Here is a 57,671-nt window from a genome sequence, read left to right as displayed (position 1 = left end):
GAATATTCAGCTTCAAATGAATTGCCTTTAGTGAATTTCCCCCTAAATAAAAGAAATTATCATGGATGCTTATTTGCTCTACTTCCAATTCTTCTTTCCACAATTCCCCTAATGTCTGCTCTATCTCATTCTGAGGTGCAACATACTCATGATTGCTCTCAATTTCTTCAGGTTCCGGTAATTGTTTGCGATCTAATTTACCGTTTGGTGATAATGGGAAAGTTTCAATCATAACCAAACGATCAGGAATCATAAACCCAGGCAAAATATCCTTGAGCCTCTCTTTTAAACTCTGCTCTGTTACTACCTGTTTAGGAACAACATAGCCACAAAGATACAGTTGGTGCTTCTTATCATGACGAACAATGACTATTGCATCTCTAACTTCCTCGAACTCACGTAATTGATGTTCTACCTCCCCAACTTCAATACGAAATCCTCGAATTTTAACTTGATTGTCGATTCGTCCGATATATTCAACATTTCCATCAGGAAGCAAACGAGCTAGGTCTCCTGTACGGTAAAGACGTTCTTCTCCATCAAACGGATGTTCAACAAATTTTTCACGTGTAAGCTCTTCCATATTTATGTAGCCCCGTGCCAATCCTACTCCTGCTATACATAACTCCCCTACTTGTTCATATGACAGAGAACGCATTTTTTCATCTACTATATATAATCGGGTATTATCAATCGGTTTACCAATGGGTACTACTCCATCCATCTCTTTACCATAACAATCGTAGTAAGTCACATGAACAGTAGTTTCTGTGGGTCCGTATAAATTAATTAATTGAGTATTATTATGGTCTGTAATACCCTCATCGAATATATCTACAGTATTTTTTTGTAAGGCTTCTCCAATTGAAAATACTCGCTTAAGGCTTGATAATTTTTTGACTATATCAGGATTAGCCGTATAACTTAGAAAAAGATTCAAAAGCGAAGGTACGAAATATATAGTAGTGACTTGATGTTTATCAATTGCATTTATAATTGATTCCGGATCTTTTTCACCTTCGGGCTTAAGTAAACAAAGTGTTGCACCTGCGAACATCCACCAAAATAACTCCCATACAGAGAGATCAAAAGATATAGATGCTTTTTGCATTACTACATCTTTTTGGTTAATCGGATAGGTTTTCTGTAGCCAGTTGAGTCCGTTAACCATTGAACGATGTTCCACCATAACACCTTTAGGTTTTCCTGTGGAACCAGAGGTATAAATAACATAAGCTAAGTCGGAAGAAGAACCAATATGTCCTATATTTTCACCATTTGAGTCATATGATGTTTCATCATTTAAATTAATAGTAGTATGGTAATGGTTATTGAAGTAGTTTAAGAATTTATTTTGAGCAAGCACAATCTTTGCTTGACTATCATTAAGAATGTAATCAACACGATGCTGGGGATAGGTTGGGTCTATTGGAACATAAGCACCACCAGCCTTCAATATTGCACAAATACCAATCATCATCTCTAGAGAACGTTCGGCCATTATTGCAACGAGACATTCAGGTCCAACTCCCTTGGATTTAAGTGTTCGTGCTAATTGATTTGCTTTTGAGTTAAATTCTTGATATGTAACCTCTATTCCATCTCCAATAATTGCCATTGAAGTTGGAAACTTAGCGACATTTAATTCAAACTTTTCGATAATTTTAATGTCAGCTTCTTCTTGAGTGCTATTGAGATGTAAATTAGATACCTTATCCTTCATGTTTTATCCTCTACTTTACAGATTTTTTGATTCCCAATCCAATTTGTATTATGTTCACTATATTGAACTATGGTATACATATTCACCCCTCAAAGTTTGTAAACTATAAGACAAATAGGTACAAAAGTTACTAAATCCAATTAGTTTTTTTAAAAGGTGGATGTTCTTGATTTTTTCTCATTCTGAACCTCACAAAATGTTCTTTTGAATTTAATAGAATATAGATATTGTATTTCTCTAATTCATCAAAACGGCAACCTGGCATTTTCCCATAAGAATGACCTGGATAAATTCTTATATGTGGAGCAACAGTCTTTTTGATACGTTGAAAACTCTCATACATCTGGTCTGGAGAACCTCCCTCTTTATTGCACATTCCACACCCTTCAATGAAAACAGTATCGCCAGTGAAAAGAGCATCTGAGAGGAGAAAACAAGCCCCGCCGGCAGTATGACCAGGTGTCACTAAGCATTGGATACGTGTTTTTCCCAGAATTAAGACTTCCATATCCTCAAAGCAGATTAATTTTGGGGCTGTAAATTGGTAGTAATCGCATTCTACACTAGACATATACACTGACGAGCCATATTTTTCAACAAGTGGTTCCACAAGGTTCACATGGTCAAAGTGAGAATGTGTTAGCAATATAGCAGAAGGTTTAACCCCTATTTTTTCAAAAAATGATTCAATTAATTCAAAATTCCATCCTGGATCAACGATTGCTGTTTCCAGTGTAGCGATATCTACAATGATATATATGTAGTTTGGAAGTGTAGATGACCCAGCTTCCAATTGGTAGAGTTCATAGGTGCAGTTGTTCATTCTTTATTCCTCACAATGGCAAGTTCTTCTTCAAACATACAAGCTTCAATGATGGGGAGTGATACCTATCATTCCTATCTAGCACTTGATGGCTCTGGTTTTAAGTTGAATACCTAGTCTATATATGCAATAGAAAGTTCAGACTATAATTTAAGCTGGTTTCAAACTGTAATAAAATTTTATACATTTTATGTTTATTACACCTGTTCTTATTTATTTGAGATTACGTAATGTAGTACCTCATTCATATTATTATCAAATTCCATAAGATCCATCTCTTGATTAGAGTCTGACAGTGCAAGGACTAGGTTAGGATGTACCTCAGCCATTACTCCCATCTGCTCCAATTGCAATTGCAGCACAAGTCATAGGAATTAAAAGATCCTTTCGCCTAGTTGAATGGGTTACATCTATTAAAACTGGCAGGTGTGTTTCGTTTTTCAATATAGGTACGGAAGAAATATTCAACGTATACCTCGCTCACATCATATTACATTTTCATATCCTTATTATCTGTAATCTTTTCTAAAAATTCTTTTTCTCGTATTGGATTATATATTGGTCGTCCCTTTTGACTTTTTACTTCTCCAATATTCCTGTTTTATGTAATAAATTTTGAATTTGAAAGTCAATTTCTTCAATGTTGTTTCTAAAATCTCTTAATCATCCAATACTTCACCTCGTTTTATTTTAATTTTTACAGATTTAGTTAGTGATTGTCAACAAAAAACTAATTGAATTTTTTGTTTGTATTTATTAACATTATAACTAACATAAGAATTTGAAATTTATTTATTATGAAATAAAACAGATTGGTGGTAGCTTTTTTGTGGAAGGTATCAATGTTGATCCTAATACGTTTCTAAACGAAGAGTTCATCACAATTGGAACTTTAGGTCCCTTAGGAACGAGTAGCGAGTTTGCAGCAAAATCATTTATTGAACAACATTTTAAAAATTCTCCTATTTGCAAAGTTTCCCTCCATGAAACATTTGAGAATTCTATTGATCTATTGGTTAAAAAGAAGCTAGATTACGTAATTGTTCCACATGCATAAGAACACATTAACACTTCTACATGATGGTAAATGTTAAGGTTATTGAAATTTTCCGATATGACACACCGCTATATGGTTTAACAGTTAGAAGCGATTTTCAGTTTCAGGAATCTATGTTGTCTAATAAGAAAATTTTTTCTCACCAAGCACCAAATAGTTTGATTAAACATTTTATAATCAAAGAAGTTAAGTTTTCGTTGGTCAATTCTAAGGCCTTCTTTATCTTTGAGCTTGGATATTTTTAAAATGAAACACCAATTTTTCACATTCGACCTCAAAGAAGTTGATGAGGATCTTAGGTGTATTCTAAACAAGCATTTTACTATCGTGAACTGGTCAATCTATATGTAGTTGGTAAAAATACTAGGCTAATAAAGCAGCACTTGATTCGTGAACTTTTTAACTATCGCAGTTGAAATGCCGAAGAAAAACGACAATTGAAAAAAGGGCTTATTAGTCCGTAACTTTTTGTGGTACCAATCTTTATCTTTCGTGAAATCATGAATTATTTATCATAGCAGGTCATAGTTATCTCCGGTTATAGTTTTATGCAAGAATCGGTAGGGAAAGCCATAACCCACTAACAAAAGCGATTAATTGTCATAATGCAATATCGCCTAAAACAGACTAATATCGATCCCTTGAAGCGACTACTTGAAGATTTTGAAGGTCTGTATGAATTTACACAGCTTTCACACGAATCAATGGACTTTAGTGCTGGCGAAATAAAGCGTGAGATGGAACGAGGGAAACAAAGACATTCTTTATACCAGGTTGATCAAAAATTATTACCAGATTTGGGATTTTCTAATGAAAGCATCAAATACTATGCTTCATTAGTGGATTATTACTCTGTTTACAGGCTCAAACAACAGAATCTATGGATTGGTTACCTGTATTTATTATGTTTTATCTACTATCGTTTTCACCAGAAGTATGTCAATCTTATTAATACTTCCGTGATCACACGAAATAAGCAGCCAAGGCTTCCTTAAAACGCGCCCGGCTGCTTATATATCTTTTGATCACTTAGGTGAAAACCAATCGTATTTCCTGTTGAAGCTACTAGACCAGATAGAGGTTCCTACATACCTTTAAGATTGTGATTTCAGGTTGATAGTTCTTCCATTTGAAAAAATATTAATTTTCCATACTGGCGGTCACTTTCTCTTTTAAAATTCTAACATCATTAAGCTCAAGTTTCCGAGAGGACTTGCATGGATATGGAAGTTTTCGAACCAGAACCTTTAAAAGATATTTGTCCCCTCCCACCATTCAAATCCAATTCTAGCTTTTACAACTTCATCACTTGTTAATAAGAATAGAATGGAATTACCAGGGGCAATGATAATTTTCCCACTAATTTGTCCACTCGTTATCGTTTCATTTGCGGGTACTCGTCTTAGAACAGTATTCACTCCCCCAATTTTTTCTCCTTCTACCGAGGGATTGAACTGCAATTCTCCTTGCGGCTTGGTATTGAAATTGGTGTTTAAATTCCCTACATTAGAGGAAGTAAAAATTTCCCCAGGCGGGATTGCATCGACGAAAAGATTGGCCGTATAGGGAGAGGTGGAGAAGTTTGTTAGCGTAAAGAAGTCAAAAAATAAATCAATTTTAGAGGTAGGCGGATTAAAGAGACGACCCCAAGCTACAGTATTTTCTCCAAATGTTAATAAGTCCGTTAGTCCAGCAAAATTTCTTCCCTTTGAGGATTGAAAAGCGGAATTGATAATATTAGCAACAGGTTTAATCGAATTTCCCATTTTGTTTCCTCCAATCCAATTATTTCTATTAATAGAACGACCTGAGGAACTGATCTTCTATCATTCTTCAGTTGTTATAAAACAAAGAAGGCCTGTTCTGGTAGTTTTCCTACCTTTATTTTTTTAACCTCTTTAAGTGTACATGTATCAATAACTGATACGGTGTCTGAACCAGAGTTCGGAATATAAAAGTGAGTTCCATCTTGTGTAAATCTGCCAACTGCTGGATTCTCACCAACTTTAATTCGCTTAATTTCTGCCAATGTGGCTACATCAATGATCGATAGAGTTTTGCCGCCTGTATTGCTTACATAATATGAACTTCCATCTGGGGTGAACATTCCAAAAAAAGGTCCTTTCCCAACTTTAATCTCTTTAATGACCTTCAATGTGGCAATATCTATCACCGATACACTATTGGATCCCGTATTACTTACAAAAACCAACCGGTTATCTCGTGATACAAAGGTTCGTGATGGTTGTTTTCCAACTTTGATTTGCTTAATCTCTTTGTTAGTGGCCGTGTCGATGACAGAAACGGTATTAGAACCGTTGTTTGGTACATAAACCTGTTCATTATTTCGAGATACACGTGCCTGAAATGGTTGTTTTCCTACTTTAATTTGTTTGATTTCTTTTAGTTTGGCTGCGTCTACGACAGAAACACTATTAGATCCTGTATTACAAGCATAGTAATAATCTCCATTCGTAGTAAAACTCGAAGTAAACGGTTGCTTTCCAATTTTTATATCCTTAATAACTTTGTTTTTTTGAATGTCAATGACAGAGATATTATTGGAACCATTATTTACACTGAAGTTAAAGTCTCCTCCAGGCTGGAAGTCAATATCGATTGGTGTTTTTCCAACCTTAATGGTTTTAGTTACTTTATTTTTTTTGATTTTAATGACCGAAATATCATTTGAACATCTATTTGCTACATAAAGAAAGTTATTATCTGGAGTGATGTTAATATCAAATGGTCTTTGTCCTACTGGGATTTGTTTGATTTCTTTGTTTGAATCAACATCTATAACTGAAACCGTATCAGAACCACGATTACTGACATAAATGAATCCTTTATCCTTGTTCATATATTCTCTCACCTCCTTTTTCTTTCATTAGATTTTAAAAAACCTGTCTTATTAGTACTGGGCAGGCCGATTACACTAACATCTAGTGCTGCAAATGATAGATGTTAAGTGTAATACTATCAATCTATGAAGTGAAAACAATTTGGTTTGTGTCATCACCCTAGATTTGAAAGATAATTTCGATAAAAGAATAAAAAAATGCGCTAACCATTAATATAATAGGGTTTACACGAAGCAAACTATCCAATGGAAAGAGTACCTTCTAGTGAATGTTTATTACGCAGTTCGTACGAGAATAGGAACACTTTCTATTGAACCCACTTTGGAGAGCGCAACGGCAGACGGAGGGATTGTCTATCTTCTTGATTATGTCGATGAATTGTAACAGCGGGAGTACTTAACTCAATTTCTTTCGTGAAGAAAACACTTTTACATCTACCATTTATCTCACGTGTCTATAGCCCTCATTTCGGTCCGTTTGTTAGGGAAAGGAAGTATCTTTCAAATCGAAGACATAGACGAAAAAACTCTAGTAAATCACTTTTTTAGTGGGGGAAATTGCTGGATTACCGACGTACTATAACGTCCTACTGAGGTTTAAAAAGAAGGCTCTTTTCGAGAAAATTGTTGCTATTGAGTTTGACAAGGATCAATTTACTTTTTATGGTATTATATAAACAGAAATATATTCAGCTAAAGTACAATTTAGTGTTTTGGGGTGTCAATCAAATCTATAAGCATACAGAAAACTCAAAAAAGAATAATGATACAGGAATTATGAAGGAGTTATCCTCTTTAAAACACTGAATAGAATTGCTCGAAAAAAACGAGATGAAAATAGAAGGAATAAATGCTAAATTGTTATTTCACAATTGCTGGACCGGGCTAGCGGAATCTTCAACAAACCGGAATTTAATCTGAATAAGAAGTGGTTAGATTTAATTTACAAAAGGACCCTAAAAAAGAACTTTTTTGTTGAAAGAATATAATAATATAAATTATCAATAACGTAGTATAGAAAGGAAGAATATTAGGTGTGAAAAACAAAGATTTTATAGATAGTCTAATACCACTGGGAATGATTTTTGGTGGAGGTATCGGAGTAATTCTTGGCGTATTATTTGAACCAATCTCTCAAGTATTTTTCAATTTCTTTAGGAAGTGGAATAGGTCTTTTACTTGGAACTATTGCTTATGGATTCTATAGTCAGAAAGAGTAGAACTACACCAAACGGGTGGGATTGCTGAGAATCCACAGCTGATCTGCAGCTTTTTCTTTATTCCGATATTGGGCAGATTACTTTAATAAAGTGAAACTTACATTTTTCTATTACATACATGTCCATGGGCACGGTTCTTCCGGTATGTTCTCATGACTAACGCTTACCCTATTGATTCTTCAGGACTCTCAACTTTTCTTTTTATATCCTACATTTTGCGGGCTAGACAGAAGTCAGATAAGGATATTTCAGAAAGAAAAGGATACGAAAAGAGCCTTTCAAATAAAAAAGAAATCTTTAGCTCTAGATTCAACTCATGATTGTCCCCCCAATAATTTCAACAAAAATTTGGAGGTATTTGTAGTTACTAAATCTAAACAATATTTCACCATTAAATATTGGTAAAGAGCCAGAGGGTTAGTCCCTGGCTCACTAACTCTATCAACGATTAATAAAACACCATATCCACTCAATTGATAAGGGTTCAAGACCCTTGAAAAAGGAGTGATGTAGAGGTTATTCTGTGTTCAAGATGGGTTTATTGGAATCAGCTGCTTTACGAGAAGGAAGTTATATATGACCAGTACGTAGCGTTCAAAAACGTTCTCTCTGCATGAGCTGTTAGTCCTAAGATCTTCACACCCGTTGTTCTGCGATGATGTACTGAATTCAACACCTAATTCTGTAAGGATTTTCTGAAAGGGTTTTCCTTGATTGAGACGATGGAACGTTTTATGAGAAACATCGTGAGGATCCTCCTACTTCACAAGACTCTAATCTGCTAGTAAATTAATCTTCTCAACGATGTTTTCAATCACTGAATTGAGTTCTGCATAGCCATAATAACGAACATGGATGACGGCTTTTCCTTTTGCAGCAAAAACTTCTTTCTTCTTAGCGTTCTCATGAACGATTAAAAGATCAAATTCTGGATGCCTTGTTTCCATAAATTCTTCACTGTCATCATGTATATATTTCTTGATTAAATCGGAAATCAAATGATCCGCCATAATAGGTATTCTCAGCTGATAAACCTTTGATGTAATGGATGGTGTATATTCACCGCTCCCGTCCTTCCACATTTCTCCTGGAACCACGCCGTTTTCGTTGGTGTCATATTGCACGGGTGCTAACGGACTCCACTCATACGTATATTGATTACCACGATCCACATTTCCGCTCATAAAGGATGCTTCCTCTCGTAGCAAAGCTGGATTCTTCTCGACATCTGCTAATCTGATAATCGGCAGATCAAAGCTTGTTTCGGTCAAAGTTTTCGATTCAACCTTTGCCATCTGTATCAACGGGATGCTGGCACCCAACCCTAGCAATACAGTTAGAATAAATCCGATGATAGCTTGTAATCGGTGGTTCTTCTTCCATGGAGCATGATGATCAATCGGTTTTCCTTCGATCATCATTTTCCGCAACGAACGAATGGATGAGGCTGCTTGTAGCAAAGTATAGGAGGAGTATCCAAAGGAAATGATTATTATTAGATGTGTTATAGCCCCTCCTTCCACCATAAAGAAATAAGGTGTCCCGTCAAGAAACCAAATGGAAGACAATAACGCCGTTATCAATAGCATTCCGAATGTACTGATAACGGCCTTCAGAGCTAAATTCTTGTCTAATTCCTTTAATGTATAAGCTTGCTCGACAGGATTTGAATAAAGTTCTGGTGCATCGAGCTCGGCGGGTGATGAAAACACATGAAATAAACCATAGCTCGTTACATAATCCCAACCACTTTCCGCATACTTATGTATTTGATCTGAATCGACGCTCTTTTTGGTGGAAACATCAATTCTGTACCTCATATTCTCCGGTTCACCTTTCACAAACTTAGCAAAAATGATTCCCATCTTTTCGAGGTAAAGTCCCTTAGCTGCCATGTCTGCCAACCAGCTTTCATGCTCTCCGATTTCCAAATAATTATTGGGGCGAAATTTGAGGACCGTTTTATTCATTATCATCTCCTCCTTCTAAAATTTCATTTTCTTCTATCAGGCCTTTTAATCGACCATATTCTATTCTCAGCGCTCTTTCTCCTTCTGGTGTGATGAGGTAGGTCTTCCTTCTACCACCATTTTCTGCTAAGGAAATAAGTCCGTCTTTTTGCATCCGTGAGAGTCCTCTGCAAAGTGTTCCGGCCCCATATTTACTTTGCCACCCGACACTTCTGTAATTGCTTGCATTAACTGATACCTATGATTAAGTCGCATTAGCGCAAGTACTACATGGCTTCGGTCATCAGTCCCCCATTATATGACATCGTTTACCTCACTTCTTTGTTTCCTTCAGATCATCTGTGTCTAAAAACTATGTTTTACGTTATATCGTATAGAAAAATATTATTTTATAAACTATCTTACTGTAAATATTAAAATGTTATTCCAGGTGAATTATAGGAAAAATTGGGGGCATCGTGACGGTTCTCTCTTCAAATACTAAAATAATGGTGCCTGTTATTCAGGAAGCGTGAGAGACAGATGACCTACTACAATCACAATAGATATCAATGGATTTTATAAAGTGATGACCCCTATTCAATACAGAACTCACCTTCCATAATCAGCATAAGCTTTTTTAAATTGTCCTTAACAAAGGGGACAGTTTAAGATACCTTTTCCCCATACTTGCACTTCTACATGAGTATTAGTTTCTTTTATACTACTTCTGCATAACTTTGGATTCTCTATACAGCCAGTTTTACATTCCCCACCTGAGCCACAAGACCATTTCTAATTACAACCAATTTTCATTTTTCACCTCCTATTATTCTATCCTTCTTATTTTTTGACTGTGTTAAAGTTTAATAGTGAAATCTATAGAACAAAAATTTCCTTTTGTATGCAAGTTTATTGGAGTATCGAGCTTTTCAACTACCGCCTCTAATTGTTAAACAAATTTTCTAAGTTATCATCAATTATTTCGTATTACCTTTACCCTCTAAAGATATCCTTTATTTTCTATTTTATCCATTGAAGTGAATCTACCTACCCTCATTATTCCTATGTAAAATAACTTAGTAATCTAGCAAAAGAATTGATCTCGGCATATGGTTTTATTTCGGAACCATTCTTGATCCTATGTGGATTGAACCATACCCCCTTTATATTTGCATTTTGAGAACCACCAATATCCTTTTCTATGTCATCTCCTACGAATAATGCTTCTTCCGGTTGCACATTTAGCTTATCTAAGGCTAATTCAAATATGCGTTTGTCAGGTTTGCTAAACCCCACTTCTTCAGAAATAATGATTATATCAAAACATTCACTTAAATGAGTGTTCATTATTTTAGCTTTTTGCCTCTGAATTGTACCGTTTGTTATAATGGCAACTTTACCATGCTTCTTAATAGTATTTACGATATTTATAGTATGTTGGTTTATCGAAAAACATTGAGGAAAATGATGATTCCAAAAATCTTGGATGGAATTGCTTGGCAATCTATACTTTGGTGGAAACTCATCAAAAAATGATTCCAAGACGGTTGTTTTGTCACTATAGCCATAGCTTCTTTTGTCATATTCTTTGAATCTCTTCAACATTTTATTTTTTGCTGGAAGTGTAATCCCCTCATACCACTTTTCTAACATAATTAAAAACATGTTATCTACTGCCTTATCCCGATCAAGTAAAGTATCATCTAAATCAAATAGCATTGCTTTGTAACCCATCAAATAACTTCACAGCCTTTCGTGCATAATATAAATAACCCCTAGTTCGCACTAAGTATAGAAATAATTTTTTAGTAAATCGGATAATCCTTTGCCTGAACCCTGCTGATTTAACAAAATTATTGCTAGTATTTTGACCTTTCATATTACCCAGTAAAACCTAACATTTCTTCTATATACTCTTTAGAATATCTGTCAGCATGATAGTTTCTTTTTTTATGGCTCTTTTCGTATACATTGTTGCTCTTTCATCTGATTTTTGACTAAATCCTCCATTTCACTGTTGATTTATATCAAAAATAAACGAAATGATGCCCGAAATAAAGCTCTATCCTAGATAATAAATTGATACGAAAGGCCACAATCTTTGCCAAAACAGCCTTCTTTAAACAGTTTGACTTTCATTCAGAGACATATTTTAGCAAGACAGTTGTCGCATTTTGCTTGTTTACTAGAGTCAGTATAGAGTGAATCTACCGCGCTTTGCTTGCAGACCTTCTCCAAATAGAACTTAATCTTGCTCTGTTCTAGTTGGAAAAGAGCAGCACGATGTTAAATGGTTGTGCTTTATTCGGTTTCTTCTCTTTCTTTCATTGGATTAAAGCCACTTTCTCAAGTGGGCTCCAGTTCCTTGTAAATATAGTCCAACGTTGAGGGTGTTATCGTTTCGCTTACTTAAAATAAACTCTTTTCTCTGTTGAAGAACCTCAACATATACTCTTTTATGACACTGTTCAGGGGTTACAAAAATTTATGCCACTATGCAATTGGACCGTATTTATAACCAAAAATGTATGGGCTAATTTATCTTTGAATGTATCAAGGAGTTTTCAAAAATTCTATGAAAGTTAAACCGTCAAAGTTCTTAGTAAGGGTCAGGCCCTTTTTAATATTCTATTTTGATTCTTTAACATGTAAAGCCCATCTAATATATTCAAATAATAATTCCGTTTGCTCTTTTAATTGAATGCTTTCAGAATCTAATATGGCATGATCTAATGCTAGACCATCAGTATAAGAAATAATGGACTTTGAAATCACACCTATATCAAATCGTGGAGAAAATTCTCCTGCCTTTACGCCCGCTTCAATTATTTTATTGATCATTTGATAGAATTGAAGATACCGTTGTTTAGCATGATCCTTCCTTTTTGTTTCATTTCTTCTTGTAATAAAGAACTCAAGCTTTGAAGGTGCTAATGGATCCATCTTATTGGTTGGTTTTTTTTCCTCACCAAGAAATGTCACTAATAAAATATCCCAATAGGAGCCTTTCTGTTTTACCATATCCTCTAGAGAACTATCGATATTCTCCGTCGCATCTTCTGAGATCAACGCTTCAAATAAATCTTCCTTATTCGCGAAATATTGATACAATCCACCTCGACTCACATCAGATTTATCCATAACATCTTTCATAGTCGTTTTTTCATAGCCGTTCTCGATAAATACCGCTTCTGCTGCTTTTAATATCTTAGATCGACGTTGATTCTTGTGTTCTTGATTGACTTTCGGTGGCATCTTTTTTCCACTCCCCCAGAAGCCTCTGGTTCATTTAGTGCTTCAGGTAAAAAGAAAATGAGGGTGGCTGAGATGAAAAAGGTTGCTGAATCAAGATAGAAAACATTGTATGTTCCCAACGTTGAAACAAGGATTCCACTGATTAATGGACCAATAATCTTTGTGCTTAAATAAATTCTTTTAATTTTCCATTCTTCGCTGGTATAAAGATTGATGAGAAGATTCCAATGAGAAACAAGCACCCGTAAACCATCCAAACATTCGTTGCAAGAGTCAATAAAAGAATGAGCCCACCTCTGATCACATCTGAAAAAAACATCAGTCTTTTCCGTTCCATACGATCTGCAACGGTTCCAGAGATTGGTCCTAATAAAGCCATCGGTATCGCCAAGCTTAAAATGACAAAGGACATTTGCATCGGCGTACCTTCCCATTTTAATCCAACTAACGTAATAATCGCTACAATACTTAACCAATCTCCTAAGCTTGAAATCGCTTGTGCGGTCATCAAGGTGATGACGTGTTTATTCTTTTTCACTGAAGAACCCATTTTGACACCCCCTTCAAAAAAACGACAATCATGTCGTTTATTAATCATTATTATATCGACACTATTGTCTTTTTTTAATAGTTTTTTGAAAATTTAGAAATAAGCAACCGCTAAAAAAATTGCCTGACCCCCGGAGAGGTAAAACTTCAGCGCACTGGTGTCAGATTCTTTATTGTTGGAACTATTTATACGAAAATGGATTTTGATGCTGATTTTGGCGCAAAAAAGCACCCTCCCAAAATGGCTAATCAATTTTTTTGTAACTTTCTTGTTTTTTACCTGCACTTTCATAAAGTTTATAGTGACTGTGAGCACAGTCATAACCAGACATATTTCCGCTAGATGCACCGTTGCGGCATCATTCTAACCATCGGAAATGTTTGTCAACTTGTGTCTCTTTCAGGTGCTAAGATCATCTTAGTACCTGCTTTATCATCGCTTACTGAAAGGATTAAGACTAAACCACTAGAATCCATTTTCATCTATTGCGGTGTCTGGAAGGACATAGGGGTTTCGTATACATTGTTGCTAATTCATCTGATTATTGATTAAATCTTCCCTTTTAATTGTTGATTTCCATCAAAAATAAACGAAATGATGACCGAAACAATGCTATATCAACGATAATAAACTGATTCGAAAAGCCTCGATTTTTGCGAAAACAGCCATCTTTTAAGAATTATGTTAATGGACTTTGTTATCACTAGAAGTCGAACCTATCTGGAACAATCTTAAATGAGCATCCACAAATACGGCTTGTGCGGTAGTTTTTTCAATCAGTTAGCAGGGATAAACACCCTTTCACAAAAAAACCAGAGGAAGCGTCCCCTTGGCACCCCCCTTGGCACCCGGGCATTCCTATACTAAACAACTAGAAACGAGCATATGTTGAGATAGGTAGCTTTTAGGTTAGAGTTTTCGCTTTCACTATTCATTCAACCAATGAAAATGTTAATTATACAAGGAGCGGTAAAATGTTTATTTTCATAGAAAAAGCAGTTCTTGCCATGGTGGCATTGCGAATTCTTTCAGGGTGCATCGAACTCGGAGCAGCCATGTTGATGTTAAAATTCAATGATTTAGAAAAAGCTTTCACGATTAACACTCTACTCGCCATTGTCGGACCGACCATCTTTTTTACAACCACTGCAATCGGGCTTATTGGCCTGACAGGAAGAATCTCTTTCCTTAAAGCTATTTGCCTAATTACCGGTGTTTTGCTCATTGGATTGAGTTTGAAAATCAAGTGATCGATTCCACCCGAAATTTATGATACAAAAAAATCACCAACATCCCTAATAGTTAGAGTTGCGGTGATTCTGAGAAACAGATCATGATTGATCCTTTCTGACTGTTACTATTTTTTTGACAATGCGTTTTAAGACAAACTGTTTGAGTGATTTTTGACCATTTAACTATTCAGAACCCCAATGGACTCGATTATTTTGTGGTGGCTTTTAGCTTCACCCGTCAAAAATCATGGGTTTTATGTCTCATGTTACGTAAGGACAAGAAGGGTGAAGGTGCTCCCTTTTGTGAAAACTTGACTCTAGTACACTCATTGTTTGTCGATACTATCTTAATTAGGAGAAGAGATCTGTCCCTTCGATTCCAGAAATTCTTCTACTTTCTTTTTTGTAGGAATCGGTGAAACTGCTCCGTATCCGGTGGTCGATAAGGCTGCAGCCGCATTGGAATATTTAGCTGCATACTCATTGGAGGCACCTGTTAAATACTGCGAAATGAAGGCACCATCAAACGTATCTCCAGCACCCGTTGCATCTACAGTATCAACCGAGAATCCCTCGATAAAACGGTGTTCGTGAGGAGTAGCAACGAGTACACCTTCTTTTCCTAGCTTGAGCACAAGTAGATTTACTCCTAGTTTCATATAGTAATCGGCAATCTGCACGGGTTTCTCCTTCCCTGAAAGCAGTTGAGCTTCATCTAGGCTTGGCAAGAAGATATCGGCTAATGGCGCGGTTGCATGAATGATCGCCCTGGCTCTTGATAGCGGCCAAAGATCTAGACGGAGGTTGGCATCATATGAAACTTTAATCCCATTTGAACGAGCAATCTCAATGGCTTTAAAGACAGCATCACAGCTAGTTATACTGATGGCTTGGCTAATACCAGAAACATGCAGGAGCTTACTACCGATAATTGCCTCCTCTGGTACGTCTTCAGATTTCAGACGACTAGCAGCTGAATCTTTTCTATAATAAGAGAACTGATGTCCATTCTTTGTATGAGAAATAAAATAAATACCCGTCTTTGCTTCGGAATCTTGGGTTACTAGACTTGTATTTACCCCTTCCTTTCTCCATAAATCAAGAAATTGATCCCCAAACATGTCTGTCCCCACTCTAGTAAGGTAACCTACTTTTGCCCCTTGTCTAGCGGCAGCGATCGCGAAATTTGATGTATCTCCACCATAGCCTGGGAGATACGGGCTTTCCTTGGATGGGTCAATCGTTTTGCTAAATTCCATTAATGGTTCTCCTAATGCGAGAATATCCATTTGATAACCTCCTCTATGACTAAATTCTGTATGTATTTTGCTTTCCTATTCGAATCATTTCCTAGATAGGTGCTTCCCCGTCCTCGAAGACTCTCTCCTATCTCACACTTTAATCGTAAATGGTGTAAGCAATGGAAAATGCTGTGAATCGACAATAAATCTTTTGATTTCTAACACACTTCTTACAACTATAATTAGATTTGATCATGCCTCATTATTTACGTAATCCTCGCAAGCAACTTCAGCAAGTTCACTGTTTTCCTTGACACTTCCTTCTGTTGATTCGTCAATTTCCTCATTCGGTACCTTAAAAACATGAACAAGTGGGTCAGCTACTTTCCACTCGTTGATTCATGATTGGTTTTCAATATCGATAAAACAGATTCGTCCTATTTTTTCAACCGCATTATCTATAGAAGCAAATGCAACTTTATATAACTATTCCAATGTTTCTTTTAAAATATTTTATCGAGGAATTTTCTTCCTAAGTTCGCCACTTCTTCACTGTTACCTTCCTCAAGTAGATGTTTATTGACCAGGTCACTGCCAACGCCTACAAACGAAGCACCTGCATCGAAAAATGCATTAATATTTTCAAGGTTCACTCCACCTGTAGGTACCAGCGGGATATCTGGCAACACCGATTTTAAAGCTTTTACATGTCCCGGTCCTCCGGCTGAATTCGCAGGAAACACTTTGACTGCGTTGCTGCCTTTTCTCCAAGCATAGTAAACTTCGTTTGGTGTTAATCCACTCATGATACAGCAGACCCCTGCTTCTTTACAGAGTTCCGGAAGTCCATCGACAATTAATGGTGAAATAATGTATTGTGCACCTGCTTTGATACATTCCTCAGCATTCCGAAGATCCTTTACCGTTCCTGCACCAACAAGGAGATCCTCTCTTTTTGAAAAATGAGTGATTAAGTCGATCGCACCAGGAACGGTTAATGTAATTTCTGCTGTTTGAAAGCCTACAGCTTTTAGAGTCGATACGGCATTGTGAGCAATCTCTTGAGAATCTGCTCTAATGACGGGCACGATTTTATACTTGCTTAATTTGTCAAAAACATGTCTCACCTCATAGGTTTGCATTGTCAGTGTCCCCCCAACAGTTCATCCAGGAAATTGGTTTTTTTCCAGAAAACACTCTTGCAATCTCCTGCGCTGCTTTCTTTTGTAATTTTTGTAACGACTCTTCAGAATACCAACCCGTATGATCCGAAACAACCACATTTCTCATGTGAAATAATGGGGAAGAATAATCGGGTGGTTCGGTTTCAAATACATCAAGCCCTGCTCCGAAAATCTGATCCGTTTCAAGAGCCTCTACCAATGCTTCTTCGTCAATCAATCCTCCTCTTGAGGTATTGACAAGAATTGAGGTTGGCTTCATCAAAGAAATCATATCGCCATCCATCAAACGATGATTTTTACCTGTAAGCGGTGAATGGATTGAGATGAAATCAGCTTGACGGCAGAGGGTCTCCAGCTCAACCTTTATTACATTCGTGTTTGTGTCCATTAAATAGGGATCATAGACGAGCACTTTGCTAAAACCTAATCCAGATACCTTGCGATGAAAAATCCGGCCAATCTGTCCATACCCAATAATCCCTAATGTTTTACCATTAAATGAGTGAATCGGCTCTCTTGCCCCGATATTCCAGCGCCCGTTCTTTACATCTCGATCTCGTGTAACCGTTCTTCGGGCTACACTAAGCATGAGAGCTAGTGCATGATCTGCTACTTCTTCACTCCCGTAATCAGGTACGTTTGCAACATAAATTCTTTTTCTTTTCGCAGCAATCAAATCAATATTATCTACACCTACACCATAGCGGACGATGATTTTACACCTTCTCATTGCCTCAATCACCTTTTTATTCAAAACGGCTTGACGGACCAAGACGGCATCCGCATCTTGAACGGCTTTCATTAGTTCATCAGCGTTTGTAGACACCTGGATTTCACATAGATTCATAGAGAAAGGACTAAGAACATCCTTTTCTATTTCATAGTGAGGATAGTCTGCATTGAGGATAACCACCTTTAAAGGACTCTTTTCTGTCAAAACCCTCCCATCCCTTCTCTTCTTTTTGAAATATAGTTGAGAGGATCGATCTCGTTATATACTCAATCTACCCTCTCTTTCTCAGTTTCTTTTTCGATCTATTAAACAACAACGATTTCTAAATTCACTTATTAAATTGGTTTACTCACTCTTCTTCCAATCTCATATGTGATAATGCTTCCTTCATTTTTTTCATTCTATCTGTCACTTTTTGACCTCTTCGGAGAGCGACACCCACGACTAGAAAGTCTAAGGTCAAAAGATGAGCCATCCTCGATACCAGTGGTGTGAAAATATCGGTATCTTCATCCATTTCAACACATAATGTTTGCGAACATTCTTTTGCCAGAGGTGAATCTGGGGATGTAATTCCAAGCACGATTGCACCAGTTTTCTTGGCTAGGCGAACATTTTCGATCAATTCCTTCGATCTTCCTGTATGGGATATCGCAACGACCACAGAATCTGAATGAAGTACACTCGCAGACATACTTTGCATATGTGAATCAGAGTATGAATTACACGGGATGCCTAATCGGAAAAACTTGTGATAGGCGTCCGTTGCGACAGCCGCAGATGCACCAAATCCCCAAAATTCAATCCAATTTGAAGTAGCCAATGTTTGGACTACCCGTTCTACTTCCTCAGAATCTAGTTTATTTACAAGAGTAGTTAAAACATCAATCGTAGAATTTCCAATTTTACTAATATAATCAGCTGCACGATCCCCTGGAAGCACTTCACGGTGTACGTATTGCTGGCCAACAGCTAGTTCGCGCACAAGTTGGAGCTTGAATTCCTTAAAGCCATCAAAACCTAAAGAACGACAGAATCTAACGACTGTTGGATCCGATACCTTCGCTTCACTTGCCATTTTTCCAATGCTCATATCAGCGATCTCGTGAGGTTTTTCTAACAATACTTCCGCCAATCTCCGTTCTGATTTGCTATATGAATGGATATTTTCCTTTACCGTTTCTATTATCTTCGTAGTTTGTTCCATTTTTCCACAACCTCTAAAATGTAGTAAATTTACTATAATTTAAATAGTAGCAAACTAACCTATGGTCTGCAAGCGCTTTCTGATGTATATTTTATTACGAAAATGTGAATTATTTTATTGAAAAACTGCTCTTAACCAAAATTCCACACTCTTTCTCTATCCTATTATTAAAAGTATGTTATAATCTTCGCGAATGATGTAGTTTTTTTACATTTATCGAATATCTAATTGGGGAGGTTTTTTTTATGCAATACAAACAATTCAATTCTATCGAAGATCCACTATCAGTCGTCGGAATAGGTACATGGCAATTTTCAGGAAAAAGTGATTGGCAAGAGTTCACTGAAAAAGAAGCCATTCACATTGTTCATTCGGCAATAGACAGCGGAATTAATTTTATCGATACTGCTCCGGTCTATGGTTTAGGAAATGCTGAAAAGGTTGTAGGAAAGGCATTGAAAGGAAAAAGAAACGAAGTATTTTTAGCCACTAAATTAGGGCTTCCCTGGAATGAAAACAACGAAGTACGAAATGATTTGTCCAAGGAGAGTATCTTTAAAGAAATCGATGATAGTTTAACAAGACTTCAGGTCGATTACGTAGATTTATACCAAATTCATTGGCCGGACGCAAAGACGGATATACGCGAAACGATGGAAGCATTAGCCGGGTTGAAGGAACAAGGAAAAATACGTCATATCGGAGTCTCGAATTTTTCTATTGAATTAATGAAACAAGCGATGGAAGTTACAGAATTAGTTTCACATCAAGGATTATATAATCTATTGGAACAAAATTCAGACAGCTATCATGGAATCCCATTAGACTACCGGGTAAAAGATTCTCTCCTTCCATTCTTAAAGGAGAATGATCAATTCTTCTTGCCGTATAGTCCATTAATGCAAGGACTCCTAGCAGGGAAAACAACATTTGATACTGGCGTGACCATTAATAACCCTAAACTTCAAGGCGAAAAATTACAATCTTACTTACAAGCCGCACAAGAGATTAGCGAAATCGTTGATAAACCGATTCATGAAATTGCCCTAAACTGGTTGATTAAACAGGATACAGTCGGCCCTGTGATAGGTGGAGCAACCAAAATGGACCACCTGCAAAAAAATATAGAAGCTTTATCGTGGGAAATGGACGAAGATACCTTTACGAAAATTAATGAACGGGTTGAAAAATTAGCGCAATGAATGTAGGATAATCATAATTCTTGATCTTTAAATCAATATTTATTGTCCTTTAATTGTCAATTTCCATCAAAAAAACCTTCCGCAATTTTCCCTTATTGTGGAAGGTTTTTTGTTTTCATATGCCCTTAAAGCAAAGAAGTTCAAACATTAATTGATCAACTTTCTGAAATTCCTAAAAACAATAGCAAGATACCTACTTATAAAACATGCTCCATCCAAAAAATGAAAAACAAATATATACAATGATAATGGAATGAAACCAGATTCCATTTCTTTTCTTATCATTTCTTTAGGCCTTTTTCGTATCTTTTATTGCTATTGGCACAAAAAAATATGCAGTAAGGTTTTTTCGACTGATTTCTTACTTTTTATCTAGAAATGGAGGAGTTTTCAATAGGAAAAGAAGTAGAAGTATTGCACTAATACGAATGAAGACTAGCCCAATCAAGATAGAAATTACTTTGTGTTAATTTATCTACTTCTATCAACCCCTTTTGAATATTTCACTAAACCTCTTTAATGCCCCATTTAATCCCGAATAATTGTAACTCCGTAAAGCTTTATAAACAATATACCACCACCTTTCTCTCCCCACCTATCCTAAATTTCCGGCAATATCTATGAATCTACTTTTCATCCATAGATAAGCTTTTTTTTAAATCATCAATAATAGTGTCACTTCCTGCTTTTTTCATTGAGTCTAAAGATTTGATTGGGTTTATTAACTTTTCACATCCTTATCAATCCTATCTCGTTAACCCTATCGTTTTCTAACTCAACGAAAAGTAGAGCTAGCTTTTAAGCATCACGCTTTGAAAAAATGATCTAGTCCACTATAATATAAAGTAATAATTATCATAATTATCCAACTACTATTACCTTTAGTAGTAGTATCTACGAATTATTGTTCCAAATTAGAAAGGAGAATGGTATTCATGGAAAACAACAATCACCCCGATCAGAAGGATCACACAGCTGCAGGGCAGTGTCCAGTCAACCATCACGATAGTGCAATCACGACAACGACAGCTCCTGGTGGTACGACGAATAAAGACTGGTGGCCAAATATGCTAAATTTGGGGATTCTTCGCCAGCATGACAAAAAGTCCAACCCCATGGGAGAAGAATTCTGTTATAAAGAAGCATTCTCGCAGCTGGATTACGATGCTTTAAAGAAAGACCTTCATAACTTAATGACAGACAGCCAGGATTGGTGGCCTGCAGACTACGGTCACTACGGTCCCTTCTTTATCCGTATGTCTTGGCACGCAGCAGGTACATACCGGGAGACAGATGGACGTGGCGGTGGTTCTTCAGGTTCACAGCGCTTTGCTCCGTTAAACAGTTGGCCGGATAATGTCAATCTTGATAAGGCCCGCCGTCTATTATGGCCCATCAAACAAAAGTATGGAAACAAGATTTCCTGGGCTGACTTACTTGTGTTAACAGGTAATGTAGCGCTTGAATCCATGGGCTTGAAAACATTTGGCTTCGGGGCAGGACGTGAGGACATTTGGCATCCAGAAGAAGATGTGTATTGGGGTATGGAGAAAGAATGGTTAGCGGACAATCGTTATTCAGGTGACCGAGAGCTTGAAAATCCGCTCGCTGCTGTTCAGATGGGTCTGATTTATGTCAATCCGGAAGGTCCTAATGGGGAGCCGGATCCACTTGGCAGTGCCTTCGACATTCGTGATACGTTCGGACGAATGGGGATGAATGATGAAGAAACAGTTGCTCTTATCGCTGGTGGTCACACATTTGGTAAATCACATGGTGCTGGCGACGCTTCTCAAGTTGGTGACGACCCTGAAGCTGCGGCACTTGAAACACAAGGGTTAGGTTGGCATAGCACTCACGGAAGTGGAAAAGGCCGTGACACCATTTCAAGCGGTGTCGATGGTGCTTGGACTTCGAATCCTACTGTGTGGGGTAACGGCTACTTCGATCTGTTATTTGGGTACGAGTGGGAGTTAACAAAGAGTCCTGCGGGCGCTTCCCAATGGGCACCTGTCAATATGAAAGAAGAAGATATGGCCCCTGACGCTGAAGATCCATCTCTCCGCGTGAAGACGATGATGACTACAGCCGATATGGCTTTACGGATGGATCCGGACTATGAAAAGATTTCCCGTCGATTCCACGAGAATCCAGGTGAGTTTGCTGATGCCTTCGCACGTGCTTGGTTCAAACTGCTTCACCGCGATATGGGCCCTAAAGAGAGATACTGGGGTCCAGAGGTTCCAGAAGAAGAGTTAATCTGGCAGGATCCGGTTCCTGCAGTTGATTATGAGTTGTCGGAAACGGAAATCACTGATTTGAAGAAAAAAATCCTAAGCTCTAGTTTAACTGTGAGCGAACTAGTAAAAACAGCATGGGCTTCAGCAAGCACATACCGTGGTTCTGATATGCGCGGAGGTGCGAATGGTGCGCGCATCCGCCTCGCCCCTCAAAAAGACTGGGAAGCAAATGAACCCGAACAGCTTGAGAAAGTTCTTGGAGTCTATGAAGAAATTCAAAGCAAGCTGGACAAGAACGTCAGCCTGGCTGATTTGATCGTACTAGGCGGAAATGCTGGCATCGAACAAGCCGCAGAAAATGCCGGCTTCGAGGTTACGGTTCCTTTTTCTCCTGGGCGCGGCGACGCAACAACAGAGCAAACCGATGTGGAAAACTTTGATGTTTTAGAACCCATTTCAGATGGATTCCGTAACTACCAGAAGAAAGAATACTCTATCAGCCCGGAGGAAATGCTCGTCGACAAAGCGCAACTATTAGGTCTGACTGCCCCTGAAATGACTGTCCTTCTCGGTGGTATGCGTGTTCTCGGCACAAACCACAGCGACACGAATCACGGCGTATTCACTGACCGTGTTGGCTCGCTGACGAACGACTTCTTCGTGAACCTGCTTGACATGGGCATTGAGTGGAAATCAGTGGGCTTCAACCACTATGAAGGCCGCGACCGCAAATCCGGCGAAGTGGTGCGTACGGCCTCACGCTTTGACCTTGCTTTTGGTTCGAACTCAGTCCTTCGCGCTCTCGTTGAAGTGTACGCACAAGATGACAACAAAGAGAAATTCGTTCGTGACTTTGTAGCTGCTTGGGTAAAAGTAATGGACGCCGATCGCTTTGATTTGAAGTAAATCTATACGGATGGCTCTTTTCACTGATGATTCCCGAAACAAATCTATATTACCGTTTATAGACTGGTTCGAAAAGCAACAAAATTTGCGAAAACAGCCTTACGTATGGATGAAACATAAAAAGTACGCCTCCTCCGTCTAAGGAAGAGGCGTACTTTTTTATATTCCAAGGCAATTCTCTGCTTCTAAACCCGAAGCACCTCCCCCCCTGTACTCCCCTTGATTAAAGAACACGATGAATTAATATCCCTTGTTCATTATTCAAAATAACTTTTTCACCGTCCAACTGAGAATGGGTACCCACTCTGCTTACTACTTTTTTCTGTCAGGGCTCCACATTCATCAAACTTGAAAATGAGTGTTTTGTAAGGCGCTGTCATTCTTGAGTACTGTTTTCGCAAAGATTGTGGCTTTTCTTATTAGTCCTCCTATCGTGATGAAGAGTGACTTCAGACATCTTTGCTCATCATTTTTAACCCGTAATGAGGAAAGAAACAAGTGTTTCCTTCCTTTTTTGTATACTACTGCAACAAAGTATGTGGAAAGAGCCTTCTAGACAGATGCTCCCCATTCTCTCTCGTGAAGGTATGCCTACTATTACGAAGATAGATTTCCATACTGATCATATTCCTTTCTAGGTCAGAAGAACCATCCCTTTTGACATATGGATAATTTATGAACAATTGCCATTTTAAACAGATCTAAACTATTATTTCGGTATAATAGGTATGAAAGCGTTTACAATACTATTTTTTTCATAATTGATTGCTAACAACTAGAGATCTTATGATACGAAATTCGATTTAAACTTTTAAGGAGGTCAATGGTTATGGGTTTGCTCTATGAATCAACCGATTTAATTGGATGGGGAATCTGGTTTTTTGTTCTTTTAGGTTTAATTGCGTTTAATGAATTTAGTCGTACGACAAAATGGGGGGGAATTCTACTTTTTCTTATTATTCCGATTGTCCTAACTATATTTGTTTGGCCAACAACTGCCGCACCTGGGAATGAATATGGTACGGGTACTTGGTTTAATTGGGTAAAGACCTATTCAGCTCTTGCAGGTGCTCTTGGTTTTATGGCCATTCGTTATTATCCTTCTCTATTGAAAAAGAAGTGGGTACTATGGTTTCCACCTGGTATATTAGCACTAAATATTCTTGAAGCCTTTATTCGTGATTTCCAAATTTTTATGTATGGCGCGTGGGAGGGGACATATATTGACCACCTTTGGGTAATGTCTGGGCCATGGAATATTATGAATGGAATAGCTGGATTACTAAATATCATCGTCATTTGTGGTTGGGTTGGAATCTATATTTCAAGAGACAAAACGAAAGATATGATTTGGCCTGATATGTTCTGGGGTTGGATTATTGCTTATGATTTGTGGAATTTTGCTTATACTTATAATGCGATATCAGACCATTCATTTTATAGTGGATTAGCGTTATTGCTTGCTTGTACCATCCCTGCCTTTTTCATAAAAAAAGGGGCATGGTTGCAACACCGAGCTCATACCCTAGCTTTGTGGATTATGTTTATCATGACCGTCCCTTCATTTGCCGATCGCTTAGCTCCAGTGCCTACTACACATAATCCAACTGCATTTTTTGTGGTCAGCTTATTATCTTTACTAGCAAATATTGTACTAGTGGCTTATCAGTTTAATCGAATTCGTAAAAATAAGCTCCATCCACTAAAGGATGAGATCTATGCTGAAACAAAAGCGTATAAGAAGGTCATTGAAGATAGCAGGTTAGTAAGCTAATAAAATTCGTACTCTATGCTCACGCCTTTCCAGAAAGGTAGTTGAATTGTCTTTTTTGTGATTATCAGAGATTTGTAACTTAAGCCAGCAAATGGATTGAAATTTAGTATATAGGCATACTGTTGCTCGACATTAATATAACTAGAATTAAAGTTATTAACCTATATAGGGAATCTTAAAGTTTAGCCACTGTTACCTTTAAGATCCCCTTCTTTCTCCTGTAAATCGTGCTGACCTTTAGCATGTTTAGTTATTGGATAAAATTCATAGAAAACAGACAGGAGAGCAGATTTCTACTTTCCCTTTTTAAAGAGATACATTGCGAGACCATCCAATTAGACGGGTAAATTTTCTAGAACAAACGGATGGATTTCTCCGTATGTCCTCCTTCTAGCAACTTTTTCAGTACAGTAAACATTAATATTTTGAAAGAATCGATCATTATTTTTACCTTTGGAAAAGATAGATTGATATTAATCCGTCTTGCGTTATGGCAAAGCTTTAATTGGCTCTGGGTCAGGTTCTTTTATTTGCTTAAGAGTCGCTACGATAAGAAAACTAACAATCACTAATAAGAGCCATGAACTTACTTTTCCTAGATGAACTAAACTCCATGCATCTGCTTGGTTTGGATATTCCCAAGCTCCAAAATATGTTGCGATATTTTCTGCTATCCAGATAAAAAAGCCGATTAGCACAAATGAAAGTGCAAGTGGCATACGATAACGATCTCCATTAACAACGTACGTGACCCATGATTGCCAAAAAACAATAATGACAAGTCCCGATAACCACCAACGAACATCAATCCAAAAATGGTGGGTGAAAAAATTCAAATATATCGAAGCTGCAAGAGGGACAACAACCAAAAACGGTGGCCATTTAATCAAATCAACTTCAAATCTCCTCCACGCTTGGCAAAGATAACTCGCTACACTTGCGTACATGAATCCACTATATAAGGGGACTCCAAAAATTTTGAAATACCCTTCCCCTGGATAAGACCAGGAACCCATATGTACCTTAAAAATTTCAAGAGCAAGTCCAATTAGGTGGAATAATGTGATTACCTTTAATTCGTCCCGTGTTTCAAGCCCAGAATGGACCATCCACCACTGCATCAGCAGGCAGATAATGAGGAGCCAATCATACCTCGGTAGAAAGGGTAGTGGAATAATTTGTGTTATCGCCAATGACGCAAAAATAACGACCGGAAACAAACATGACAAGGCTTGCTCCCACCCAAAATGAACGAGTTGTTTAAGTGCTTTCATTACATGTTCCTCCAAAGTTTTATTCTGAATATATGTAAGTCCTACTTAGCATTGTAGCTAAATAGATTGTGAGTTATGTATTTATGCTTAGGATCATACGAAGTAATTCAGGGTATATCTCAATAATTCCTCATCTCATTATTTTACCCTACCCTGGAACTAAGAACTCCTTAATCCCCCGTTGTAAACTCTATTTTTAAGTCATCCCCCATTTAGCTATGAATCACCTAAATCTTGTTTGAGTAGCTAAGTTCATCAGAACCTAACCTTTTATGAATTTATCACATTTTTTATTGAATTACAATAAAAATATATTGATTTCACCATTGTTATTATTGTTATACAAATTATCCTTTTGCTTTAGACAAGTTAGAATGCAATCTTCAACACTGAGTTGTCCTCTTGAATTTTATGAAAGCCTATGACAAATCTCTTGCTTCCGAAGCAGTAGTATCATTAGTGCGTTTCCTATTTTAGATAAACGGTGAAAAGTGCTTTCTTGAATAAATAGCACAAGCAGAATGAAGATTTCTTCATATTGTATATTAATGAATGAAATGGAGGTGTTATTATGTCTGATCATCATGGTGGTGGAGGCGGATTCGCGCTTATAGTTGTATTGTTTATCCTACTCATTATTGTAGGAGCAGCATTTGTTGGAGGATACGGAGGGTATTAATAAAAAAGGACGGTAAGAATATTCTTATTCTTACCGTCCTTTATTCTTTGCATGGCTGAGAGATGCTTCATTCACGTGCGAATCGAAAATTCCCATATTTACCTTGGATTGGCTAGGTTAAATTTTGGATTGACCGAAAATCTGGAAATTGTGATTGAAGGTCTACGGAAATTCACTCGGCTTTCCTTCTAGTTTTTTCCTTGCTAGGTGGCAGTGAGCGTGTATTCGGTACTGAAAAACATGTCTCACTCTCCGATTCAACCGTTAGCCATCATGCTAGCGGTTGTTTTTATTCACTTCGGATTTCCATCACGTGTCGAGGAGATTTTCGGACTTTTTCTTTTGGGATGTGGGCGGGTTTACCTATATGTATGACGCCTACTATCTTTTGATTCTGGGGGATATTCATTGCAGCAGAAAAAGCTGGATCATATATATAAGGGTTCGTTTTCCATACCATGCCCATTTCATTACTCCACCCTAGTAATTGTAAGTTTTGAATGAGCGCACAAGTAGCAGCAAAATCTTCTTCCCAAACCTTTTGAGATGAATCCTGTTTCATCATGACAATCAAGTGTACGGGACATGTTTCGATAAACTGCTTGAGCTGCTGTTGTTTTTTATCAATCACTTCTTGAGAATAATCTCGGAATACCTCTAAACGTTCGTAACTATTTTTGATCTCATTCATAAAGTGTGGTTTTGCATCGTCACGAATTAAAATAAACGACCATGGCTCGCGAAGCTGATGGTTTGGAGCGTACACTGCATCTTCTAATAATTGTAATACCTCTTCGGTTTCAATATTCTCGTTGGTGAATTTCCGGATTGTTCTTCGTTCTCTAATTGCTTTTTGAAGCGTAGACAAGGTAAACACTCCTATCCCTATTAATTGAAAATCATTATCACTTATTCTAACTATAAATGATAATGATTTTCAATGTCAATAACAAATAAAAGAAACGGGGTGTCCATGGGGACGGTACTTCCGGTATGCTATCATATACATCGCTTACCATTATTAATCTTCAATACTCTCGTTTTGCTCTTTTTTATTTCCACTAACTCTCTGGCTAAACAGATGGTTTCGTTTTGGAGGTGATTACTCCATCATTTTTTAAGCGATTTTGTTATTACTGAAATACGCACCTATTAGGACCAATCTTAAAAGAGTCTCCAAAAATATTACTTATATGAAATCTTTTTTAATTAGTTAGTAGGACAGGCTATCTATCTTCATATTTCCACATCACAAATAAAGAACCAGGGGAATCGTGATGTCAATCGATCCATGAATTCCGAAAATCATCATAGCCATACGAATCAAACCGGACATCTTGAATTTTCTCGTGAAAACTACGTTGTTTGATTTGATGCTGTTGAAATAAAATCAAGTAATTCTCGCGAAGGTAATGTTCTACTTTCTCAATCCAAGCCTCCCGCTTATCTCGATCCGATTCATATTTAAATTGGTTTAAGCACTCTTCAATATACTGTAAATCCTTTTCTAGGAAAAACCTTCGAAAAATGAGTGCTTTATTATAAAATGCGTCTAAAAATGATAAATGCGGGTCAACAGAAGATACTTCCCCCATCATTAATAAATCCGCGTTCTCATCAATGGCTTTGGAATAATACTCACTCATATCAAAATAAACAAGCTTAAGGTGAATGCCAAATTCACTCGCTTCCTTTACAAACCACTCCACTTTGTCTTTTAAGTGTGAAAAATTAGCTGCATAGAACGTTAGCATTTCCCCTTGATAACCTGCATTCGCTAATAACTTTGGTATCAACTGTCGCTCTTTTCGCTGAGGCTTTGATTTATAAGGAAAAAAGCTCGATGCTTCCAAAATGTCCTCCCGCCCTAGGTCTTCCTTCATTTTCTGCACATCTAACACATGATACAGTGCAGTTCGGAACAAATATTTGTGCACGATTGACTGCCGCTGAAAATTGAACGCAATAAAGCGGAAGCCTGATATGACGTCTTCTTTTTGTAAAACCGAATTAGGCTCTTCCTTGCCCTTAATTAAATAATTCATGGCATCCGGCGTTTCACTAGGAACTAGGTAGAATTCAATTTCATCTAAGAATGGTCGCTCTAAAAAATAGTGATCAAACGCCTCGAGTACCACGATTCTATCGGTACATTTTTTCAATTGAAATGGACCAGTTCCAATCCATTTGTTGTCCTCTACGGGCTCATCTTTTGGCAAAATGGATAGATTTGCAGAGCTCATATAACGTAGAAAGAAAGGATTCGGCTTCTCTAGCTTAATCAAAAGGATATAGGGAGAAACACATTCGATACTTAGAATATTTTCAACAAGCCAATCAAGATGAGAATCAGCTTGCTGAAATCGTTCGAAGGTGTATTTTACATCTTCACTTGTGAGCGTCCGCTGGTGGTGAAAATAAACGCCTTTTCGCAAATAAAAGGTCCATTTGGTCGAATTCTCTTCCTCTTTCCAATGAAATGCAAGATGAGGAAGAATTGATTCCATTCTCGGATCGTATCTTACGAGCGTATCTCCTAGCTGTTGAATTAAATAATTATCAAAATTAATAGAAGAATAGAGTGGATCAAGAGTCGTCACCTTCCTTGGTACCATCGTCCTCAGAATGTCTTTTTCTTGATTGATCGATTGAAAACCGAATAGTTTCTGAACTTCAATAGAAACCTTGGCGATCCATGATAGAGGTAGGGGCAACTGCATCAATTGGACGATGTCCTCTAACCGTTCCTGCTTCAGGCATAACTGAACAAACTCTTCCACATCTTTCTGAAACGAAGAGAAAAAGTTCAGCTTGGAAAGATGGCCTCTGCCCCTCCCCGGTTCATAAATAAACTTCCGCTCGCCTTCAAGCTTACGAAGTTTAATTTTCACGTTTTTGCGGTTACAAAACCAGATGGGCTCTAGCTCACTGAGCTTAAATTTGACGGCTTGTTTTTCTTCTCGAGGATACAAATTGGCTCGTAATTGAAAATAGGATAAGTCTAAACTCATGTGGTACCCTCCATTCGTTCTAAAAGGGGTTGCTTTTGAGAATATTATACCCTTTTTACCCCTTATTGAACAAAGCATAATGAGATTAAAGGAGGAATGATACATGTTTAATCAATTACATTCAAATATAAAAATACGTATTTTAACAACCTTTCTAAGTCGTTTAGCAAGTTCCATGATTTTGCCATTCATACCGATTTATTTCACCACCGCTATCAATGCGTACGTGGCAGGCATCCTGTTAATGATCCAAATTGGCTTTGAATTTATTGCGAGTTTTTATGGTGGTTATGCAGCGGATACAATCGGTCGCAAACGAATGATGGTCATTGGGGAATGGATGACGGTAGCCGCGTTCATTGGTATTTTGATTGTGAATTCCCCCTGGATCACCTCTCCATGGCTGACGTTTTTGATGCTTATAATCATTGGAATCGCAACCGGTCTCATTTATCCTGCATCAGAGGCGATGTTGATTGACGTCAGTACAAAAGAAACACGTGCATTTATGTACTCCATTAGCTACTGGGTACGAAATTTTTCATTAATGTTGGGACTCATGATTGGCGGTTGGTTTTTTCAAACGAATCTTTTTGAATTGTTGTTGGCCTTACTAATTCTTTCAATCGTGACTGTATGGATTACCCTCACCTATATTGAAGAAACACATGAGGTAGTGCGAGTAGATGGAGAGAGAGCCAAATTTCGCTTGACCCCTTTTCTCAAAAGCTATCGAGCAGTGAGCTCTGATTGGCCATTCGTTTTGTTTACACTAGGAGGAATAGCGATTATCGCGCTTGAATTTCAACGGGTTAACTTTATCGCCGTTCGCTTAAATAAGGAGTTTATTCCACAAACCTTTGCTCTATCCGATTATCTAGCGTTCAGCCTTGATGGCGTCAAGCTGATCACTCTACTTACTGTAGAAAACACTTTTATCATTGTCCTATGTACAGCGATAGTGGCAAAATGGATCAGTACGCAATTAGGCAAAGAGCAGCTGATTCTCTTTACTGGTTTCCTTTTGTTCGGTTCAGGTTATGCTGTACTCGCTTTTTCCAATCATCTGCTTACACTGTTTCTTGCCGTCATTGTTCTCACAATAGGCGAATTGTTATACGTTCCAACTCGGCAAACCATCTTAGCAGACATCATCGATGACTCTCGCCGCGGCTCGTATTTAGCTTTTAACGGACTCGTAATCCAAATTGGTAAGCTGTTTGGGGCTCTAGGAATTATTGTTGGAGAAATTATTGGTGGGACTGGGATGGCGGCATTTTATCTACTGTTTGCCTTTCTGGCGATTGGCTTTTCTAAGTTAGGATTAGTAAGACGGAATAGAAAAATTAGTGAAAACATTATTTCTGAAATTGTGTAGGTGTCCAAGGGAACGGTTCTTCCGGTATGCAAGATGGAATTGGCTAAGGTGGGTCTTGTTTTCTCAAGGCTGTGTTCGCATAGATTGTGGCTTTTCGAATTAAACCTCAGTTCGTGATGAAGAATGACTTCGGGCATCTTTTCGCATCATTTTTAACCCGAATTGAGGAAAGAAAAGAGTGTTTCCATCCTTTTTTGTATGCTACAGCAACAAAGTATGCGAGAAGAGCCTTTCCCAAAGATCTAAAAGTCCTAATGTTTCTAGCGCAAGAAAAAATTTCACCCTGAGCCTCTCACAGAACCATACGTCACACTCCACGTACCTATGTAAGACAGCCCAAGAAGGCAAAAAAACAAGTTCCATGCCAGAAATAACCATCTAATATCACAACAAAGTTACAAAAAAATATCAAAACCTAAAAAACCATGTAACATAAGGGTGATTTCAGGTGCGGATCCCCTGGGGTATTTATGTTCACTACACATTCGCACTTAAATACACTATCCTACCCCCATTCCAGCAACCCGACCAATCCTGCAATGAACAAAATGCAATCGATACCACTACCATTTCCTAGTCCTATTTGAATTCGACATCCCAGTAACTAACCCCTGCAAAAAATCAAGTTGATTTTCCACTATGAACATAGGCTGCTGAAGGACGGGGATTCATTTAACCTCTATGAAAAAATGAGACACTAGCTTATATAAATGCAAACTCTTAAATTCAGGAATGGATATGTAAGAAAGTAACCTATTTACGTGTCAGACCCTCTTTCGCACAATACATTAATAATTCATAATACTCTGGATTGTGAGTGACGTCGTAAAATAAGCGTCAAACCATGTGGGCATAGTTTGACGCTTACGAAGGTTACCACCCTTGTCTCTCGGAACTGAATCTGGAGTACCTTCCCCTTGATTCATAGATTCTATTGTTTTGACTTTCTAGCTGTTGTAAAAATTGGGTGGGACTTGGTACCTGTCCCTCTTTCTCACTCTTCTTATGCGGTCTTTACTAACCGAATATAAGACCCAATCGCAATTCCTTCACATATGGCAATCACTACACTCATAGAAATGGCTTCATTACCTAATCCAACAAGGGGAGCGACCAATGCGCCTAAGAAAAATGGAAGCAGCCCTAATAAAGCAGACGCGGTTCCTGCATGCTCCGCTTGATTTTCCATCGCTAAAGAAAACAACGACGTATTGACGATCCCTACACTTGCGACCACGAAGAATAACAAAGCACAAATATAGAAAATAGGTGCTTGTAAAACACTACATAGAACGAGCAATACACTGCTTGTTCCCGCGAGACTTAATCCAGTAACCAATAAGGTTTCAAGCCGAAAATAAGAAGCCAATTTCCCCGTCGTTTGAGTAGCTAGAATAATGCCTACTCCATTTAGTGCAAAAACAAAGCTAAACATCTGAGGGGTTAGTCCATAAGTTTCTTGCAGAACAAATGTTGATCCTGAGATGTAAGCGAACATTGCAGCCATAACGAACCCTTGCGTTAACACATAGCCTACAAATACCCGGTCTCTTAATAACAGCCTATATGTTGCTATTACTTCTTTAACTCCTCCCGTTTTTCGGCGATCACTTGCTAAGGATTCTCGTAAACCAAAGAAAACACTAACGAGCATAACCAAGCCAATTGCGGCTAAAACAGCAAAAACACCTCTCCAAGACATAAATTGTAGTATCTGGCCTCCAACTACAGGAGCAAGTATCGGAGCCAGCCCATTGACTAACATCAACAGAGAAAAGAATTTAGTAAGCTTCGCACCAGAGAATAAATCACGAAGACTCGCACGAGAAATAACCATTCCAGCTGATCCGGCAAAACCTTGTATAAACCGTAAAAGAATAAATAAAGTAATGGATGTCGTAAACACACAAAGAATCGAAGCAAGTGAATATACCATTAAGGATAGAATTAACGGTTTTTTTCTACCATGAATATCACTGTAGGGTCCCAATAACACCTGTCCCACCGCTAATCCAACTAAACAGGCCGTTAAACTCAACTGTGCTACAGACGACGTCGTGTTTAAATCCTCCGCTAATAATGGAAGTGCTGGTAGATACATATCTATCGTAAGCGGACCAAATGCGCTCAAACCGCCTAAAATCAAAATAAAACTTACCAGATACTTTCGTGTATGTTCGTCTCTTTTTACAGAGCTTTCTTCTAAGATCACTATTTTCTCTCCTTTCCTTTTCTAAACAAATCAATCGTAAACCCTCCAGTAACTGTAGAGTCAACCTTCTCTTACTTGCAATCATAATAATAGGCTGTTTTCGCAAAGTTTGATGCTATCCCTATTTTTTCAGCTCGGCTAAAACTTTGTTTCGGGCATGATTTCGTCTGTTTTTGATGGAAACAACTTTGAAAAGAGGATTTAGTCAAAAATCAGCTGAAATAGCCATACTCTATACGAAATGAGCATAATAAAGCCACCAACATTCAAGCTGGTGGTTCATTATTTTCCGAATATATTCGAATTTGAATTTGAGATAAAAGTTCATCCTCCCGATGTGAAATAAAGGGGTCCACGATTCTACGAAACAGAAACGGGCCGTCTGTTTGGTAGCCTTGTTCATGAACATAGTTTAGGAGCTGTTGAAAATTTTCTGTACTATCTACTTTGGAATGTCTAATATAAAGTGTTGCATACATTCCACTAGGAAATGTAGAAATTTTATGGTCTTCTAAATGATAGTGGTTATCTTCTTCCAATAAGATGAAAATACCTTGAAACTCAACTATTTCACCGCTCATTAATTGATTCATTGAAAGTATTCTACCTACTTTGCCTATCATAACTGGTGATACATGGTTAATTTTCTTTTTTACTTTTCTTAGAACATGCTCTACATCAACTAGATCTTTAAATTGACCTTTCACTTCAATAATTTTCTTTTCTTCACAGACTTCTATGAAAGGTTGACCGATGTTTGTGGTTTTTTGGGCTTTTGACAATTCAGCTATTTTGGAGGTCAAATGCCTGTTCACTCGAATCAGCTGGACCATTTTCTCTTGATTGATTTTCTCATATTCTTTTAAAATCGCTAAAAATTCCTCGACAGTACTATGCTCAACCCTTTTTATTATCTCTTTTAATGGAACACCCATCGTCTTTAAATACCCTATCGTGTCGAGAATCTGAAATTGCTCAATATGATAATAACGATAGCCTGTATTCGGATCAACTTCAAAGGGCTTGAACAACCCAATCTCATCATAATATCGAAGTGTTTTGACTGGTATATTATATAATTTCGACATTTGTCCGATTGTAAATTTATTTTGCATTCTTTCTCCTCATTCTTGAAAGTAGGATTTCGATTCTCTTGCTTTGGATGCAGAAGGACCGTCACTCTGCTTCTCTGATATAATCGTAGTTGAAGCATTCCTCGTATTATCCAAGTCCAAAATAAATGATTCTATTGGTTCTACTACCTCAGAATTTATATTTAGAGACACACTGAATATTAATATTTACCCCGTATAAACACTATAACTACTCAGAATGATACCCTTATGCAAACAATAGGTAAAGTCTTAAGATGAAAAAAACCTAAACGTAGAGTACATTAATGTACTCTACGTTTAGGTTACCATGTTTCTCATTATAAACATTGAGTTTACTTGAACCTTCATTAAAAAGGAACAAAAATAAATTTTAAACGGTGTTGTTAAAGGGATAATCTCTTTTTATTCGCTTAGCCACGAATTAGCAAGAAGCATTGCGCCTTTTGCTGCATTGGTATTGGCCAGGGCATCAAGCATCACAAAATCATGAATTATTCCTTGGAAACGAACAGACGTTACTTCTACACCCGCTTCACGAAGTTTGTTTGCATAAGCTTCACCCTCGTCGCGTAATACATCTGCTTCACCTGTAATAACCAAAGCTTTAGGTAAGTCTTTTAGCTCTTCTATGGTCGCACGTAATGGAGATGCGGTAATGTTATTTCGTTCATCCTCATTTGTCGTGTATTGATCCCAAAACCACTGCATACCATCTCGTCTGAGGAAATATCCTTCTTTAAACTGGTGATAGGAATATGTGTTCATGGATGCATCTGTTACAGGGTAGAACAATAACTGCTTTTCTATCTTCGGACCTTGTCGCTCTTTTGCCATAAGCGTTATGGCAGCTGACATATTTCCTCCTACACTATCTCCAGCGACGGTAATTTCACTAGGGTTCATTCCAAATTCCTGTCCCTGTTTAGAAATCCATTCCAATACAGAATAAACCTCTTCAATAGCAATTGGGTACTTCGCTTCAGGTGAAAGGCTGTAATTTGTGAAGACAACCGCGGACATTGAGCCAACAGCTAACTCCCGGATCAAACGATCATGCGTATGCGAGTTTCCAAAAACCCACCCCGCTCCATGAGTATATAATATAACCGGCAGATCTTTTGGAGCATTTTTTGGTTTTATTATTCGAACAGATACCTCACCAGAAGGGCCCCCACTGACGGAAATATCTTCTATATCTACTGGCTTTTTATCTACTGGTTCAGATTGAACCTCATCGACTGTTTGTCTCCCTTTTTCTACGCCAACTTCAAATAAGTAAGGTGGGGTATTTGTCGCCTCCGCAAATTCTTGTGCCTCTTTTTCTAAGACCACATTAGAAGAGGTATGATTTCCATTTGTGTTTTCATCTGCTTTTTTGTTATTCATTCTATTTTCCTCCATTCGTTATACATACCTTAAACGACCATCCCTTAAATCAGGTGGGTTTAGACATCAATATCAATGACTAAAGTCGCAATTCATAACTGAAGTCTTCTCAAAGTCCCTACGCTGAAGCATACTAATTTAGCCTAAACTCCTTCACAAATATACTGTCCAATGACGACGGAGATAGACGACGCATTTGTAAATTAAACAAATAAATGTAAATCATAAATATCTTGATCATTTAAACAAGTTTTATTCCCTTAAGTTATATTCCATTTAATCATATGATGAGCTAAACTTAAAACCATACGCTTTTTACGTGCTATAATGTCCCTTTCACTTGCAATATTAGCTTACTGACCATACAGGAAATAAAAAACTCCATAAAATGGTGATTGATTCAGTTTTGGATTACAAAATTAGAAAAAGCAGTCTAAAACGGACTGCTTCTTTATTATGTATTCGTAATTAAAATCACATATGAAATCGCAAGTTTTGAGTAATTATTTTCGTTTATTTATATGAATATTCCATAGATATAATATTATTAGCCTGTTTTCTAAAATGTTGTGGTTAATAAATAATAAAACAAAGGGTTATGGGATTTTATGTTAATATAAGGATCTTTTCGTATACATTGTGGCAATTTCATCTGATTTCTAATTAAATCGCCCATTTCACTGTTGATTCCCATCAAAAATAGACGAAATGATGCCCGAAACTAAGCTATATCACCATTTATAGACTGGTTCGAATAACAACACTCTTTGCGAAAACAGCCTAATATAAAGATTCGCTGGGAAGTATGATTATGAGTGTCTATCAGCCGTTATCTCTATTTATCTATCTGTTAGTCTTAGGAATTATCTATACTCCAGTATGTATTCATACAGTTAGCAAGCAAAAACTTAACTTTATCGAAATAATGCTTGTTGGATTGTCTATGATTAGTTATTCACTTGTCGGCCTTTATATGGTTGGAGGAGCATATTATTCCGATGGTGGATATTCAAAGAATGGGTATTCTTCTCTTTTATCCACTTATGGTTTACCGGAATTAACCCTCTTATCCTCCCCCTATATTTTTGTTGGTTTGGCTGTGTTTTTAGTGAAAAAGTGCTGAACGCATCTGTTTAGGAGAAGAATATTTTGGTTTGTACCTATTAATTTGTCCGTGGAATTGAATGATGTAGGTTACTGATAACGGAGAGCTTCTTACCGCTTTTTCTTCGTAAGGCTGTTTTCGCAAAGTTTGTTGCTGTTAAAACAAAAAATAGATGGTTTCAACTATCTTTATCAATAATCATACTTTAATGATACGAAAAGATGCTCGAAACCCTTCGTAAACGTGAGATACAGACTGATTCGTTCAGCCACAACCCATGTGAAAACAACTCGAATAATAAGAATAGGAATCCTGTTGAGCATACACTGCATTTCCACTAAAACGAGTAACTAATCGACAAAATTCCAATGAGAGTTAGGTGTAATCCTCCACCTCACCGAACCGTTCAAATTATTCAAGTTTATAATACTCTTTATACCACTTAATAAATGATTTGATTCCTTTCTCAATTGAAGTAGTCGGTTGATAACCAATCGCTTGGCTTAGTTCATCAATATCAGCATAAGTTTCTTCTACATCCCCTGGTTGCATCGGAAGATAGTTCTTTTCCGCTTTTAAACCAATATTTTCTTCAATGAGCTTGACAAAATATTCAAGTGCAATCGGGTGGTTGTTCCCTATGTTATACAATTGATAAGGTGTATCATTTGATGGACCTTTGATTAGTAAACGATAAATCGACTCGACTACATCATCAATATAGGTGAAGTCTCTTTTCATCTTTCCATTATTATAAAGATCAATCGGTTCATTCTTAATCATCTTATTCGTAAAAGAATAGTAAGCCATATCAGGTCTTCCCATAGGTCCATATACAGTAAAAAATCTTAGTCCGGTAGTGGGTAGCTGATAAATATGGCTATAAGTCGACGCCATGGCTTCATTGGCTTTTTTAGTGGCGGCATAAAAACTAACGGGGTGATCTACTCGATCATGTGTAGAAAAAGGAATTTTCTTATTCGCTCCATAAACAGAACTGGAAGATGCATAGAGTAGATGATTTATTCGGTAGTTTTTACAGCATTCTAACATCGTCGTAAAGCCCATAACATTTGATTGGACATAGGCGTAGGGATTTTCTATGCTGTATCTTACCCCTGCTTGTGCTGCCAAATGCACGACGGCGTCAAATTCACTTTCCGCAAATACGCCATCCATAAAAGGGATATTTTCAATGGATCCTTTTTTGAATTGAAAATTCGAATCCTTTTTCAAGAGACGCAAGCGATCAAATTTCAAGGTTTGATCGTAATAATCATTGATGTTATCTACCCCTACAACGGCGATTCCTTCCTCTAGTAACCGTTTGGAAAAGTGGAAACCAATGAACCCAGCACAGCCAGTTACGAGAATCCGGTCAATTGGTCTTATCATTCTAAACCCTCCTTTCTTATATTAGTCCTGTGAGTACAGGTTGTACGCTACGAATCATCTACACTGGTTAAGCCTACTCCCGTATAAGTAAAACCTAAATTTTTCATTTGAGATGGATCAAGGGCATTCCTTCCATCAAATAGTAAGGGTTGATGGACGAGTCGTTTTACTTTTTTCCAATCCATATCCACGATCTCTGGCCACTCCGTTAGTAACAGGACTGCATCAGCCCCTCTTACCGCCTCAAGCGGGCTCGTTACACAATCGACATTTGGAAAAAGTGAGTTGATATGGTGATTTGCTTGTGGATCGAACGCGGTTACAGAGGATTTTTGATCGAGTAGGGATTTGATTATTTTCAAGGAAGTTGCCTCTCTTATATCATCCGTTCCTGGCTTAAAGGAAAGTCCGAGTAGCGCAATATGTTTATTTTCTAATGTACCAAGGGATTCTTTCACTTTTTCCAAAAACCAGATGGCTTGGGTTTCATTCACTTCTGAAACAGCTTGTAGGATGGTCAAAGCTGTTTTTTTCTCTTGTGCTAGAGCCATGAGAGCCTTTAAGTCCTTAGGAAAACAAGACCCACCATAGCCTATACCCGCTTGGAGGAATTGCTTTCCAATCCGACTGTCTAATCCCATACCAGTTGCGACTTGGTTCACGCTTGTACCTGTAAGTTCGCACAGCCTCGCTAGTTCATTAATAAACGAGATTTTCGTTGCTAAAAAGGCATTCGATGCATATTTAATCATTTCTGCATCTCGAATGGACGTAAATAGAATAAATGTGCCAACATCCTCATATAACTCTTTCATTTTTTGTTGAGCTTTGGTTGAATCAGAGCCAATAACTATACGCTCTGGTTGCAATGAATCTTGCAGTGCTTTTCCTTCTCGTAAAAATTCGGGGTTAGACACCACATCAAAAGGAACGTTTTCATTCCTTTTTGCTAACTCTTCTTGGATGATCAATTTCAGCTTGTCACCTGTGCCCACCGGAACCGTACTTCTCGTTACAATAACCTTATACGAATCTATCCATTTCCCTATTTCACGAGCAACTTCTTCCACATAAGTTAGATTAGCCCCTCCTTCTGGCGTTGCAGGCGTTCCAACCGTGATCATAATTATTTCGCTGCTTCTAATACTAGCCGCTAAATTATTCGTTATGTTTAACAATTGTCTATTCAATTGCATCTTCAATTCGTCTTCGAGCCCCTCTTCATAAAAAGGTAGCTCAGATTTCAAAAGTTTTTTCATTTTATGTTCATCTTTCTCAACTACCGTAACGACATGTCCATAATGTGCAAAGGATACACTAGTTGTAGTCCCAACATACCCGGCTCCAATTACAGTTATTTTCATTATCTACACCTCCAATCACTTTCAGATCATTGCCATAAGTTTTATCCGCCTACTCTCCTTTGCGCCTTTGCTCTTCTGATGCAATGATCTTTTTCATATAGGAAAGGATATCGCTTCTGAATTCAGGTCTCTGTAAGGCCATATCTATAGTAGCTTTGAGAAAGCCCAATTTATTCCCGATATCATAACGGATTCCTTGAAATTCATAAGCTAGTACAGCTTGAGTCTGATTCAATTGGTTTATCGCATCGGTTAATTGAACTTCCCCGCCCTTATCTGGTGACAAGTCTCTCAGTATATTAAAAATTTCAGGTCTTAGCACATATCTTCCCATTATGGCATAGTTCGACGGGGCTTCGGATGCGCTAGGCTTTTCCACTAACGATTGAACGTTAATTGTGTTTTCCTCAATGTCATTTCCCTTTGGTTTAATAATTCCATAGTTCGAGACATGTTCTACAGGAACTTTTTGAACACCTACAACGGATGTTTGAAATCGATCAAAGACTTCTATCAACTGCTGCAAACACGGCTTATCCGATTTTATGATGTCATCCCCTAACAATATGGCAAATGGTTCATCTCCTATAAAGCTTTTCGCACAGTAAATCGCATCTCCTAGCCCTCTTGGTTCTTTTTGACGAATGTAATGAATATTAGCAAGAGCAGAAATTTTCTGTACCTCCGCTAATAGAGACTGATTATTCTTTTGTATGAGCATCTCTTCAAGCTCAAACGATTTATCGAAGTGATCTTCTATCATTCGCTTGTTTCTTCCACTGATAATGAGAATCTCTTCAATTCCTGAAGATACGGCTTCTTCAACGATATATTGAATAGTAGGTCTATCAACGATCGGTAACATCTCTTTTGGGAGAGATTTCGTTGCTGGAAGTAATCTTGTGCCAAACCCGGCCGCTGGTATAATAGCCTTCCGAATTTTCACCTTTATTCCTCCTTTCTTTCTATAATTCTATGTAAAACAACGGGAATTGATTGGAGTGTTGACGGATAACATCAAAAAAAGGCTCATTTTTCTTTGTAAAGCAACCTTTCTTCGATTAGATTCCTTATCGCCCGTACACTAATTCGGATTAATCATATATTAGAATGAAGTATTTACTTTGCCTCTTTTCGTAAACCTGGTTGTTATTGACACTATAAACGAATGAATTTTTCTGTTTACTACTGACGGTGTCAGGAAAAAACGAAAAGATTCTGTGAAAACAACCTTTACTATAAATGAGTCCCAGCTACCATTTCTTTTTTTGAAGGTAAAACGAAAAAAAATTTATTAGGGAGGAATAACATGAATAACGAAATTGTTCCATGGGAAGAGGATTTGACCGATGAGTTTTATGTACCTGAATATATAGTCGAAATCGGAAAAGAAGTTCTGAAATCCTATGATTTTGATGTGAAAAGCATGGAGGTTGTCACCACTAAACTAGATAAAGGAGGAGCTATCTGGAAGCTTGAAACAAATAAGGGTCCAGTCGGATTTAAACTCTTGCACAGACGTCCCACTAGAAGTCTCTTCTGCTTAAGCGCTCAAGAATACTTAGTTGATGAAAAGGAGGCAAGAGTTCCCCCAATTGTTCAAACGAGGGATGGGGAAAACTTCGTTGAATTAGGTGGAAAGCTTTGGTTTGTTGCAGAGTGGATTGAGCCACTAGAGCAAGTGAGCAAGGATTTAGAAGGGGCAAAGCAATTATGTTTCGCATTAGGAGAATTTCATGTGTTAACCAAAGGATACAAGCCCCCGGAGGAAGCTGAGATGGCTTCGCGAATTCACAAGTGGCCAAGAAGCTATGAAAAAGTAATTGAGAAAATGGACTGGTTCCGTACTCTTGCCATTGCTTATAACGAAATGCCTGCTAGCTCTACCATTTTAAGCGTAATTGATCAATTTGAAGAAGATGCCAAGAAAAGTCATGAACGACTACTTGAATCAAAGTATTTTGAACTAGCTCAGCAAGGAAAACAATATTGGGGATTGGTACACCAAGATTACGGTTGGTCAAATGCTCAAATGGGGAAAGATGGCATGTGGATCATCGATTTAGATGGGGTTTCCTTTGATATCACCATTCGCGATTTACGAAAACTAATCACAGGAACAATGGCAGATTTATACGGGTGGGATGTCAATTGGGTTCGAGAAATGATTGGTGCGTATCACCAAGCAAATCCCATTTCCTCAGACTTATATGACTTGCTACTGATTGATTTAGCCGTTCCAAATGAATTTTATAAGAATGTAAAAGAAATGGTGTATGAGCCTGAAATTTTCTTAGATGAAGTCACTAGTGAAATGATTAATACCATCGTCGCAATTGATAAGACAAAATGGCCAGTTTTAGAAGCCATTAAAGATGACTGGAAAGGAGTGGAGTAAAATGAAAATCTTAATGATTTGCACAGAAAAACTGCCAGTTCCACCCGTTCTTGGCGGAGCTATCCAAACGTACATCTCTGGGACATTGCCCTATTTAAGTAAAGACCATGAGATTACGGTTCTCGGGATTTCCGATCCCTCTCTACCCGATCAGGAAACGATCGATGGGATTCAATATGTGCGAGTGCCTGGTAAAATTTTAGAAATTTACCGGATAGGCGTAGTAGAGTACGTTGCAGCAAACCAATTTGACTTAATTCATATCTTCAACAGACCGAAGCTAATACTCCCCATCCGCAAAGTAGCCCCTCATACAAAACTAACTTTAAGCATGCATAATGACATGTTTCAACCTGGTAAAATCGAACATGAAGAAGCTGCGGCTGCTCTAAAAGAAATTTCTAGTATTGTGACAGTTAGTGACTATGTTGGGAATGTGATTCGTTCCTTTCACCCTGAAGCTGAGCCAAAACTGAACACGGTTTATTCAGGAGTCGATACCACTCGATTTTTACCTGGTTCGCATCCAAGCATGCAAAAAATACGTAAAGAGCTGAGAGAAGCTCATAATCTAGATAATAGAACCGTAATCATGTTCGCCGGTAGACTCTCGCGCAATAAAGGAGTCGATAAATTAGTAAGAGCCCTTCCTGACCTTTCTAAAAAGCATAAGGATTTAGCCTTAGTAATTGTCGGAAGTAAGTGGTTCAGTCAAAACGATGTAACTGACTATGTAGCATACGTTAGAGCGCTAGCAAACAGATTATCTATTCCCGTCGTTACCACTGGATTTGTCTCACCAGCTGAAATTCAAAAATGGTATAGTGCTGCAGACCTATTTGTCTGTACTTCGATTTGGCAGGAGCCTCTCGCCCGTGTTCACTATGAGGCTATGGCAGCTGGGCTTCCGATCATAACCACGGCCCGCGGTGGAAATCCTGAGGTTATTGATATCGGAGAAAACGGATTCATTGTAGAAAATCCCAATATACCAAGTGAATTCGCAGAAAAGATCGATCATGTATTAGCGAATAAGACCTTAATGGAAAACATGGGTAAAACAGGGAGAAAACTTGCAGAAACCTTATACGAATGGGACCGGGTGGCGGCTCAAATATTAGATGTGTGGAATCGATCTATGCAGGAAACTCCCGTGGAAAATAGTGAAAATGAGCAAAATCTTGTTAGTGAAGAGGTCATGATAACTCCTGATAAACTCTCACCACTCACTGTGAATGAGCAACAAGAGAGCCCAACCATAGAACATACAGAAACTTCGATGGAAAGTAATGAGTTTGAGCAAGACCTGGTTGATGAAAGAAACACGATAACTCCTGATGAACTCTCACCACTCGCTGTGGATGAGCAACAAGAGAGCCCAACCGTAGAACATACAGAAACTTCGATGGAAAGTAATGAGTTTGAGCAAGACCTGGTTGTTGAAATAAACACGATAACTCCTGATGAACTCTCACCACTCGCTGTGGATGAGCAACAAGTGGACCCAACCGTGGAACATGTCGATCTGGACCAACCTGTACAAGTAACTTCAATCGAAAGTATTGAAGATGAGCAAGACCTGGTTGATGAAGGGATTACGGTAAATCATGAAGAACTCTCACCACTCGCTGTGAGTAATGAACATCTGAATGAAGACGTGGTCGATGAAGAAGAAAAAGATTCTAAAAGATCCTGCAATCGAAAAAATCAGAAAGATTCTAAAAGATCTTGCAAACGAAAAAACCGGAGAGCCTCTAAGAGATCCTGCAATCGAAAAAATCGGAGAGACTCTAATAAATCCTGTAAACGAAAAAATCAGAGAAACTCTAAGAACTCCTGTAAACGAAAAAATCAGAGAAACTCTAAGAACTCCTGTAAACGAAAAAATCAGAGAAACTCTAAGAACTCCTGTAAACGAAAAAATCAGAGAAACTCTAAGAGATCTTGTAACTAAAAAAAGCATAAAAATTCAAAGAGATCATCCAAAAGGAATAATTCTCACAAATAAAACAGGACGAGGCGGAGAGTTTGGGACGGATTTCCGGTCCCCCCTCCTTCCTTATCCTTGTTTTCGTTAACCATGACTATTTATACTGATTCGAGCCGACCTCTACATAATCCATAATCCTCTTATTAATCATGAATATATAGTACATCCATCACCCAATGAATTAATTCTCTTAACCATTCCTCTCTTCCTGTTTTCATCTTCATATGCCAATCGAACCGTCCGACAGAAAAATTCGATATGTATAAGAAGGATCGAGAACGATCACCTTCTGACTTTCGATTTATGAGTTTCGTCTAGAACTACAATCTCCACTTTTAAACTTTCAATATTTTCAGACAGTGTGAAAGTGCTTCTCACTTTGTCACTAGCCTAATGATTTGCATTATTGGGACACGAGAAAACCTTACTGCCTGTTTTTCCTTGCATCTAGAGAAACAAAGTATGCGAAAAGAGCCTTATGAAATGACTGCTACAAACACTACTCTATTAGGGAAAAAATCTATTGAAGATATAATAGATTTTTTCCCTAATAGAGCAATAAAAATGATAAAAAGGGTTCCAGATGGATTTGAGGAGCAGAATACTTGTAAACTTCCCACACTCACGTTCCTTCAGTAGCAATGCATCTATATTTCCACTAGATAGTGAACATGTCCACACAAAATAATACTATTCACATACTATATAGAATACCTGAGGATTGTGAGGTGATATTTATGAGCTCTGGTTATGGAAACAGCTTTGTGTTAATTGTTGTTTTGTTTATCTTGTTGATCATTGTAGGTGCATCTTTTGCCTACTAATGAGGATGAAAGGAAGAATTTTAGATTTAATAGAGATTCTTCCTTTTTTTAGTATGTGATAATAAGCAAGGTTGGTATAGCTATAAACCCTGCTAAAATAACACGTTCAAGGAAACAAAGAGACTTTCATTATCCTGTTGGAAGTAGTCTGTAATTACAAGTAATTGATAGGTTTTGAGCAACACAAAAAAGACACATCAATCAAATTGGATTGGTCAAATTTATTCAACAATCATCTCACGACACAGATCATTATGTGCTTCTTTTGTTTTGTTTGAATTATTCAAATTACTTTGTTCCATTTGGTCTATCGATATATGAGGATTCATTACTAGGGTATCTAAGTCATATATTCGGTTGAAATTTGGTGAGGTTGCATCTAATAAAACTAATCCATTAAATTTGTCCGGAAATAGCATCACATATTGTAATGTACATAGCCCACCAAAAGAATGACCCATTACAATGATCTTTTTTTATACTAAATCACTAGTATTGTTTATACACTTACAGAAAATTCATTCTATTTATTTTTGAAGATTAGATCCAAAAAAGGAAACACTCCAATAATAGTGGTTCCATCCATTTGGATTTTATTTACAATAAGACTTTAGTGACAACGACAGTTCTTTTGTTATGGCTCTTTTCGTATACATTGTGGCTATTTCATCTGATTTATGATTACATCCTCCAATTCACTGTTGATTTCCATGAATTGCAGACGAAATGATGCACGAACCAATGCTATATTATAGGATAGTCTATTAAATTCAACGTTTGGTGGGGTTACGAACAAGGAGCGAACACCATACAATAGTAAAATAAAAAGAATTAAATAGAACTGGAGTGAGTATGAATTGGAGAATTTTTTTCGGGGGAGTAAAAATATAACTAAAAAACAATTAACTAACTTCCAACTAATAGGAGACGGGAAAGATGGTGAAGTCTATCGTCTTACAGAGGACAAATGTGTAAAGTATTTTTTCAAAGAAGAAACTCAGCAAAAAGAACTTGAAGCACTTCAGGTTGGGCAAGCCTCTTCAGTCATTCCGCGCATATATGAATATGGAGAAAATTATATCGTAATGGAATTTGTGCAAGGAATATCCTTCGCTCGACATATGAAAAGACAAGGAGAAATCAATGAAGAATTAACTGCCAAAATTCTAGATGTGTTAGAGGAATTCAAACGAATTGGGTTTACCAGATGGGACACAGAAGTCCGACATCTATTAATGAATGAAGAAGGACAATTCAAAGTGATTGATCATAAGCGAGCCTTTTCCACTTCGACCACTGTTCCAAATAAATTGCTAAAAGGTATTCAAAAATTCGGATTAACTGGTGAGTTTTTAAACCATGTAAACAAGTTAAAACCCGAGCTATATAAAATCTGGAAAAAGCATAAGTAATATTATTTATTTGCTTATAAACCAGTCTTTCCGATAGGCTTTTTCCGTATCCTTTCTTGCTCTTGGCACACAGAAAAAAAGGCAGTAAGATTATTTCGATTGATCTCCTATTTTTCATCTAGTACTGAAGAGTTTCTCATTAGAAAAGGCTGTTTTCGCGAAGTTTATTGCGTTTCGTATCAGTTGATCATTTACGAAAAGCGGAAGTAGCTGCCCTGCGGCGTCAGGCAAATGAAGAACTCGGAGGCGATGCCTGCATCGCTGGAGGGTTATTCATTTGACCCCGAGCCGCAAGCCACTGTAGCTGGATCACGAAATACGGAAGTGGCTGCCCTGCGGCGTCAGGCAAATGAAGAACTCGGAGGTGATGCCTGCATCACTGGAGGGTTATTCATTTGACCCCGAGCCGCAAGCCACTGTAGCTAGATCCGTCTGTTTTTGATAGAAATCAACAATGAAATGGAAAATTTAGTCAAAAATGAGATGGAATAGCCACAAGTTATACGAAAAGAGCCTTAGAAAAAGAGCAAGAAGTTATACAAGTCAAAGATTTTACCCCTATTCGAAAAACCACAATCTTTGCGAAAACAGTCTGCCAATAAGAAGTTGGAGGAAAGAAGTTGTTTCATTTTCGTTTGGACAAACTTAGTCGTGAATCGGTTATCTTCGTTAAGTTTAATAATTTTCCAGAAAAAAAGTGCAGAACTCTGTCTTCTCACAAAGCACTGCACTTACCTCTTAAGGTGTATTAAATTTTCTTTATAGTCACACCATCTAAATGAGTAAACATTACATCCCCATCTCCGTTTGCCCATACTAAATAGTGACAATCAGTGGAAATAAAACTTCCATCACAATCAAGTTTATCTTTTCCTGCAAATACTTCGATTTTATCTCCCAGCTTAAAGACTTTATTCAATTTCTCAGAAAGGCTCATCTTTTCCAACTCCTTCTTTTCTAGTAAGAGACGTCTATATATGTATATTTTCAAAACGAATAATTGTTAGGGCGAGTACCTAGCTTTCAAATGAAAAAAATGACTGGAATGTTCCAGTCATTTTTCACCTCTAAATTATAACTTACGGACTGTAATATTATCTAAGTTAGAAGTGTTCAAATCTCCGTTTTCATCAAACCATACTAAGAATCCTTCTCTTGCAAGAACAAATGCACCCTCTTCGATTTCATCATCGCCAGACAAAACCTCAAGCTTATCACCTAGAGATAAAATTCTATTAAGAAAGTCTGCCATGTTACCACCTTCTTGCCCCATTAAATCTGCCACATTTTTTTCCTCCCTTCACTTTGTATACTCTATTTTTATGCGTAAAGAACTATTGTGGAAAGGCTGATAACCATGTTCATATAAAATATTATTATTATTTTCGTTTGTCCTTTCTTTTGTCTTTATACAAAGGGGAGATTGGACTATTGAGATTCAGTTCTTCATCTCTTTCGATTTCTTCAAGCAAAGATGGTATGTGAGCTGCAGTATCGCCCTTCTCTGCTTTAGAATCAAGTTTTGTTTCATCCACCTCAATATTTTCCCGTTCAAAGGATAATTCCCCCTCAACTTCCACTTCGGCTGTCGTCTCTTCTCGTTCTTCCACTACGGTAATGGTCGCTTCCTCTTCTATTTTTAATTGTTCTTCAATCGAGGTTTCTTCCTCCTCGGTTCTCTCCAGTTCCAAAGGTATTTCTTCCTCTTCTCGTTTTTCCACTACGGCAATGATCGCTTCTTCTCTTTCCAATTGTTCTTCAATCGAGGTTTCTTCCTCCTCGGTTCTCTCCAGTTCCAAAGGTATTTCTTCCTCTTCTCGTTTTTCCACTACGGCAATGGTCTCTTCTTCTCTTTCCAATTGTTCTTCAATCGAGGTTTCTTCCTCCTCGGTTCTCTCCAGTTCCAAAGGTATTTCTTCCTCTTCTCGTTCTTTCACTACGGCAATGGTCGCTTCTTCTCTTTCTAATTGGTCTTCGATTGAGGTTTCTTCCTCCTCGGTTCTCTGTTGTTCCAAGGTTAATTCTTCCTCTTCTCGTTCTTCCGCTACGGTAATGGTCGCTTCTTCTTCTCTTTTCAATTGTTCTTCGGTTGAGGTTTCTTCCTGCTCGGTTCTCTCCAGTTCCAAAGGTATTTCTTCATCTTCTTGTTCTTCTACTAGGGTAATGGTCGCTTCTTCTCTTTCCAATTGTTCTTCAATCGAGGTTTCTTCCTCCCCGGTACTCTCTTGTTCCAAGGTTAATTCTTTCTCTTCTCGTTCTTCCACTATAGTAATGGTCGCTTCTTCTCTTTCCAATTGTTCTTCGATCGAGGTTTCTTCCTCCTCGGTACTCTCTTGTTCCAAGGTTAATTCTTCCTCTTCTTGTTCTTCCACTATAGTAATGGTCGCTTCTTCTCTTTCCAATTGGTCTTCGATCGAGGTTTCTTCCTCCTCGGTACTCTCTTGTTCCAAGGTTAATTCTTCCTCTTCTTGTTCTTCCACTACGGTAAGGGTCGCTTCTTCTCTTTCTAATTGGTCTTCGATTGAGGTTTCTTCCTCCTCGGTACTCTCTTGTTCCAAGGTTAATTCTTCCTCTTCTTGTTCTTCCACTACGGTAAGGGTCTCTTCTTCTCTTTCTAATTGGTCTTCGATCGAGGTTTCTTCCTCCTCAGTACTCTCTTGTTCCAAGGTTAATTCTTCCTCTTCTCGTTCTTCCACTACGGTAATGGTCGCTTCTTCTTCTATTTTCAATTGTTCTTCGGTTGAGGTTTCTTCCTCCTCGGTACTCTCTTGTTCCAAGGTTAATTCTTCCTCTTCTCGTTCCTCCACTACGGCAATGGTCGATTCTTCTCTTTCTAATTGTTCTTCGATCGAGGTTTCTTTCTCCCCAATACTCTCCAGTTCCAAAGGTAATTCTTCTTCTTCTCGTTCTTCCACTACGGTATCGGTCTCTTCTTCTCTTTCTGATTGTTCTTCGATCGAGGTTTCTTCCTCCCCGGTACTCTCTTGTTCCAAGGTTAATTCTTCCTCTTCTCGTTCTTCCTCTTCGGCGATGGTCACTTCTTCTTCTATTTTCAATTTTTTTTCGGTGGAGGTTTCTTCTTCCGTGACACTTTCCAGTTCCTGCGTAAACCCTACTTCTTCTATTATTGAAAGTTCAAGGGCTGGTGATTTTTCTACACTGTCTGAATGATCTACTTCCAACAGGATTTCAAATTCTTCTGTTAGATTTTCCTGTGCTAAAACAACTTCATTTTTAGCCTCTTTTTCAAAAGCTGGAAGGTCGCCTTCATCAGAAATTTGTTCGACGTTTTTATTCAGTTCAGTTTCTTCTGGTAGTTCGCTTTCCGCTTCCTTTTCAGAAGTGAGACCTAATTGTCCCTCACCAAGCAACTCGTTCTCGTTTACATCCTGCATGAACTCTTTTTCCTTTTCTAACTTAGAAAAGTTGATGATGTCTTCATTAATGGGAGACATTTTTTCCCTTTTGCTATTTTGGTGTTTTTTTGCATTTTCTGCATCTTTTTTGGACTTGTGCTTTTTCTTTTTTGACGAACCTATTTTTCTAATACTGAATGGTCCGGTCAAGTCTTGAAAGTAAATACTACCTTCCTCATCTACCCATATTAATAGGCGGTCTACCGCATCCACAAAGCTTCCTTCTGTGATCAGTTCATCTTCGAAAAATATTTCAAGGCGATCACCTAAATCAAACATTACATTCAACATTTCTGCTAATGATTTATGCGTAAATGAATCGAAAGTAGATTCATCTTTCTTTCCATGTTCATCTACTTGACATTTTTCTTCTCTTTTCAAGGGATCGTTTTTCTTCTCCTCTTCTGACGAATTTTCATCCTCAAACATTCTCCTTCACTCCTATTCTTCGAGTCCTTTTATCTTTATTACTATATGTTTGAAGAGTTAGAGTGTATAGCCTATTTTTGTTATAAATACCTATAATCTAAGCACTATCTGGTCCTATTTGAATAAGTTGTAAGTAACTCAAATAACGTGGAGTGACAAATATGAGAAAATGTTATCTTTATATAAATGAATACATCATTCCTGAAATTTATTCGCCGTATTATTACGATGATTTTATGGTCCCTTGTCATAATCAATCGACTTTTATTAGTGATATATATAAAGAAAATACAATGCAGCTTGACAACAATCCCTCATCTATTGCGGATTCTTCAGCTGCTAGGAATATAGGTAGAATGGTTCAAGAGGCAAGAAGAAAACAAAACCTTGGAAAGAAGTTACCCAACGAATCACGTACGTTCGATATCTCATTAGCAAACGAAGATCAACATTATGTTCTCTCTAAATTTACAAAGCAGAAAAAGAGTAAAAAAAGACGAAAAAACGCTGTCTTAAAAACAAGCGGACTAGGAAAGTATGTGGTGGATATTCACGATGCCTTATATTACTCAAAATATGATCCTAACAATAATCATCAAGATGAAAAACACCCATATACTTTTCAAAAAAAACAAACGAATCAAACACCAGCGAAAAAAACAAATCTTCCTTCCTTTTCAATTATAGATTTTGAAGTTGAAAACAAGACCGACTCTGAAGACATTGATGTGATTCATCTAGCAAACAAAGTAGAAGCAACTGAGAATACGGTAGAAAAACAGCCCGAACAGCCAAGAAAAACCTTCACTTCTAGTATTCGTCCTCCTTCTCCTGAGTCAGAAATTCAACATCCACTAGAACCTCTTGACTCTACTCCTTCTAAAACATTTACCGATAGTCCTGACATGAGTGATCCACAAATCATCCAAAATAATGACTCTGCAGATGAAAGTGAAGACACTCCTTATCAAGAACACCCCTTTACGATTAAAAAAAAGCAAAAAGACGACCACACATCTTTCACTTCCTTATTAAATAAACAACTTGTTCTTGGAGATTCAATCAATGTTTATGCAGGTAATAAATTACTAGATAAAAAGGGAACTTTTGTCACTGCAGGGAAGGATTTCTTCATTTGGATTGATGGAGAAGGAGACGTAAGGCTGCAAGTAATCAGTGGAAGTCTAAGTGTAGCCAAAGTAAAAAGAAATCAGTAACAATACTCTCATTTAGACATTAGCCTCCGCTAATGTCTGTTTCGCCTCCTTTCCCTTTTACATATAGTATTGTAATACCAAAACAGAATGAGGTGAAGTGAATGAACAAAACTGTATTGATTATTGCAGCACATCCAGATGATGAATTATTAGGCTCTGCAGGAACATTAAAACGACTAGTAGACCAAGGTTACCATGTCGTTTCAATCATTACAGCACTTGGAAGAAAAGAAGAAGCGCATCATATTCAGCAATTTTCTAGAAAAGCCAATAAAGAAATCGGTATCAAAAATGTCATCTTTTTAAAGCACACAAACCTAGAGCTTGAAATGGTGCCTCTTCATGAATTAACGAAAGAAATTGAAGAATTAATAGAATTATATCAACCAGTGAAAATTTTCACTCATCATTATGGTGACCTCAACCGGGATCATCAAATCACATTTCAAGCCGTATTAACAGCTACTCGGCCCATACCAGGTAAGCCACCTATAGAAATTATTACATTTGAAACAGTTTCCTCAAGTGAGTGGAACATTGCGACAAACGATAAATCATTTAAGCCAAATTATTATGTTGATATCACTACCACGTTCGAATCAAAAATCGCGGCTCTTAAACACTATGATGTAGAAATGAGAGAATTCCCACATCCACGTTCATATGAAGGGATAAAATATTTAGCCAATATCCGGGGTATGACAGTTGGAGTTCCGTATGCGGAAGCTTTTGAAATTATTAGGAGGGTTTGGAGTTGAAGGAGTTAATATTCCCCTATCCACACGTCGTCTCTGCCTTAGATCAGTACTATAAAGTAAAATCATCCTTCTCTACTAAATCTTCTAGAAGGAAAAAGCGGAAAAGTCGCAGAAGAAATCGAAAAACAAAAACAATGGAAGGTACGCCCAAAAAAAATCTTTCGATATTAATTGCCACGTTTTGGGATTATCCACATACAGGTGGCTTGTCGAACTACATCACCACGTTGAAAGAAGGCTTAACGGCTTTGGGCCATCATGTAGACGTAATATCACCTGCACAATTCCCTGAAAGGAAAGTGACCAAATTAAGAGAGATTGTCGTACCTGAATTAAAGGAATTTTTTACTGACCGCTATGGAAGCTGTTCAAGCAAAATACTACAAAGCACAAGACTTTTGTATATATATGAACAAATGATGAAAAGTATCAATCTAAAAAAATACGATATACTCCATGCACAAGATATCTTCACTGCGAATATATTGGGAAGATTTAATGAGGAATACAATAAACCGCTTTTATTCACCCCACACGGTATGTTTACCTTTAGTCGGGTGAAGTTTAACCGCATTCAAAAAGGTTCTGTTGAAGAATCCTATTACTTACAAACCGAACGCCAAGCGATTCAGTACGCATCACATATCGTTGTCATTAGTGATTCATTCCGGACTCCATTAGAATCATTGGGAGCGAAACAGGAGAATATGACCACGATAAATACCGGGATAAGCATGAACACCAGGCCAAAAGTGAAAGCCAATCAACAAAAGCTCATTCTTTCTTGTGTTGCTAGATTAGGCCCGCGGAAGGGACACACCTATATGTTTGATGCACTTGCTAAAATCAAAAAATTCACTAAAAATGTAGAGGTGTTAATTGTCGGTGATGGAGAAATGAGGTCAGCTCTTGAAGCACAAGTTAAGAATTTACAACTAGATAATGTCCATTTCTTAGGAAAACGAGATGATGTTCCGGAGATTTTAAGTAAAACAGATATCTTTATCCTACCTACGATCAATGATAATCTTCCTATCTCAATTATTGAAGCCATGCACAGTGGTACGGCCGTTATTTCTACTAATTGTGGGGGCATCCCCGAACTAATTCAAGATAAAATTACCGGGATCCTTGTCGAACCAGCCGACGCAAAAAGTCTTGCTAAACAAATTCAGTTATTAATCAAGTCTCCATCTCACCGCCAATCTCTAGGAGAAAACGCCCAACTCTATGCCCAGAAACATCTCACAAGTGAGGCCATGGTTTCTGGCATTTTCAAGCAATACATTTCGTTATTAACTGGAAAGGAGGAAGAATGATATGGCTAAACACCCTGCAGTCGTCTTGGACTTTAGTGCCAATGGCGTCGGCATCATACATACACTTTCCAAAAAAGGAATAGATGTGTATGCCTTCGATACAGCGAGTGCCTATCATAAAGGGCGATCTCGACTAGCTACATGCGGAATTTGTCCAAGTCCACTCACACAAGAAAGAGAATTGCTTTCGTTTTTAATCGACGTCTCTATGAATCTTGAAAAAAAACCAGTCCTTTATGCAGGAGCAGATGATTATGTTGTCTTCATTTCAACCTATCGCCATGAACTTTCTAAACACTATTTATTTCTCTTCCCAGATCACGAACTCATCAAGGATTTATTAGATAAAAAGAAGACCTATGACTTAGCGTTAAAGCATAACATTCCTACGGCCAAAACATACTTTGTACAATCTCAGTCACAACTTGAAGAGGCGATTCCAAATCTTGAGTTCCCGTGTATACTCAAACCTGTTTTCGGACACGAATTTAGAAAACATTTAAACAAAAAGGCGATTCACATTAAAGATGAGCATCAATTGCGGACAGAATTCCCCATTTACCGAAATTTCGGAGAGCTCATCATTCAAGAAATCATACCAGGAGATAATCAATCTTTTTATAAAGTAGCCACCTTTTTTGATGATGACATGAATTTGCTCGCCCTCTTTACACTGCAAAAAAATCATCAGTTTCCAATTCAATTTGGTACTGGTGCCCATATTGTCAGCAAACGAATCCCCGAACTTGTTGATATTGGCGTACCACTTTTACACACGCTGAAACTAAAAGGAATTGGGATGATCGAATACAAAAAAGATGATCGTGACGGAAAATATAAGCTGATTGAGATCAATCCCCGTTTTTGGTTAACTCATAGCTTAACAGGCTCAGCTGGTGTTGATTTTGCTCATCAATACTATTTGTATTTAACCGATCAAAACCCACACCCTCAACTTGAGCAAGTGGAGGGTGTTCAATGGATCTATATCGTTCGCTATTTTTTAACCTTTCTTGAGAAAAGAAGAAGTGGTGAAATGTCGATCCGCGATTTTTTCAGTGGGTTTAAAGGTAAAAATGTTTTTGCCCTTTTTTCCATTACCGACCCGATGCCTTTCGTCAGAAGCTCAGTTTCACATTTATGGAATACATGGAAACGAAAAAGAAAGGGGTGATCAACAATGTATCAACCGAATGAACTGTATACCCTGTTTCAAAAAAACGATTCTGATCACAAGCTCTCCACTTCTTTAGGAGAAAAAGTAACAATAGTTGCTGCATCTATTCAGTGTCTAAAATCAACCAAACGGAGTAGTATATATAGGCTTGAGTTGAAATCGAAAACCAAAAATACGCCGATGATATTTAAAATGTATCATGCTGCAAAATATAAAAATGAAATAGAAGTGAATATGTATAACCGAGCTCATTCATTTTTGAAGGAATTCCTTCCAGCTATTTACCTTATTGAAACACACGGAAATGAAACATGGGTGTTTATGGAATTCGTTCATCAAATCCGTGGGCAATTGACTTTCACACCCAAACATTTCGACTACATTATCCCTACGATTGCAAAACTTCATTCCCATACATTTGAAGATAAATTCAAAGATGAAAAAGAAATATTTCAATCTTGGTTGCCTCTTTATAACTCTGGCAAAATGAAAAAAGAACGAGAGAAATACATCGCTAATACCGTGAATTTTTTGCATGAAGCAAAAAAAGACTCTCGAGTAAAAGAGCTAATCAAACCGCATTATAAATCACTCCTTAAATTGTATAAAAACGGGCCTGATTTTTTCCCCGAATTAATAGAAAGTGGCTTTTCGATTACCCATGGGGATCTGCATATGCAAAATATTTGCTGTAAGGACGTCTCAAAAAATGAGCCCTGGCAAATTCAATTCATTGACTGGGAATCGGCTAAATTTGCACCAGCCATGTTCGATATGATTGTTTTGGTTGAAATCCTCTTAGCTTTTCGCAAGGATTGGCAAAGTCGTGGCGAAGAGATTCGTACACATTGTGTCGATTTGTACACGACTGAAATGAAGAAATATGGCATTCACTATCAAACCGATCCACTACAACTTTATAAAATGGCCTATTTACAACGAACACTTGATAAAGGTTTGCATACACAATTTAGAAGACTGTTTGAAAATCGCGGCGGTGAACTTCTTCCTTACCATTTAGAAAAAATAGCAACTTGGGGAAGTGAATTGGGCGTTTACAAATAAACGAAAGGAAGGATGAGAATGTGAGTAACGATTGGAATAATGAAGGTCCCTCTCTCTTGATCCATCCCTCCCTTTTAACCGTGATGGATTCCTATTACAATTTAGAAGGGGAAATGGATACATTTTTGCCCATGCAACACTTTGGTCAAAAAAAGAGTAGGAAAAAATGTGAGCAGTTGAAGATCTTGTATGTTACGTTCTTTGAATATCCCCATACTGGTGGATTATCAAATTACATCACTTCCATTAAAAGAGGTTTTCAGCAAATGGGGCATGACGTAGATGTGTTGGCACCTAACCAAATGTCTGAGCATCGTAGAACCAACACCATTCCTCTTATTGCTTCTCAAGCAAGGGATTTTTTGAAAAAAAGATACCGACTTGAAAATGAAAAAATCGTCAAAAACCTAAGCTATTTATCTGTCTTTCAACAGTTTCTTTCTGAAAACAATTTAGAAAAATATGATGTCATCCATGCCCAAGATTTATTCTCACTTTTTATTTTAGGGCAGCTCAACCAGCAATATCAAAAACCGTTATTTTTTACTCCCCATGGACTCTTCACTAAAAGTCGCTTAAAATTCAACAAAATGGAAAAAGGTTCAATTGAAGAAGCCTACTTTAGTGAAATAGAAAAGCAAGGAATTCAAGCAGCCGATGAAATCATCTTAATTTCCGACTCTTTTCGCCCCTCATTAATCGATTATGGCGCAAGCGAAGAAAAAATGACAACCGTGCATACAGGAATTGATTACCAACCTTTACCCAAAAAAGAAAACGAAGACAAACTGATCATCACAACTGTAGCACGACTATCACCGCGCAAAGGTCAAGACTTACTTATAAGAGCAATAGCAAGCCTAAGAAAAGAACTACTAGTCAATGTTGAATTATGGATAATCGGTGATGGCGTTATGAGAAAAACATTAACAGAACAAGTTAAATCGCTTCAATTAGATAATGTAATATTTTTTGGTAAACGAACCGATATCGCTGAGCTTTTAGCTCTGTCTGATCTATATGTATTGGCAACCATCAATGACAATTTCCCTTTATCAGTTATGGAGGCCATGTTTTCTAAGCAAGCGATCATATCAACCACCTGTGGAGGTATACCTGAAATGATTCAACATGAAAAAACAGGGATTCTTTGTGAACCAGGTAATGTTGAAGAGCTCGCAATAGCCCTAGAAAGATTAATTCAAAATCAAGATGAACGGAGAGCATTAGCTGCAGCAGCTGAAATTTATGCTTCTCAACATTTAACGACAAACGTAATGACTTCAAAAATTCATTCCGTCTATTCCTCCTATTTTTAAAAGACTCTTTTATTGAAAGGCTGTTTTCGCAAAGATTGTGGCTTTTCGAATAAAAAGGAATCCCTTGACTTGTATGATTTCGTGCTCTTTTCCTAATGAAAAATTCTTCATTTCTAGATTAAAAAGAAGAAATCAATCGAAAAAACCCTACTGCCTGTTTTTTCTTTGTGTCAAGAGCAACAATGTATACGAAACCCCATGTCCTGTCAGACACCGCAATGAATGAAAATGGGGTCTAGCGGTTTAATGATGCATTAAACTGTTCATCC

At 37.7% G+C, this 57,671-nt stretch carries 46 protein-coding genes and 2 pseudogenes (1 of these 48 running past the window's edge); 20 read left to right on the top strand and 28 right to left on the bottom strand.

What is annotated here, in order from left to right; all coding sequences use genetic code 11:
* The 3 genes and pseudogenes from U8D43_RS11100 to U8D43_RS11090 all read right to left on the bottom strand — a co-directional run.
* Positions 1-1,723 carry the start of a non-ribosomal peptide synthetase gene (locus tag U8D43_RS11100; protein ID WP_335871246.1) on the bottom strand. It extends 4,562 nt beyond the left edge of the window, so the window shows 1,723 of its 6,285 coding nt (coding positions 1-1,723); its start codon is at positions 1,721-1,723; its stop codon lies beyond the left edge, outside the window.
* A 130-nt stretch (positions 1,724-1,853) separates the two neighbouring features.
* Positions 1,854-2,546 carry an MBL fold metallo-hydrolase gene (locus U8D43_RS11095; RefSeq protein WP_335871245.1) on the bottom strand — a complete coding sequence of 231 codons (693 nt, stop codon included), beginning with the start codon at positions 2,544-2,546 and terminating at the stop codon, positions 1,854-1,856.
* A gap of 209 nt (positions 2,547-2,755) precedes the next feature.
* Positions 2,756-3,023 (bottom strand): annotated as a pseudogene (locus U8D43_RS11090) (bifunctional 3-deoxy-7-phosphoheptulonate synthase/chorismate mutase); the annotation flags it as partial.
* Between the two features lie 352 nt (positions 3,024-3,375).
* On the opposite strand from U8D43_RS11090, the gene U8D43_RS11085 reads away from it, so the two are divergent.
* Together U8D43_RS11085 and U8D43_RS11080 are read left to right on the top strand one after the other, a co-directional pair.
* Complete coding sequence (locus U8D43_RS11085) at positions 3,376-3,603, top strand: hypothetical protein (protein WP_335871244.1); 228 nt, start codon at positions 3,376-3,378, stop codon at positions 3,601-3,603.
* 605 nt (positions 3,604-4,208) lie between these two features.
* Entirely contained in the window at positions 4,209-4,598 is a 390-nt protein-coding gene (locus U8D43_RS11080) for a hypothetical protein (protein ID WP_335871243.1), read from the top strand.
* 252 nt (positions 4,599-4,850) lie between these two features.
* Here U8D43_RS11080 and U8D43_RS11075 read toward each other — a convergent pair whose 3' ends face one another.
* The 7 genes from U8D43_RS11075 to U8D43_RS11045 all read right to left on the bottom strand — a co-directional run bounded on the left by U8D43_RS11075 (position 4,851) and on the right by U8D43_RS11045 (position 13,440).
* On the bottom strand, positions 4,851-5,369 hold the full coding sequence (locus U8D43_RS11075) for a DUF6143 family protein (RefSeq protein ID WP_335871242.1): 519 nt from the start codon (positions 5,367-5,369) through the stop codon (positions 4,851-4,853).
* A 74-nt stretch (positions 5,370-5,443) separates the two neighbouring features.
* Positions 5,444-6,463, bottom strand: a complete 1,020-nt coding sequence (locus U8D43_RS11070) for a YncE family protein (RefSeq protein ID WP_335871241.1) — start codon at positions 6,461-6,463, stop codon at positions 5,444-5,446.
* A 1,993-nt stretch (positions 6,464-8,456) separates the two neighbouring features.
* Positions 8,457-9,653: a DUF2812 domain-containing protein gene (locus U8D43_RS11065; RefSeq protein WP_335871240.1), complete on the bottom strand. Its 1,197-nt coding sequence runs from the start codon at positions 9,651-9,653 to the stop codon at positions 8,457-8,459.
* Positions 9,646-9,807 (bottom strand): hypothetical protein, encoded by a 162-nt coding sequence (locus U8D43_RS11060; protein WP_335871239.1) that lies wholly within the window; start codon positions 9,805-9,807, stop codon positions 9,646-9,648. Before U8D43_RS11060 ends, U8D43_RS11065 begins: the two co-directional genes overlap by 8 nt.
* A gap of 890 nt (positions 9,808-10,697) precedes the next feature.
* Positions 10,698-11,369: an HAD family hydrolase gene (locus U8D43_RS11055; protein ID WP_335871238.1), complete on the bottom strand. Its 672-nt coding sequence runs from the start codon at positions 11,367-11,369 to the stop codon at positions 10,698-10,700.
* A gap of 894 nt (positions 11,370-12,263) precedes the next feature.
* Complete coding sequence (locus tag U8D43_RS11050) at positions 12,264-12,890, bottom strand: TetR/AcrR family transcriptional regulator (RefSeq protein WP_335871237.1); 627 nt, start codon at positions 12,888-12,890, stop codon at positions 12,264-12,266.
* 166 nt (positions 12,891-13,056) lie between these two features.
* Positions 13,057-13,440, bottom strand: a complete 384-nt coding sequence (locus tag U8D43_RS11045; RefSeq protein WP_335871236.1) for an MFS transporter — start codon at positions 13,438-13,440, stop codon at positions 13,057-13,059.
* Between the two features lie 974 nt (positions 13,441-14,414).
* Between U8D43_RS11045 and U8D43_RS11040 the strand changes: the two genes are divergently transcribed.
* The gene (locus U8D43_RS11040; protein WP_335871235.1) at positions 14,415-14,690 is read left to right on the top strand and encodes a YqhV family protein; all 276 of its coding nucleotides are present in this window, start codon (positions 14,415-14,417) and stop codon (positions 14,688-14,690) included.
* Positions 14,691-15,019: 329 nt separating this feature from the next.
* Here U8D43_RS11040 and U8D43_RS11035 read toward each other — a convergent pair whose 3' ends face one another.
* From U8D43_RS11035 to hexR, 4 genes are all read right to left on the bottom strand, one after another.
* Positions 15,020-15,961, bottom strand: coding sequence for a sugar kinase (locus tag U8D43_RS11035; RefSeq protein ID WP_335871234.1), 942 nt, complete (start codon positions 15,959-15,961; stop codon positions 15,020-15,022).
* A gap of 455 nt (positions 15,962-16,416) precedes the next feature.
* The gene (locus tag U8D43_RS11030) at positions 16,417-17,055 is read right to left on the bottom strand and encodes a bifunctional 4-hydroxy-2-oxoglutarate aldolase/2-dehydro-3-deoxy-phosphogluconate aldolase (protein WP_335871233.1); all 639 of its coding nucleotides are present in this window, start codon (positions 17,053-17,055) and stop codon (positions 16,417-16,419) included.
* The gene (locus U8D43_RS11025; protein WP_335871232.1) at positions 17,042-18,034 is read right to left on the bottom strand and encodes a C-terminal binding protein; all 993 of its coding nucleotides are present in this window, start codon (positions 18,032-18,034) and stop codon (positions 17,042-17,044) included. Before U8D43_RS11025 ends, U8D43_RS11030 begins: the two co-directional genes overlap by 14 nt.
* A 145-nt stretch (positions 18,035-18,179) precedes the next feature.
* A complete protein-coding gene (hexR, locus tag U8D43_RS11020; protein ID WP_335871231.1) occupies positions 18,180-19,037 on the bottom strand; it encodes a transcriptional regulator HexR in 858 nt (285 codons plus the stop codon).
* A gap of 245 nt (positions 19,038-19,282) precedes the next feature.
* On the opposite strand from hexR, the gene U8D43_RS11015 reads away from it, so the two are divergent.
* The 3 genes from U8D43_RS11015 (at position 19,283) to U8D43_RS11005 (ending at position 25,159) form a co-directional block, all read left to right on the top strand.
* The gene (locus tag U8D43_RS11015) at positions 19,283-20,239 is read left to right on the top strand and encodes an aldo/keto reductase (protein WP_335871230.1); all 957 of its coding nucleotides are present in this window, start codon (positions 19,283-19,285) and stop codon (positions 20,237-20,239) included.
* 935 nt (positions 20,240-21,174) lie between these two features.
* On the top strand, positions 21,175-23,385 hold the full coding sequence (gene katG / locus U8D43_RS11010; RefSeq protein WP_335871229.1) for a catalase/peroxidase HPI: 2,211 nt from the start codon (positions 21,175-21,177) through the stop codon (positions 23,383-23,385).
* A gap of 829 nt (positions 23,386-24,214) precedes the next feature.
* Positions 24,215-25,159, top strand: coding sequence for a DUF5692 family protein (locus tag U8D43_RS11005; protein WP_335871228.1), 945 nt, complete (start codon positions 24,215-24,217; stop codon positions 25,157-25,159).
* Positions 25,160-25,647: 488 nt separating this feature from the next.
* On the opposite strand, the gene U8D43_RS11000 is transcribed toward U8D43_RS11005, so the two are convergent.
* The gene (locus U8D43_RS11000; RefSeq protein WP_335871227.1) at positions 25,648-26,433 is read right to left on the bottom strand and encodes a DUF817 domain-containing protein; all 786 of its coding nucleotides are present in this window, start codon (positions 26,431-26,433) and stop codon (positions 25,648-25,650) included.
* A 571-nt stretch (positions 26,434-27,004) separates the two neighbouring features.
* On the opposite strand from U8D43_RS11000, the gene U8D43_RS10995 reads away from it, so the two are divergent.
* Entirely contained in the window at positions 27,005-27,112 is a 108-nt protein-coding gene (locus U8D43_RS10995) for a YjcZ family sporulation protein (protein ID WP_335871226.1), read from the top strand.
* Positions 27,113-27,401: 289 nt separating this feature from the next.
* On the opposite strand, the gene U8D43_RS10990 is transcribed toward U8D43_RS10995, so the two are convergent.
* Positions 27,402-27,980, bottom strand: coding sequence for a nitroreductase family protein (locus tag U8D43_RS10990; protein ID WP_335871225.1), 579 nt, complete (start codon positions 27,978-27,980; stop codon positions 27,402-27,404).
* Positions 27,981-28,392: 412 nt separating this feature from the next.
* The gene (locus U8D43_RS10985; RefSeq protein WP_335871224.1) at positions 28,393-30,123 is read right to left on the bottom strand and encodes an ABC transporter substrate-binding protein; all 1,731 of its coding nucleotides are present in this window, start codon (positions 30,121-30,123) and stop codon (positions 28,393-28,395) included.
* A gap of 103 nt (positions 30,124-30,226) precedes the next feature.
* On the opposite strand from U8D43_RS10985, the gene U8D43_RS10980 reads away from it, so the two are divergent.
* A complete protein-coding gene (locus U8D43_RS10980) occupies positions 30,227-31,501 on the top strand; it encodes an MFS transporter (RefSeq protein ID WP_335871223.1) in 1,275 nt (424 codons plus the stop codon).
* A 1,003-nt stretch (positions 31,502-32,504) separates the two neighbouring features.
* Here U8D43_RS10980 and U8D43_RS10975 read toward each other — a convergent pair.
* The 3 genes from U8D43_RS10975 to U8D43_RS10965 all read right to left on the bottom strand — a co-directional run bounded on the left by U8D43_RS10975 (position 32,505) and on the right by U8D43_RS10965 (position 36,214).
* Positions 32,505-33,710 (bottom strand): multidrug effflux MFS transporter, encoded by a 1,206-nt coding sequence (locus U8D43_RS10975; RefSeq protein ID WP_503627369.1) that lies wholly within the window; start codon positions 33,708-33,710, stop codon positions 32,505-32,507.
* A 269-nt stretch (positions 33,711-33,979) separates the two neighbouring features.
* Positions 33,980-34,828 (bottom strand): MerR family transcriptional regulator, encoded by an 849-nt coding sequence (locus U8D43_RS10970; protein WP_335871222.1) that lies wholly within the window; start codon positions 34,826-34,828, stop codon positions 33,980-33,982.
* A gap of 402 nt (positions 34,829-35,230) precedes the next feature.
* Positions 35,231-36,214 carry an alpha/beta hydrolase gene (locus U8D43_RS10965; protein WP_335871221.1) on the bottom strand — a complete coding sequence of 328 codons (984 nt, stop codon included), beginning with the start codon at positions 36,212-36,214 and terminating at the stop codon, positions 35,231-35,233.
* Between the two features lie 811 nt (positions 36,215-37,025).
* Between U8D43_RS10965 and U8D43_RS10960 the strand changes: the two genes are divergently transcribed.
* Positions 37,026-37,337, top strand: a complete 312-nt coding sequence (locus tag U8D43_RS10960) for a hypothetical protein (protein ID WP_335871220.1) — start codon at positions 37,026-37,028, stop codon at positions 37,335-37,337.
* A 393-nt stretch (positions 37,338-37,730) separates the two neighbouring features.
* Here the strand turns inward: U8D43_RS10960 and U8D43_RS10955 are convergent, their stop codons facing one another.
* The 3 genes from U8D43_RS10955 to galU are packed head-to-tail and all read right to left on the bottom strand — an operon-like array spanning position 37,731 to position 41,024.
* Entirely contained in the window at positions 37,731-38,714 is a 984-nt protein-coding gene (locus U8D43_RS10955) for an NAD-dependent epimerase (protein ID WP_335871219.1), read from the bottom strand.
* A 47-nt stretch (positions 38,715-38,761) separates the two neighbouring features.
* Complete coding sequence (locus U8D43_RS10950) at positions 38,762-40,078, bottom strand: UDP-glucose dehydrogenase family protein (protein WP_335871218.1); 1,317 nt, start codon at positions 40,076-40,078, stop codon at positions 38,762-38,764.
* Positions 40,079-40,127: 49 nt separating this feature from the next.
* Positions 40,128-41,024 (bottom strand): UTP--glucose-1-phosphate uridylyltransferase GalU, encoded by an 897-nt coding sequence (gene galU, locus U8D43_RS10945; RefSeq protein WP_335871217.1) that lies wholly within the window; start codon positions 41,022-41,024, stop codon positions 40,128-40,130.
* A gap of 363 nt (positions 41,025-41,387) precedes the next feature.
* On the opposite strand from galU, the gene U8D43_RS10940 reads away from it, so the two are divergent.
* The 3 genes and pseudogenes from U8D43_RS10940 (at position 41,388) to U8D43_RS10930 (ending at position 45,290) form a co-directional block, all read left to right on the top strand.
* Positions 41,388-42,476, top strand: coding sequence for a CotS family spore coat protein (locus tag U8D43_RS10940; RefSeq protein ID WP_335871216.1), 1,089 nt, complete (start codon positions 41,388-41,390; stop codon positions 42,474-42,476).
* Between the two features lies 1 nt (position 42,477).
* A pseudogene (locus tag U8D43_RS10935) lies at positions 42,478-43,671 on the top strand (glycosyltransferase family 4 protein); the annotation flags it as partial.
* Between the two features lie 1,532 nt (positions 43,672-45,203).
* The gene (locus U8D43_RS10930; protein ID WP_335871278.1) at positions 45,204-45,290 is read left to right on the top strand and encodes a YjcZ family sporulation protein; all 87 of its coding nucleotides are present in this window, start codon (positions 45,204-45,206) and stop codon (positions 45,288-45,290) included.
* Positions 45,291-45,511: 221 nt separating this feature from the next.
* On the opposite strand, the gene U8D43_RS10925 is transcribed toward U8D43_RS10930, so the two are convergent.
* The gene (locus U8D43_RS10925) at positions 45,512-45,757 is read right to left on the bottom strand and encodes an alpha/beta fold hydrolase (protein WP_335871277.1); all 246 of its coding nucleotides are present in this window, start codon (positions 45,755-45,757) and stop codon (positions 45,512-45,514) included.
* A 390-nt stretch (positions 45,758-46,147) separates the two neighbouring features.
* Between U8D43_RS10925 and U8D43_RS10920 the strand changes: the two genes are divergently transcribed.
* Positions 46,148-46,702 (top strand): RIO1 family regulatory kinase/ATPase domain-containing protein, encoded by a 555-nt coding sequence (locus tag U8D43_RS10920; RefSeq protein WP_335871215.1) that lies wholly within the window; start codon positions 46,148-46,150, stop codon positions 46,700-46,702.
* A gap of 231 nt (positions 46,703-46,933) precedes the next feature.
* Positions 46,934-47,101: a hypothetical protein gene (locus U8D43_RS10915; RefSeq protein ID WP_335871214.1), complete on the top strand. Its 168-nt coding sequence runs from the start codon at positions 46,934-46,936 to the stop codon at positions 47,099-47,101.
* Between the two features lie 116 nt (positions 47,102-47,217).
* Here U8D43_RS10915 and U8D43_RS20985 read toward each other — a convergent pair whose 3' ends face one another.
* The 4 genes from U8D43_RS20985 to U8D43_RS10900 form a co-directional block, all read right to left on the bottom strand.
* The gene (locus U8D43_RS20985) at positions 47,218-47,421 is read right to left on the bottom strand and encodes a colicin immunity domain-containing protein (RefSeq protein WP_442893595.1); all 204 of its coding nucleotides are present in this window, start codon (positions 47,419-47,421) and stop codon (positions 47,218-47,220) included.
* Positions 47,422-47,450: 29 nt separating this feature from the next.
* Positions 47,451-47,639 carry a hypothetical protein gene (locus tag U8D43_RS10910; protein WP_335871213.1) on the bottom strand — a complete coding sequence of 63 codons (189 nt, stop codon included), beginning with the start codon at positions 47,637-47,639 and terminating at the stop codon, positions 47,451-47,453.
* A gap of 135 nt (positions 47,640-47,774) precedes the next feature.
* Entirely contained in the window at positions 47,775-47,987 is a 213-nt protein-coding gene (locus U8D43_RS10905) for a hypothetical protein (RefSeq protein WP_335871212.1), read from the bottom strand.
* Positions 47,988-48,081: 94 nt separating this feature from the next.
* Positions 48,082-50,547 (bottom strand): hypothetical protein, encoded by a 2,466-nt coding sequence (locus tag U8D43_RS10900; RefSeq protein WP_335871211.1) that lies wholly within the window; start codon positions 50,545-50,547, stop codon positions 48,082-48,084.
* A 161-nt stretch (positions 50,548-50,708) separates the two neighbouring features.
* Here U8D43_RS10900 and U8D43_RS10895 point away from each other — a divergent pair, with 161 nt between their 5' ends.
* From U8D43_RS10895 to U8D43_RS10870, 6 genes are all read left to right on the top strand, one after another.
* On the top strand, positions 50,709-51,764 hold the full coding sequence (locus U8D43_RS10895; protein WP_335871210.1) for a hypothetical protein: 1,056 nt from the start codon (positions 50,709-50,711) through the stop codon (positions 51,762-51,764).
* Positions 51,765-51,865: 101 nt separating this feature from the next.
* Positions 51,866-52,522 (top strand): PIG-L deacetylase family protein, encoded by a 657-nt coding sequence (locus U8D43_RS10890; RefSeq protein ID WP_335871209.1) that lies wholly within the window; start codon positions 51,866-51,868, stop codon positions 52,520-52,522.
* Positions 52,519-53,841: a glycosyltransferase family 4 protein gene (locus U8D43_RS10885; RefSeq protein ID WP_335871208.1), complete on the top strand. Its 1,323-nt coding sequence runs from the start codon at positions 52,519-52,521 to the stop codon at positions 53,839-53,841. Before U8D43_RS10890 ends, U8D43_RS10885 begins: the two co-directional genes overlap by 4 nt.
* A gap of 1 nt (position 53,842) precedes the next feature.
* Positions 53,843-55,015 carry a carboxylate--amine ligase gene (locus tag U8D43_RS10880; RefSeq protein ID WP_335871207.1) on the top strand — a complete coding sequence of 391 codons (1,173 nt, stop codon included), beginning with the start codon at positions 53,843-53,845 and terminating at the stop codon, positions 55,013-55,015.
* Positions 55,016-55,021: 6 nt separating this feature from the next.
* Complete coding sequence (locus tag U8D43_RS10875; RefSeq protein ID WP_335871206.1) at positions 55,022-56,083, top strand: phosphotransferase; 1,062 nt, start codon at positions 55,022-55,024, stop codon at positions 56,081-56,083.
* Positions 56,084-56,166: 83 nt separating this feature from the next.
* Positions 56,167-57,402, top strand: a complete 1,236-nt coding sequence (locus U8D43_RS10870; protein ID WP_335871276.1) for a glycosyltransferase family 4 protein — start codon at positions 56,167-56,169, stop codon at positions 57,400-57,402.
* Positions 57,403-57,671: the final 269 nt, after the last annotated feature.

Source organism: Bacillus sp. 2205SS5-2 (genome assembly GCF_037024155.1).
Classification (GTDB): Bacteria; Bacillota; Bacilli; order Bacillales; family Bacillaceae_K; genus Bacillus_CI.
Note: the sequence above shows the minus strand (reverse complement) of the source record. Positions and strands in the feature narration are given on the sequence as shown.

Coding starts and splice junctions, on each gene's coding strand:
- U8D43_RS11035 (WP_335871234.1), bottom strand. CDS start 15,961: ATGGATATTCTCGCATTAGGAGAACCATTAATGGAATTTAGCAAAACG.
- U8D43_RS11045 (WP_335871236.1), bottom strand. CDS start 13,440: ATGGGTTCTTCAGTGAAAAAGAATAAACACGTCATCACCTTGATGACC.
- U8D43_RS11005 (WP_335871228.1), top strand. CDS start 24,215: ATGGGTTTGCTCTATGAATCAACCGATTTAATTGGATGGGGAATCTGG.
- hexR (WP_335871231.1), bottom strand. CDS start 19,037: ATGGAACAAACTACGAAGATAATAGAAACGGTAAAGGAAAATATCCAT.
- U8D43_RS10980 (WP_335871223.1), top strand. CDS start 30,227: ATGTTTAATCAATTACATTCAAATATAAAAATACGTATTTTAACAACC.
- U8D43_RS10995 (WP_335871226.1), top strand. CDS start 27,005: ATGTCTGATCATCATGGTGGTGGAGGCGGATTCGCGCTTATAGTTGTA.
- U8D43_RS10915 (WP_335871214.1), top strand. CDS start 46,934: ATGAAGAACTCGGAGGCGATGCCTGCATCGCTGGAGGGTTATTCATTT.
- U8D43_RS10955 (WP_335871219.1), bottom strand. CDS start 38,714: ATGATAAGACCAATTGACCGGATTCTCGTAACTGGCTGTGCTGGGTTC.
- U8D43_RS10930 (WP_335871278.1), top strand. CDS start 45,204: ATGAGCTCTGGTTATGGAAACAGCTTTGTGTTAATTGTTGTTTTGTTT.
- U8D43_RS11075 (WP_335871242.1), bottom strand. CDS start 5,369: ATGGGAAATTCGATTAAACCTGTTGCTAATATTATCAATTCCGCTTTT.
- U8D43_RS10970 (WP_335871222.1), bottom strand. CDS start 34,828: ATGCAAAATAAATTTACAATCGGACAAATGTCGAAATTATATAATATA.
- katG (WP_335871229.1), top strand. CDS start 21,175: ATGGAAAACAACAATCACCCCGATCAGAAGGATCACACAGCTGCAGGG.
- U8D43_RS11040 (WP_335871235.1), top strand. CDS start 14,415: ATGTTTATTTTCATAGAAAAAGCAGTTCTTGCCATGGTGGCATTGCGA.
- U8D43_RS10940 (WP_335871216.1), top strand. CDS start 41,388: ATGAATAACGAAATTGTTCCATGGGAAGAGGATTTGACCGATGAGTTT.
- U8D43_RS11030 (WP_335871233.1), bottom strand. CDS start 17,055: ATGCAAACCTATGAGGTGAGACATGTTTTTGACAAATTAAGCAAGTAT.
- U8D43_RS11055 (WP_335871238.1), bottom strand. CDS start 11,369: ATGGGTTACAAAGCAATGCTATTTGATTTAGATGATACTTTACTTGAT.
- U8D43_RS11050 (WP_335871237.1), bottom strand. CDS start 12,890: ATGCCACCGAAAGTCAATCAAGAACACAAGAATCAACGTCGATCTAAG.
- U8D43_RS10875 (WP_335871206.1), top strand. CDS start 55,022: ATGTATCAACCGAATGAACTGTATACCCTGTTTCAAAAAAACGATTCT.
- U8D43_RS11065 (WP_335871240.1), bottom strand. CDS start 9,653: ATGAATAAAACGGTCCTCAAATTTCGCCCCAATAATTATTTGGAAATC.
- U8D43_RS11015 (WP_335871230.1), top strand. CDS start 19,283: ATGCAATACAAACAATTCAATTCTATCGAAGATCCACTATCAGTCGTC.
- U8D43_RS10870 (WP_335871276.1), top strand. CDS start 56,167: ATGGATTCCTATTACAATTTAGAAGGGGAAATGGATACATTTTTGCCC.
- U8D43_RS11000 (WP_335871227.1), bottom strand. CDS start 26,433: ATGAAAGCACTTAAACAACTCGTTCATTTTGGGTGGGAGCAAGCCTTG.
- U8D43_RS10950 (WP_335871218.1), bottom strand. CDS start 40,078: ATGAAAATAACTGTAATTGGAGCCGGGTATGTTGGGACTACAACTAGT.
- U8D43_RS10965 (WP_335871221.1), bottom strand. CDS start 36,214: ATGAATAACAAAAAAGCAGATGAAAACACAAATGGAAATCATACCTCT.
- U8D43_RS10900 (WP_335871211.1), bottom strand. CDS start 50,547: ATGTTTGAGGATGAAAATTCGTCAGAAGAGGAGAAGAAAAACGATCCC.
- U8D43_RS11080 (WP_335871243.1), top strand. CDS start 4,209: ATGCAATATCGCCTAAAACAGACTAATATCGATCCCTTGAAGCGACTA.
- U8D43_RS11070 (WP_335871241.1), bottom strand. CDS start 6,463: ATGAACAAGGATAAAGGATTCATTTATGTCAGTAATCGTGGTTCTGAT.
- U8D43_RS10910 (WP_335871213.1), bottom strand. CDS start 47,639: ATGAGCCTTTCTGAGAAATTGAATAAAGTCTTTAAGCTGGGAGATAAA.
- U8D43_RS10985 (WP_335871224.1), bottom strand. CDS start 30,123: ATGAGTTTAGACTTATCCTATTTTCAATTACGAGCCAATTTGTATCCT.
- U8D43_RS10880 (WP_335871207.1), top strand. CDS start 53,843: ATGGCTAAACACCCTGCAGTCGTCTTGGACTTTAGTGCCAATGGCGTC.
- U8D43_RS10890 (WP_335871209.1), top strand. CDS start 51,866: ATGAACAAAACTGTATTGATTATTGCAGCACATCCAGATGATGAATTA.
- U8D43_RS11095 (WP_335871245.1), bottom strand. CDS start 2,546: ATGAACAACTGCACCTATGAACTCTACCAATTGGAAGCTGGGTCATCT.
- U8D43_RS10960 (WP_335871220.1), top strand. CDS start 37,026: ATGAGTGTCTATCAGCCGTTATCTCTATTTATCTATCTGTTAGTCTTA.
- U8D43_RS11060 (WP_335871239.1), bottom strand. CDS start 9,807: ATGCAAAAAGACGGACTTATTTCCTTAGCAGAAAATGGTGGTAGAAGG.
- U8D43_RS10895 (WP_335871210.1), top strand. CDS start 50,709: ATGAGAAAATGTTATCTTTATATAAATGAATACATCATTCCTGAAATT.